The 57,671-nt window shown below is 36.6% G+C and carries 55 protein-coding genes (1 of these 55 running past the window's edge); 23 read left to right on the top strand and 32 right to left on the bottom strand.

The window, feature by feature from the left end:
• The 6 genes from ASE74_RS19980 to ASE74_RS19955 form a co-directional block, all read right to left on the bottom strand.
• Positions 1-370, bottom strand: the start of a protein-coding gene (locus ASE74_RS19980) for a metallophosphoesterase (protein WP_055912978.1). It extends 881 nt beyond the left edge of the window; only the first 370 of its 1,251 coding nucleotides appear in the window; its start codon is at positions 368-370; its stop codon lies off the left edge, out of view.
• Positions 371-615: 245 nt separating this feature from the next.
• Complete coding sequence (locus ASE74_RS19975) at positions 616-1,362, bottom strand: AAA family ATPase (RefSeq protein WP_055912975.1); 747 nt, start codon at positions 1,360-1,362, stop codon at positions 616-618.
• A 9-nt stretch (positions 1,363-1,371) separates the two neighbouring features.
• Positions 1,372-2,859: a sigma 54-interacting transcriptional regulator gene (locus ASE74_RS19970; protein WP_055912972.1), complete on the bottom strand. Its 1,488-nt coding sequence runs from the start codon at positions 2,857-2,859 to the stop codon at positions 1,372-1,374.
• A gap of 21 nt (positions 2,860-2,880) precedes the next feature.
• Positions 2,881-3,174: a DUF3861 domain-containing protein gene (locus ASE74_RS19965; protein ID WP_055912968.1), complete on the bottom strand. Its 294-nt coding sequence runs from the start codon at positions 3,172-3,174 to the stop codon at positions 2,881-2,883.
• A 53-nt stretch (positions 3,175-3,227) separates the two neighbouring features.
• Positions 3,228-4,325, bottom strand: coding sequence for a VWA domain-containing protein (locus tag ASE74_RS19960; RefSeq protein WP_055912965.1), 1,098 nt, complete (start codon positions 4,323-4,325; stop codon positions 3,228-3,230).
• Between the two features lie 338 nt (positions 4,326-4,663).
• Positions 4,664-5,545: a carbohydrate kinase gene (locus tag ASE74_RS19955; protein ID WP_055912962.1), complete on the bottom strand. Its 882-nt coding sequence runs from the start codon at positions 5,543-5,545 to the stop codon at positions 4,664-4,666.
• A gap of 93 nt (positions 5,546-5,638) precedes the next feature.
• On the opposite strand from ASE74_RS19955, the gene ASE74_RS19950 reads away from it, so the two are divergent.
• Positions 5,639-6,064 carry a DUF4440 domain-containing protein gene (locus tag ASE74_RS19950; RefSeq protein ID WP_055912960.1) on the top strand — a complete coding sequence of 142 codons (426 nt, stop codon included), beginning with the start codon at positions 5,639-5,641 and terminating at the stop codon, positions 6,062-6,064.
• Here the strand turns inward: ASE74_RS19950 and ASE74_RS19945 are convergent, their stop codons facing one another.
• The 8 genes from ASE74_RS19945 to hemW all read right to left on the bottom strand — a co-directional run bounded on the left by ASE74_RS19945 (position 6,065) and on the right by hemW (position 13,500).
• Positions 6,065-7,432, bottom strand: coding sequence for a S41 family peptidase (locus ASE74_RS19945; protein WP_055912957.1), 1,368 nt, complete (start codon positions 7,430-7,432; stop codon positions 6,065-6,067).
• Between the two features lie 52 nt (positions 7,433-7,484).
• Positions 7,485-8,099, bottom strand: coding sequence for a sugar O-acetyltransferase (locus ASE74_RS19940; RefSeq protein WP_235526176.1), 615 nt, complete (start codon positions 8,097-8,099; stop codon positions 7,485-7,487).
• A 99-nt stretch (positions 8,100-8,198) separates the two neighbouring features.
• Entirely contained in the window at positions 8,199-9,077 is an 879-nt protein-coding gene (locus ASE74_RS19935) for a cupin-like domain-containing protein (RefSeq protein ID WP_055912954.1), read from the bottom strand.
• A 127-nt stretch (positions 9,078-9,204) separates the two neighbouring features.
• Complete coding sequence (locus tag ASE74_RS19930) at positions 9,205-9,990, bottom strand: DUF3050 domain-containing protein (protein WP_055912951.1); 786 nt, start codon at positions 9,988-9,990, stop codon at positions 9,205-9,207.
• A gap of 110 nt (positions 9,991-10,100) precedes the next feature.
• Positions 10,101-10,334 carry a hypothetical protein gene (locus ASE74_RS19925; protein WP_055912948.1) on the bottom strand — a complete coding sequence of 78 codons (234 nt, stop codon included), beginning with the start codon at positions 10,332-10,334 and terminating at the stop codon, positions 10,101-10,103.
• 363 nt (positions 10,335-10,697) lie between these two features.
• Positions 10,698-11,249, bottom strand: a complete 552-nt coding sequence (locus ASE74_RS19920) for a fasciclin domain-containing protein (RefSeq protein ID WP_055913348.1) — start codon at positions 11,247-11,249, stop codon at positions 10,698-10,700.
• 268 nt (positions 11,250-11,517) lie between these two features.
• Positions 11,518-12,300, bottom strand: a complete 783-nt coding sequence (locus ASE74_RS19915) for an SDR family oxidoreductase (RefSeq protein ID WP_055912945.1) — start codon at positions 12,298-12,300, stop codon at positions 11,518-11,520.
• Between the two features lie 66 nt (positions 12,301-12,366).
• Entirely contained in the window at positions 12,367-13,500 is a 1,134-nt protein-coding gene (gene hemW / locus ASE74_RS19910) for a radical SAM family heme chaperone HemW (protein ID WP_055912942.1), read from the bottom strand.
• 141 nt (positions 13,501-13,641) lie between these two features.
• On the opposite strand from hemW, the gene ASE74_RS19905 reads away from it, so the two are divergent.
• From ASE74_RS19905 to gldN, 6 genes are all read left to right on the top strand, one after another.
• Complete coding sequence (locus ASE74_RS19905; protein WP_055912939.1) at positions 13,642-14,619, top strand: DUF4271 domain-containing protein; 978 nt, start codon at positions 13,642-13,644, stop codon at positions 14,617-14,619.
• Between the two features lie 14 nt (positions 14,620-14,633).
• On the top strand, positions 14,634-15,404 hold the full coding sequence (locus ASE74_RS19900; RefSeq protein WP_055913344.1) for a uroporphyrinogen-III synthase: 771 nt from the start codon (positions 14,634-14,636) through the stop codon (positions 15,402-15,404).
• 224 nt (positions 15,405-15,628) lie between these two features.
• A complete protein-coding gene (locus ASE74_RS19895) occupies positions 15,629-16,954 on the top strand; it encodes an SUMF1/EgtB/PvdO family nonheme iron enzyme (protein WP_055913341.1) in 1,326 nt (441 codons plus the stop codon).
• 40 nt (positions 16,955-16,994) lie between these two features.
• Positions 16,995-17,801 carry a gliding motility protein GldL gene (gene gldL, locus ASE74_RS19890; protein WP_055912936.1) on the top strand — a complete coding sequence of 269 codons (807 nt, stop codon included), beginning with the start codon at positions 16,995-16,997 and terminating at the stop codon, positions 17,799-17,801.
• A gap of 40 nt (positions 17,802-17,841) precedes the next feature.
• The gene (gldM, locus tag ASE74_RS19885) at positions 17,842-19,374 is read left to right on the top strand and encodes a gliding motility protein GldM (protein WP_055912933.1); all 1,533 of its coding nucleotides are present in this window, start codon (positions 17,842-17,844) and stop codon (positions 19,372-19,374) included.
• Positions 19,375-19,381: 7 nt separating this feature from the next.
• Positions 19,382-20,293: a gliding motility protein GldN gene (gene gldN, locus ASE74_RS19880; protein WP_055912930.1), complete on the top strand. Its 912-nt coding sequence runs from the start codon at positions 19,382-19,384 to the stop codon at positions 20,291-20,293.
• A gap of 109 nt (positions 20,294-20,402) precedes the next feature.
• Here gldN and uvrC read toward each other — a convergent pair whose 3' ends face one another.
• The 5 genes from uvrC to ASE74_RS19855 all read right to left on the bottom strand — a co-directional run bounded on the left by uvrC (position 20,403) and on the right by ASE74_RS19855 (position 28,004).
• Positions 20,403-22,205, bottom strand: a complete 1,803-nt coding sequence (uvrC, locus tag ASE74_RS19875; protein WP_055912927.1) for an excinuclease ABC subunit UvrC — start codon at positions 22,203-22,205, stop codon at positions 20,403-20,405.
• A 31-nt stretch (positions 22,206-22,236) separates the two neighbouring features.
• Positions 22,237-22,605 (bottom strand): type II toxin-antitoxin system VapC family toxin, encoded by a 369-nt coding sequence (locus ASE74_RS19870; protein WP_055912924.1) that lies wholly within the window; start codon positions 22,603-22,605, stop codon positions 22,237-22,239.
• Between the two features lie 3 nt (positions 22,606-22,608).
• On the bottom strand, positions 22,609-22,836 hold the full coding sequence (locus ASE74_RS19865; protein ID WP_055912922.1) for a hypothetical protein: 228 nt from the start codon (positions 22,834-22,836) through the stop codon (positions 22,609-22,611).
• 77 nt (positions 22,837-22,913) lie between these two features.
• The gene (locus ASE74_RS19860; RefSeq protein WP_055912919.1) at positions 22,914-25,133 is read right to left on the bottom strand and encodes a transglycosylase domain-containing protein; all 2,220 of its coding nucleotides are present in this window, start codon (positions 25,131-25,133) and stop codon (positions 22,914-22,916) included.
• Positions 25,134-25,238: 105 nt separating this feature from the next.
• Positions 25,239-28,004: a hypothetical protein gene (locus tag ASE74_RS19855; RefSeq protein ID WP_055912916.1), complete on the bottom strand. Its 2,766-nt coding sequence runs from the start codon at positions 28,002-28,004 to the stop codon at positions 25,239-25,241.
• A 110-nt stretch (positions 28,005-28,114) separates the two neighbouring features.
• On the opposite strand from ASE74_RS19855, the gene ASE74_RS19850 reads away from it, so the two are divergent.
• The 8 genes from ASE74_RS19850 to atpG all read left to right on the top strand — a co-directional run bounded on the left by ASE74_RS19850 (position 28,115) and on the right by atpG (position 34,273).
• Positions 28,115-28,339 carry an AtpZ/AtpI family protein gene (locus ASE74_RS19850; RefSeq protein WP_055912913.1) on the top strand — a complete coding sequence of 75 codons (225 nt, stop codon included), beginning with the start codon at positions 28,115-28,117 and terminating at the stop codon, positions 28,337-28,339.
• A gap of 228 nt (positions 28,340-28,567) precedes the next feature.
• Complete coding sequence (locus tag ASE74_RS19845; protein WP_235526175.1) at positions 28,568-28,957, top strand: hypothetical protein; 390 nt, start codon at positions 28,568-28,570, stop codon at positions 28,955-28,957.
• 14 nt (positions 28,958-28,971) lie between these two features.
• Positions 28,972-30,102: a F0F1 ATP synthase subunit A gene (atpB, locus tag ASE74_RS19840; protein ID WP_055912910.1), complete on the top strand. Its 1,131-nt coding sequence runs from the start codon at positions 28,972-28,974 to the stop codon at positions 30,100-30,102.
• 41 nt (positions 30,103-30,143) lie between these two features.
• Entirely contained in the window at positions 30,144-30,359 is a 216-nt protein-coding gene (gene atpE, locus ASE74_RS19835) for an ATP synthase F0 subunit C (protein WP_055912908.1), read from the top strand.
• Between the two features lie 89 nt (positions 30,360-30,448).
• On the top strand, positions 30,449-30,943 hold the full coding sequence (locus ASE74_RS19830) for a F0F1 ATP synthase subunit B (protein WP_055912905.1): 495 nt from the start codon (positions 30,449-30,451) through the stop codon (positions 30,941-30,943).
• 92 nt (positions 30,944-31,035) lie between these two features.
• Positions 31,036-31,575, top strand: coding sequence for an ATP synthase F1 subunit delta (gene atpH, locus ASE74_RS19825; protein WP_055912902.1), 540 nt, complete (start codon positions 31,036-31,038; stop codon positions 31,573-31,575).
• A gap of 139 nt (positions 31,576-31,714) precedes the next feature.
• A complete protein-coding gene (gene atpA, locus ASE74_RS19820) occupies positions 31,715-33,289 on the top strand; it encodes a F0F1 ATP synthase subunit alpha (RefSeq protein ID WP_055912900.1) in 1,575 nt (524 codons plus the stop codon).
• Positions 33,290-33,376: 87 nt separating this feature from the next.
• Complete coding sequence (gene atpG / locus ASE74_RS19815) at positions 33,377-34,273, top strand: ATP synthase F1 subunit gamma (protein ID WP_055912898.1); 897 nt, start codon at positions 33,377-33,379, stop codon at positions 34,271-34,273.
• Between the two features lie 257 nt (positions 34,274-34,530).
• Here the strand turns inward: atpG and ASE74_RS19810 are convergent, their stop codons facing one another.
• Both ASE74_RS19810 and ASE74_RS19805 read right to left on the bottom strand, forming a co-directional pair.
• On the bottom strand, positions 34,531-35,175 hold the full coding sequence (locus tag ASE74_RS19810; protein ID WP_055912892.1) for a PKD domain-containing protein: 645 nt from the start codon (positions 35,173-35,175) through the stop codon (positions 34,531-34,533).
• A gap of 193 nt (positions 35,176-35,368) precedes the next feature.
• Positions 35,369-36,079 (bottom strand): hypothetical protein, encoded by a 711-nt coding sequence (locus ASE74_RS19805; RefSeq protein WP_055912889.1) that lies wholly within the window; start codon positions 36,077-36,079, stop codon positions 35,369-35,371.
• A gap of 225 nt (positions 36,080-36,304) precedes the next feature.
• On the opposite strand from ASE74_RS19805, the gene ASE74_RS19800 reads away from it, so the two are divergent.
• The 3 genes from ASE74_RS19800 (at position 36,305) to ASE74_RS19790 (ending at position 38,772) form a co-directional block, all read left to right on the top strand.
• Positions 36,305-37,069: a 5'-nucleotidase, lipoprotein e(P4) family gene (locus ASE74_RS19800; RefSeq protein ID WP_055912886.1), complete on the top strand. Its 765-nt coding sequence runs from the start codon at positions 36,305-36,307 to the stop codon at positions 37,067-37,069.
• A 57-nt stretch (positions 37,070-37,126) separates the two neighbouring features.
• Entirely contained in the window at positions 37,127-37,345 is a 219-nt protein-coding gene (locus ASE74_RS19795) for a hypothetical protein (RefSeq protein ID WP_055912883.1), read from the top strand.
• A gap of 533 nt (positions 37,346-37,878) precedes the next feature.
• Entirely contained in the window at positions 37,879-38,772 is an 894-nt protein-coding gene (locus ASE74_RS19790) for a DUF4349 domain-containing protein (RefSeq protein WP_055912880.1), read from the top strand.
• Between the two features lie 293 nt (positions 38,773-39,065).
• Here ASE74_RS19790 and ruvC read toward each other — a convergent pair whose 3' ends face one another.
• Positions 39,066-39,653, bottom strand: coding sequence for a crossover junction endodeoxyribonuclease RuvC (gene ruvC / locus ASE74_RS19785; RefSeq protein ID WP_055913336.1), 588 nt, complete (start codon positions 39,651-39,653; stop codon positions 39,066-39,068).
• A gap of 41 nt (positions 39,654-39,694) precedes the next feature.
• On the opposite strand from ruvC, the gene ASE74_RS19780 reads away from it, so the two are divergent.
• The 3 genes from ASE74_RS19780 to ASE74_RS19770 are packed head-to-tail and all read left to right on the top strand — an operon-like array spanning position 39,695 to position 42,928.
• Positions 39,695-40,672, top strand: coding sequence for a lysylphosphatidylglycerol synthase domain-containing protein (locus ASE74_RS19780; RefSeq protein WP_055912876.1), 978 nt, complete (start codon positions 39,695-39,697; stop codon positions 40,670-40,672).
• The gene (locus ASE74_RS19775) at positions 40,650-41,786 is read left to right on the top strand and encodes a glycosyltransferase (protein ID WP_082458869.1); all 1,137 of its coding nucleotides are present in this window, start codon (positions 40,650-40,652) and stop codon (positions 41,784-41,786) included. The genes ASE74_RS19780 and ASE74_RS19775 overlap by 23 nt, the downstream gene beginning before the upstream one ends.
• On the top strand, positions 41,786-42,928 hold the full coding sequence (locus tag ASE74_RS19770; protein WP_055912874.1) for an ABC transporter permease: 1,143 nt from the start codon (positions 41,786-41,788) through the stop codon (positions 42,926-42,928). Before ASE74_RS19775 ends, ASE74_RS19770 begins: the two co-directional genes overlap by 1 nt.
• Before the next feature lie 59 nt (positions 42,929-42,987).
• Here the strand turns inward: ASE74_RS19770 and ASE74_RS19765 are convergent, their stop codons facing one another.
• The 8 genes from ASE74_RS19765 to pgi all read right to left on the bottom strand — a co-directional run bounded on the left by ASE74_RS19765 (position 42,988) and on the right by pgi (position 50,985).
• Positions 42,988-43,440, bottom strand: coding sequence for a ubiquinol-cytochrome c reductase iron-sulfur subunit (locus ASE74_RS19765; RefSeq protein ID WP_055912872.1), 453 nt, complete (start codon positions 43,438-43,440; stop codon positions 42,988-42,990).
• Positions 43,441-43,475: 35 nt separating this feature from the next.
• Positions 43,476-44,423: a DUF5777 family beta-barrel protein gene (locus ASE74_RS19760; protein WP_055912869.1), complete on the bottom strand. Its 948-nt coding sequence runs from the start codon at positions 44,421-44,423 to the stop codon at positions 43,476-43,478.
• Between the two features lie 6 nt (positions 44,424-44,429).
• Positions 44,430-44,972, bottom strand: coding sequence for a YceI family protein (locus ASE74_RS19755; protein WP_055912865.1), 543 nt, complete (start codon positions 44,970-44,972; stop codon positions 44,430-44,432).
• Positions 44,973-45,022: 50 nt separating this feature from the next.
• Positions 45,023-45,391, bottom strand: a complete 369-nt coding sequence (locus ASE74_RS19750) for a hypothetical protein (RefSeq protein WP_055912863.1) — start codon at positions 45,389-45,391, stop codon at positions 45,023-45,025.
• 17 nt (positions 45,392-45,408) lie between these two features.
• Complete coding sequence (locus ASE74_RS25375) at positions 45,409-45,531, bottom strand: hypothetical protein (RefSeq protein WP_255352060.1); 123 nt, start codon at positions 45,529-45,531, stop codon at positions 45,409-45,411.
• Positions 45,532-45,736: 205 nt separating this feature from the next.
• A complete protein-coding gene (locus ASE74_RS19745; protein ID WP_055912861.1) occupies positions 45,737-47,815 on the bottom strand; it encodes a pitrilysin family protein in 2,079 nt (692 codons plus the stop codon).
• A 32-nt stretch (positions 47,816-47,847) separates the two neighbouring features.
• Positions 47,848-49,161 carry a pitrilysin family protein gene (locus tag ASE74_RS19740; RefSeq protein ID WP_055912858.1) on the bottom strand — a complete coding sequence of 438 codons (1,314 nt, stop codon included), beginning with the start codon at positions 49,159-49,161 and terminating at the stop codon, positions 47,848-47,850.
• A gap of 174 nt (positions 49,162-49,335) precedes the next feature.
• Positions 49,336-50,985, bottom strand: a complete 1,650-nt coding sequence (gene pgi, locus ASE74_RS19735; protein WP_055912856.1) for a glucose-6-phosphate isomerase — start codon at positions 50,983-50,985, stop codon at positions 49,336-49,338.
• Positions 50,986-51,143: 158 nt separating this feature from the next.
• Here pgi and ASE74_RS19730 point away from each other — a divergent pair, with 158 nt between their 5' ends.
• Both ASE74_RS19730 and ASE74_RS19725 read left to right on the top strand, forming a co-directional pair.
• Positions 51,144-51,650: a hypothetical protein gene (locus ASE74_RS19730; RefSeq protein WP_055913324.1), complete on the top strand. Its 507-nt coding sequence runs from the start codon at positions 51,144-51,146 to the stop codon at positions 51,648-51,650.
• A gap of 145 nt (positions 51,651-51,795) precedes the next feature.
• Positions 51,796-53,100, top strand: coding sequence for an amidohydrolase (locus ASE74_RS19725; protein ID WP_055912854.1), 1,305 nt, complete (start codon positions 51,796-51,798; stop codon positions 53,098-53,100).
• Positions 53,101-53,117: 17 nt separating this feature from the next.
• Here ASE74_RS19725 and ASE74_RS19720 read toward each other — a convergent pair whose 3' ends face one another.
• Both ASE74_RS19720 and ASE74_RS19715 read right to left on the bottom strand, forming a co-directional pair.
• Positions 53,118-55,943, bottom strand: coding sequence for a TonB-dependent receptor (locus ASE74_RS19720; protein ID WP_055912851.1), 2,826 nt, complete (start codon positions 55,941-55,943; stop codon positions 53,118-53,120).
• A 10-nt stretch (positions 55,944-55,953) separates the two neighbouring features.
• Positions 55,954-57,210: a 6-bladed beta-propeller gene (locus ASE74_RS19715; RefSeq protein WP_055912848.1), complete on the bottom strand. Its 1,257-nt coding sequence runs from the start codon at positions 57,208-57,210 to the stop codon at positions 55,954-55,956.
• Positions 57,211-57,671: the final 461 nt, after the last annotated feature.

Raw genomic sequence — 57,671 nt, 5'->3', positions numbered from 1 at the left:
AACGGGATATAGGTTCTTCTACAGTATCTGTACTATTTGGAACTTCTGCTTTTTTACTTTTTCTAAAAATTTTAATAAATAACCGGCGTAAATCATCTAGTACCAGAAATGGCAGCATGGCAAGTTTACAAGCTACCGTTAAAAAGAAAGCCACTAAAATTATGGCCCTTAAAGTGAGGAAAAGGTTCAGGTAAATTCCACAGAAAACACCAAAAATTAAAAGCAGACTATAACTCCAGTATAAAATAGAAAATACCTTGCGGGTATTGGGTTTCCATTTTTTAAAAACGGCAACAATGGCTTTAAAGCAATAAATATCAAATGCAATTATGAAAATGCAGGCAGCAATAATAAAAGGTAATCTTCCCATATGGTCGGGTTATTCGATTTAAATATTAAATAAGGTAGGTTTATGCGTCTAAATTAAGAAACTGTTTAAATTATATTCAATAATAATTTTGCAGCTGTTAATAAATAGCTGTTTTGCCAATAATTTTGTGACAACTTTTTATATGATTTAAAATTTGCTCACAAGTTTGTGACCAAATTTTATGTGACAGAATTTTTTGTCACAATAAATTCTGTCACAAATAAATATTTGATTCATTTTTCAGTTTAATGATCAGAATTGAATAAATTATCTAAAATCCGTTTAGGGTGATCTAAAAATGATTTATAAACCCTGTAAACTTCCGATTCCTCATATTTTACTTTCTCAATCTGGTTTGCCGTCATTTCATATATGGTAGCATTCGGGTAGGACAATAAAATTGGAGAATGCGTAGCAATAACAAATTGAGCATTTTTATTTACCAGGCTATTCATTTTAGAAAGCATCGCAATTTGCTTCGTAGCAGAGAGTGCAGATTCGGGCTCATCAAGTATGTAAACGCCACTTCCCCCAAAACGGTTCATAAATAGCGACCAAAATGATTGCCCATGCGATTGCTCGTGCAAGGATATGCCACCATAAGAATCTATAATTTTTGGTCCGCCCGGTTCCTCATCCAGTTTATCTATTTCACTGGCCACATTATAAAAACTTTCTCCGCGCAGAAAATAACCATCTTTTGGCTTCCTAAAACTTTTGGTTATGGTTAGATAATGATGCAGAACAGAATGCGTTTCTGAGGTTTTGAAGTTGAAATTCTTACCTCCGCCCTCTGCATTAAACCCAAGATGAACGGCAATGGCTTCAATCAAGGTAGATTTTCCCATTCCATTTTCACCTGTAAAAAATGTAACATTGGGATGGAAAGAGAGTTCTTTAAAAGATTTTAAACATGGAATGTTAAACGGATATCCATCAGGAAGGCGTTCTTGAGTAAGCCTTATCGATAAAAGATATCCGTTAAACTCCATCAAATATGGTTATCTAAAATCGTCTTCATCCTCTTCCTCATCAAATTCGGCATTAAATAAACTGCCAAACATATCAGAAAAACCGAAGCCTCCATTTAAAAAGTTTTTGCTCAGTTGCGAATATTCGGCCAAACCGTGCAATACAAATTCCATTAAAAGTAAAGTTTGATTTTCACTCAGTTTAGGGTGGAATTTTTTAACAATATCGTACAAGCCTGGTACGAGCATTAACGCTTTTTTATACTGCGCATTAGTTAAACCATCGGTAACATCTACATTATTGCCATCTGTAAACCATTCGGTTACTTCAGTATACGGGTTGGCTGTTTTGGTTTTTTTTGCTTTTTCAGGATCGGGAAAATATTTTGCAAACAGCGTTTTTACCGCTTTACCAATTAAAGTTGTTGCCACATGTGCCGGGCCTTCAAGCTCTCCTTCGTAAACCAGCTCAATTTTACCTGTAATTGCAGGAATAATTCCAGCTAAATCAGATAAGCGGACGAAGGTGTTTTTTTCGCCAGCAATCAGCATTCTTCTTTCGGCAGTGCTGATTAGATTTTCATACGCAGATATAGTTAACCTGGCCGAAACACCAGATTTTTGATCGATATATTCACTTTTACGCGCTTCGAAAGCAATCTGCTCAATTAAATCTTTTACCAAACCATCAGCTTCAATGTTTGCTTTTTGATCGGCCGTAAGTTTTGCTTCCTGAAAAGTAATTTTACGCGAAATTTCGACAGTTTTAGGATAGTGGGTTAAAATCTGACTTTCAATCCTATCTTTTAATGGCGTAACAATGCTACCACGATTGGTATAATCTTCAGGATTTGCCGTAAATACAAATTGAATATCTAAAGGCAAACGCAATTTAAAACCACGGATCTGGATATCTTTTTCCTGTAACATGTTAAACAATGCCACCTGGATCCGCGCCTGCAAGTCTGGAAGTTCATTAATTACAAATATACTGCGGTGGGCACGTGGTATTAAGCCAAAATGAATTACACGCTCATCGTTGTAAGTTAATTTAAGCGTAGCTGCCTTTATCGGGTCAACATCGCCAATTAAATCTGCAACGGTAACATCAGGAGTGGCTAGTTTTTCAGTATACCTTTCGCTGCGGTGTAACCATGCAATTTCGGTATCATCACCTTTTATAGCAATTTCATTTTTGGCGTACCACGAAATCGGGTTCAACGGATCGTCGAAAATTTCACTTCCGGCCACATAAGGCACATACTCATCAAGCAGGTTTACCATTAAACGGGCAATCCGCGTTTTTGCCTGCCCGCGTAAACCCAAAAGCAGAATATTATGGCGCGATAAAATAGCAGTTTGCAATTCAGGAATTACTGTTTCATCATAGCCGATAATTCCTTCAAATTCAGTTTTTTTATCACGGAGCACTTTAATAAGGTTTTCTCTAAGTTCTTCCTTAACGCTTCTTGATGTATAATTTGTTGCCTTTAACTGGCCTAATGTTGTGTTTTGCATATATATAATCTGTACGATTCGTTATTTACTTTTCAGTTTTTTCATAAACTCACCAATTGCAGGTTGTAGTTCTTTGAAAAGTTCTTGCCCTCTATTTTTTAAAATTACTTCAGTAAACATTTTTAAACCAATGGCAAACTCAATACTCTGATTTTCATCCTCAAAAATATTTTTGTTTTTAATGGTATTGATAATGTTGAATATATTATCGTGGTTATCAAACTCAAGCATTAAAGGGGCATTTTTTGCATCCTCCTCTTTTGCTAAAGATATTTCTTCCAATGTTAACTTATATGTATTTGTACGTTTTGCCATGTTAATTAATACCTCATATAAACCTACGCCATACTCCGAATGCCGGCTCCCAACTATTTCACCGTTTTACGTCTGTTTTTAATATAATCTTCAAAAATATATTCGCCCAAACCATTTAATGAGCTGTAGAAAGCCCTTCCGCCATTTATTTCGGTAAATTGCCTTACAAACTGTTGCAGGTAAGGGTCTTTGGCAATCATAAATGTAGTAATCGGAATTTTTAACCGTTTACATTGTGCCGCCATATTCAAGGTTTTGTTAATTACCTTCCTATCAAGCCCCATACTATTTTTATAATATTTGCCATTTTCTTTCAAACAGGTTGGTTTACCGTCTGTTATCATGAAAATCTGTTTGTTATGCGTTTTACGGCGGCGCAATAAATCGGCAGCCAATTCCAGCCCAGCATAAGTATTGGTGTGGTAAGGGCCAACCTGTAAATAAGGCAAGTCTTTAACGCTGATCGGCCAGGCATCATTTCCAAATACCACAATATCCAGTGTATCCTTAGGATATTTCGTTTTAATCAGCTCAGCTAAAGCCATTGCTACTTTTTTTGCAGGTGTAATCCGATCTTCACCGTACAAAATCATCGAGTGCGAAATATCAATCATCAGCACAGTAGAGGTTAAGGTTTTAAAATCTTTTTCCTCCACTTCCAAATCTCGGTCGGTTAATGTAAAATCACCAATGCCATGGTTAATTTGTGCATTTTGAATCGAAGCAGTCATATCAATCTGGTCTAAACTATCACCAAAACTATACTCCCGCCTGTCGGCATTTTTTTCTTCACCAATGCCCGATTGGTTGCTGTTGTGGTTCCCGCGACCAGATTTTTTCAGTTTCCCGAAAATTTCATCCAATGCCGATTTACGGATCGTCTGTTCCGTTTTAGCGGTAATTTTAAATTCTCCCGATTGATTGTCTTCCGTAAGGTAGCCCTTATCTTTCAGGTCGTCAATAAAATTACCGATTCCGTAATCATTATTGGTTAATTTATATTGTTTGTCGAGTTCGTTCAGCCAGCTTAAAGCCTCTGCTGCATCTCCAGCTGTATAATTTAGCAATTCGCTAAATAATTTAAGCAACTCATCAAACCCACCCTTTGGCGTATCGCCAGGCTTATAATCAGAAAAACGAAAACCTCTCATGTGCTTGTATTAACGATTTATCGAAGATAAAAGTTTCGATTTGCATTAATTTAAGCGCGGTGTCATATTTGGTGCCAAGCAGAAAGGTAAAAGCTGAAAGACCAAAGCATGGTTAAATTGAAACTATAAACTGTCAACTAAAAGCTGTCAAACTGATCCGGGCGTTTCCCAAGCTGCGCAAGGGTCGGGCTTTTCAGGGCTGCGCTTCGCTCCGGTACCGATTAAGGATCGGTACCGAACCCTTCCAATCCCTAACGCAAACCCCACCGTTTTAACTCCTACCTATTAGGTTAAACTTTCCGTGTTAATCCGTGCATCCGTGGCAAAAAGGCAAAAGCTTACCCAAGCGCCATATGGTAGATCTTTTTGTTATAATCAGGGTTGGCACCAGCTTGTGAGGCTACAAAAGCGCCAACTTTGCAGGCATTATCTAAAGTGGTTTCCATTGGGTAGCCTTGCAAATAACAGGCTATAAACGTGGCTAAAAAAGCATCACCGGCACCAACCGTATCGGCCACCTGTACTTTATAGCCCTTGTGTTTAAACAATTTGCCATCTTTTAATACACAAGCACCTTTATCACCAAGTGTAAGGCAAATGGTTTCGATATTAAATTGAGTAGAAAGTTGTTTTAAAAGCTGTTCGTCGGTATTGCCAGTTAAACCGAATGATTCTTTAACCCATAAAATTTCATCCTCGTTTATTTTTAATATATCAGCTTTTGCTAAAAGTTCTGCTATTAAATCTTTAGTATAAAAGGGCGCCCGAAGGTTAATATCGAATATTTTAATTTTTGCATCATCTAAAAGTGCAAGAATGGTTTTTCTTGATTTTTCTTCCCTACAGGTTAAGCTGCAATATACCAAAGCATCCGCCGCTTTAACTGCTGCAATATTTTCATCTGTTAATTTAATATCATCCCAGGCCACCGGCTGTTTAATGGTATAGGTAGCCTGATGGTTTTCATCCAGCTGTACCACAACCGTACTGGTTGGCAGTTCTGCATTTACCTGGATTAAATCGGTTGCAAAATGGTTGTTGGCTAAAAAATTAAATAGTTCTCTACCATTTTCGTCGTTTCCAATAGCACTGATAAAACTACTTTCTATACTTTGTTTGTGTAAGTTGAGTGCTACGTTCATGCTTGAGCCGCCAGCTTTTTTTCCCTCCGGGAAAACATCCCAAAGTATTTCGCCAATTGTAATTACTTTATTTTGCATAGAAGATTTATAGATACGTAAATAAAGAATTTTTACGCATGGAACAAAATAATTTGTTTCATATCTTTATTTTTTACCATATTTTAAACCATCATGAAAAAACTACTCGTAATTGCCCTGCTTTTAATGTCATTCAGCGTGTTTGCCCAAAATGCAAAAGAAAAACAAGCAATTCTCAACCTGCTCGAAAAACAACGTACAGATTGGAATAAAGGTGATGTGGAAGCTTTTATGCAAGGATACGAAAAATCGGATAGTTTACTTTTTGTGGGTAAAAGCGGACCAACATATGGTTGGCAAAAAACTTTGGATAATTATAAAAAAGGTTATCCGGATAAATCTGCCATGGGCTTTTTAGTGTTCGGGATAAAAAAAGTAGATTTTTTAAAACCCGACCTGGCCTTTGTGTTGGGGAGTTGGAATGTTAAAAGAGAAAAAGACGAGTTAAAAGGATATTTTACACTCTTGATCAAAAAAATTAAAGGAGAATGGAAAGTAATTGTTGATCATAGTAGTTAGTTATTCCGCTTCCTTTAATATATATAAAAGTACAGGATCGGTACCTTTAATTTTATCTATGTAGCTCGTGTAGATAGACTTGTCTGGATTGACAGGATGTTTTGTTTTCTCGTTGCAATCTGCCCCCATATCAAAACTTGTGGATACACTCATGCTAATTTTGCTCTTGGGAAGCAGAAAGCGATAGCCTTCACCAAAGTCGTTTGTATTTTCTCCAGTAGGTTCGCCAATTAGTGTTGCGAGATTAAATCTCTTTATACCGTCTGCCAGCATATTTGCGCTCGAAAATGTCATCGGTCCAGTAATAACGTAAACTTTACCTTTGAAAAATGCTTCTTCACTAATATATTTTGGATCATATGGCGCACATGTTTCGGTTTGCCAAATGCTATCGTCATCCTGTTTTAGGTAAATATTACTGCTATCTCCATGTTTAATTAATTCGTTTTTATACAACCGACTTATTTTCCAGTATTTTCCGCTTGTTAGCGTATATTTTTTTGAGTTGAAATAGCCTAAAAGTAAATCTGCATTAATAGAGTTGCCCCCGGTGTTTTTTCTGATGTCGATTGCAATGGTTTTGAGGTGCTTTTCCTTTATAATGGTAAAACATGAATCAAAAAACTTTAAGTATGGATGGTAATCTCCTTCAAGAGTATTTAATTCTAAATAACCAATCTTATTCTTTAATATTCTGAATGAATATGGATTATTCACCAAATTTGGAAATACATCAGCAATTATATTTCTTAAAATTGTTCCTTCTGAAAGGGTTTTAATCTGTTTTTTGTTTTTGTAGATATATACTATTTTAAATGGTGCTTTAATATCAGAAAGATATAAGTTATAGCCCATCATTTTGATCGCGATTTCGTTGCTGTAGGATTGGAGCCCGCCACTTCTTAATGCACATTCCTGATAAAATTTTTGTACTGATGTTCCATTAATTGAAAGAATTTCCGCTCCAGCCGGAATAATATCAGACTTTGATTTTCCATCTGCATAAACTTTGTTTTTTTTGTCGGCAATAAATGTTATTGGCAAAAAAATAGGCTTACGGAAATCTGATTTAAAAATAGATTGTATAATCGTTGGTGCAGTGTGAGCATCACCGATAACAGCTGTCATTTCTGTAAGTTTCAAAGTAAAAAGTTTGGTATCAATAGAATCTGGAATGGAACTTTTTAATTGATTTACTTTCTTCAGGTATTTAGAGGTTGAAGAAAATAAGAATGGATTATAGTGTACTGCTCTTATCGTTTTATCAAGAAAATTGATATCTTCAATAGCATCTGCTTTGGAAATACTTTGTGCGAATACAGGCAATGAAACAAAAATTGTACAGAAAAATGTTATAGCTGTTTTCATCATATAAGTTTTCTTTCAAGACGATATAAAGAAAGTTAAAGTTGCATAAAGATTATTCTTCCAACTTAAAATCTTTATAATAGTAATCTTTGTCTGCATCTGTCAACTGGCGGATCACTCTGCATGGGTTGCCGGCAGCGAAAACATTATCCGGAATATCCCTGGTAACAATACTGCCAGATCCGATAACCACATTTGATCCGATTGTAACACCAGGATTAATCACAACATTCCCACCAATCCAAACGCTGTTGCCAATGGTTACTTCCTGCGCCCACTCATATTCCTGATCTCTTAAATGTGCGTGGATAGGGTGCCCGGCCGTGTATATAGCAACATTTGGCGCAATAAAAACACTATTCCCAATACTAACCTTCGCGCAATCTAAAATAACAAGGTTAAAATTGGCGTAAAAATTGTCGCCGATTTCAATGTTATAACCATAGTCGCATCTAAAGGGTGGCTCAACATAAAACATGCGTTCTGTTTTTCCGAAAAGTCGTTTTAATAACTCCTTGCGTTGTTTAATAAACTTTGGAGCAAGATTGTTAAATTCATAAACAATTTCGCGTGCTTTTAACCGCTCTTTTGATAATTCTGCTCCACCAGCCTGGTAAGCTTTACCGGCCAACATTTTTTCTTTCTCGGTGAGTATTTCGGGATCCATTTATAGATGTCTGATTTTATTTTGTGTTAAAATAGAATATGTAAAAAAAAACGGGGCTACCGTAACCCGATGCCCCGCTATATTTTGCTTATAATAACATTAAGGTCTGCCTTTAGCCAAAGCCTTTTCTGCAATTTTTACTGCTTTTTTCTCTCTCCAGTTCGCATACTTTTCTTTAAAAGTCATTTTAATTAAACTGTCAATCGCGCCATGGGTAAATAAACTCCAAACGCTGGCTACTTTACGTGTGATCGATTGATCCCAAGCCCTTAAACTTAGCGAGAATGAACCATCAAGATATTTCATCCAATGCCACATGCCTGTAGGCATAAATAAGGTATCGCCATGTTCTAAGAAAACTTCATATCCCTCAACACCATTTAACGCAGGAAATTTTTCGAAATCAGGATTGGCCACATCATAATCTTCCAAAGCATAAGTAGCATTTGGCAAGCAATATAACCTGTCTTTCCATTTGTTATCAAAAAGTACAATGTGTTTTCTGCCACCAAAGTGGGTATGGAAAATATGCGGTAAATCAATATCGTAATGTAAAAAAGTTACCGAGTTAGAACCACCAAAAAACATTGCTGGCATACTTTCGATAAAACCACCCATTAAATTTTTAGGGATTTTTACGTCATTTATTAAACTTGGTACTTTTTTAAACAGGTTAAAAAAGAAGATTCTCAATTCCGTTGGTTCACGTTTAATCAGATCGAGGTAATCGCCAAATTTCATGTGTGCGGTAGCCGCATTAATTGGTTTTGATGGATCTGCTTTAGAGTTGTCATAAAGTGGAACTTCCAGATCACCGCCAATTTGTTTTAAATATTCGGTTGTCCATTTTTCTCTGGCAGGCCAATCTTTAGTTAGGCCCCTGATTACTAACGGACGTTTAGTTTTCAGATAATTTTTCTTAAAATCTTCGGGAGTGATGCTCTCAACGATATCAACAGGTTTTAAAATGAAACTCATGCGCTTAAAATCGGTTATTTGTGCCGAACAACAAATGTGTAAATTTTATTTTACAAAATCGATGTTCAGAGGTAAATGTGACTAAAATCACGTAATCTAAATTAGCAAATACTTAACAATTTAATAATTACGCTACAACTTTATTTTTAACAATTTCGGCATAGGCAGCATCCCAAAGATCGATCCTTTTTTGAAGGGCCTTTTTGGTGGTTTCTTCTGCTTCAACCCAAAAAGATTCATCATTTTCGCACAGTTTCTCCGTCATCGATAATGCGAGGTGGCTATGGTGGTCGCCATCTACTTCGATATGACGTTCTAAATAATATTTAAAAATTGATACTTTATCAGCCTGTGTACTGTTTAAATCGTTTACCATGCTAAAAAACATGTTTGGAATCAGGTCTTCACGGCCAAATGTAAAGCTAGCTGCTTGTAAATGTGTTTTTCCGCTATTAATGGTTTCAAAAGTGGCATTAACGAAATCCTGAGCACTTGCAGGCACCTCTGCTGTTTTGAAAGCTTCCTCGAAACTTTTTCCATTTTTTAAACCTTCCAAAAAGTTATTGATCGGTTTCGTATTGGCACCACATTGATTCATTGCATCTAAATAAAGCTCAAAGTGACTTTTAATCGCACCATTTGCGTCAACATCCGATTCTTCGCCTGCTACAATTTCATTAATTAATTGCCTCGTTACCGGATCACCTACCGGAAACCACGGAAGGGTGGTACAAGTGAGGTTGATCTGCAAGGCTTTAAGCAGCGACATAAAATCCCAAACAGCAAATATGTGATGTTCCATAAAAATCCTGAGATCTTCCAGTTCACTAATGGCCGAATAAACTTTATGGTTAATGATTTCTTGCCTTAGCGGCTCTATTCTCTCTTGAATTTTTATAATGTTAGGATGCATATATTGAATGATTGAGTTATTGAATTTAAATTGCGAATGCGAGAATGATTAAACTAGCATCATAAAATATGCCCATCCAATCGTTCCTTCATTTCATCATTCAATAATTATTATTTTGGTAAATTTTTTTCTAATGCTTTATTTGCTTTTTTAACCGCAAGTTGTTCTTTCCAGTGCATGTACTTTTCGCGGTAGTTGGCTTTCATAAAGTCGTCAAATTTACGCTGTAAAGTTAAGTTATACAAGCTTTTTGCTTTCACGGCCCAGCTTTTGTCCCAGGCTCTTAAACTAATTGAGAATGATCCGTCCAGATATTTCATCCAGTGCCAGTATCCGGTTGGCATAAATAAGGTATCTCTATGTTAAATTGAATTTCATGTTAAATAACTATTAATGAAGCAAAATTAAATAGTTAAAAAACAACAGGCTTTACGAAAGCTAAAACTTGAAAAATGGCTGACAATAAATTAAAAACAACCCAGACTACCATTTACACATAAAAAAACGTTTTTACGGTTAAGCAAAAACGTTAATTTAAAAAATCACACGGGTCGAGTAATATCAATTAATAAGGATATATTTTGCTGTTATGCCCATATTTACGATAAATAAATAACTATGGATTTAATGTAGTTTGTTTTTTTAAAACAAAAACGTTCCAGCTATTGCCAGAACGTTTTTTGTTGATCAAAAGGATATATTAAATATTATTTAGGCATTAATACGGTATCAACTACGTGAATTACACCATTTTTCTGATAAACATCTGCAATAGTTACAGTGCTCATTCCACCTTTTTCATCTTTTAACATTAATTTTTTGCCTTCCATCCAAGCCCAAAGTTTACCACCTTCTACGGTTGTTAATTCTGCTTTACCACCACCAGCTTTAATTGCTTTTGCAATGGCTTTGCTATCCATTTTACCTGCAACAACATGGTAAGTTAAAATTTTTGTAAGGGTAGCTTTGTTTTCTGGTTTAACCAAATTATCAACAGTTCCTGCAGGAAGTTTATCGAATGCAGCGTTTGTTGGTGCGAAAACGGTGAAAGGACCTTTACTTTTTAAAGTTTCTACTAAACCTGCTGCTTTAACTGCTGCAACTAATGTAGTGTGGTCTTTTGAGTTTACTGCATTGTCTACAATATCTTTAGCAGGATACATTGCTGCTCCACCCACCATTGGGTTTTTTTGAGCGTAAACTTGGGTTGTGAATGCCATTGTAATTACGGCAAATACTGATAAGATTAAATTTTTCATTATTTCTAATTTTAAGTTTCTGTTATTTGATTCCATTTACGACGGCTTACAGATGCTTGGTTTTTAGAAATGAAAATTATTCTTTAATCATTTGATTATTAGTGTTTTATTTTTTTTGTTTTATGATTTTTAAAATGTGCTGCTGTAGTTCTCAGCGAAACCAAGTTTATTTAACAGCCGGTTGTTTTTAACTTATCATGAAAATTTGACCGATTTGCAAGCGTTAAAGAATCGCTGAACAGTCTCATTGCCAACCGGCATCTATAAGCTAATTCACTTTAGCAGTTCTTACTTTTTTTGAAAAAATTTTTGGAAAAAAACGCTTCAATAAAACCGCTTTGGTTTCTTTCCCGCCGATATAAGCCTCTTCTTTTTTGCTTTTAACAGCGTCTACAATTTCTTTTGCACATTGAGCGGGCGTCATGGCGTTTTCGTGAGCATCACCCATTTTGTTTAGCGGGTTGCCATCTCCGGTAAGTGCATTATAAGTTACGTTGGTTTTAATAAAACCTGGGCATATGATGGTTATATCAATGTTTTTATCATAAACTTCCGAACGGAGCGAATCAAAATAACCATGTAAAGCATGTTTCGAAGCAGCGTAGGTAGAACGGAATTTGGTGCCGAATTTTCCTACCAAGCTACTAATAACCACAATTTGGCCACTGCCATTGGCAATCATTGATGGAAGAACTGATTTACTGAGTACAACCGTTCCCCAAAAATTGGTGTCCATAATCTGTTGTTTCGTTTGAAGATTGGTTTCGAGTGATAAACTTCTCTGACTAACGCCACCGCTATTGATCAATAGATCTATTTTGCCAAAAATGCGTATCGCGTCAGCAGCTTTACTTTCGAGGGTAGTCGTTTCGCTCAAATCGAAGGGTAGCACATGTACATTAAAAGAATTTTGGCAATTGCCCTTCACCCTAAAAAGTTCGTCGCGGTTTCTGCCTGAAATAATAAGTTTATCACCAGCCTTAAAATATTCATATACCAATGCTTCGCCAATTCCTGAAGATGCACCTGTAATCCATACAATTTTTGACATAATATTTTATATTGAATTAAAGAATGATGAACTATGGGTTTTCTGAAATATAACTAATCCATTTCCTTAATCATTCTCAATAATAAACAATTCTGAAGCAATATGATCGGCAAATAATTTTCCATTCTTGCTTAAACGGATATTATCCCCATCAATGATCAGCCAATCCTTATCCTCGAAATTTTTAAGGTTATATGTAGTTTCTTCCAAAAAATCTTTCCCGAAATCTGCATTTATCTTTTTAAGATCGGTTCCCCACATCGTTCTCAGGGAGGTCATTACATACTCGTTAAATCTGTCGTGAATACTAAGCGTTTCAACAATTTCCGGGAGTTTATTATGGGCCAAACTTTCTATAAATGAAGCATTATTTGCTGGATTCATGTATCTGTTCTGTCCATCAAAACCATGTGCCGAAGGCCCGATGCCAATATAGTTTATACCTTTCCAATAATTGGTATTGTGTACTGCATAATGGTTCGGCTTGGCGAAATTGGAAATTTCATAATGGTCAAAACCTGCCTCAACCAGTTTTTCCATTAAAATTACAAACTGTGCCGCACTTTGGTTATCGCTTACAGGTATTTGTTTCTTGTTTTTAATGGCATGAGCTAAGGCGGTTCGCGGCTCAACGGTTAAAGCATAAGCTGAAATGTGTGGAACTTCCAGCTCGATTGCTTTTGCAATGTTGTTCAGCCATTTCTGATCGGTGAGTAAGGGGTACCCGTAAATTAAATCGAGTGTTAAGTTTTCAAAGCCGGCATCCTGACTTCTTCTAATGCAATCTTCAGCCTCCCGGGCGTGGTGTGCCCTGTTCATCCAGATTAAATCTTCATCATAAAAAGATTGAATACCAACACTAAAGCGGTTAACGGGAAGCTGTTTAAGCGCTTTTAATTTCTGCGCAGTTAAATCATCGGGATTGGTTTCGATGGTAATTTCGGCAGCAGAATCAACTGAAAAAGTATGGTTAATGGCATCAAAAATCTTTTGTAAAGCATTTTGAGATAAAATAGAAGGCGTTCCCCCACCAAAATAAATGCTTCCAACCTGACCAGAAATCCGGTCTTTTTTCATTTTAATTTCTTTACAGATCGCACCCACCATTTCATCAGCATATTTTAAGGAAGTGCTAAAGTGAAAATCGCAGTAGTGACAAGCCTTTTTGCAGAAAGGAATATGGATATAGATACCAGCCATTGGCGCAAAGATAATGAAGTTAGTTTTTCTTTAATGTCATAATAACCTACTTCTGCCAGAGTTGTAAAATTATCCATTTATTTTCTTTAGGTAAACAATGATTATTCAACTACTTTTGCAACTTTAAGCTTGATTGACTACATGCCGAAATTTCTTTTCATTTTGTTCGCGTTTTTATGGTCTGCAGAATTTGTAGCAGCCCAGCAAATTCCTGTACAAACGGATAGTGCAATAGTAAATCAGTATCGGTACAGGCGGTACAGGCCGGATTCTGCAAAACTCGCCAGGCAAAAATTTTCTACGGATTCTCTCATTCATCACACTTGGGTATTGCCTGATAGTTTAATTAATAAAAACGCCCTGATAGATACCATTGAAAAGGAATATCTTTTTAAAAAACTCGATTTATGGGCATGGCATAAGAAATACCACCATTTAAAGAAAAAAGCAAACCCCTATCAACTGGGTACAAAAATTCCGAAAGGAAATGTTGGTTTATTGGGATTTATTTTTGGCATGTTAATCATTTTTGCCATTTTAAAAAATGCATTTTCGAAGCAACTTTCAGCAATTGTACAATCGTTTTTTAGCAACAGGATTTTAAACAATATTAACAAAGAAGACAATCTTTTTAGCTCGTGGCCATTTTTGTTGCTTTTTGTACAGTTTGGGTTTGTTTTCGGGATGTTTTTTTTCCTTGTGGCACAATGGAATGATATGTACCAGGCAAAGGATGGATTTAAGTTTTTTTTCAGCATCTCCATTACAATTATTGTTTTTTATGCGCTGAAACTTATCCTTTTGCGTTTTTTAGGTTACCTCTTCAATGTTCAGAAACCGGTGGGTGAATATATTTCCATATTGTACCTCAGTTACTTCAATGCTTCGCTATTATTTATCCCTTTGGTAGTCGCTTTTGCCCTGTCGCCGCTTAAATATGGGGCCGTGTATATCGTGTTGGCGTTCTTGTTGTTAGGCATAATTTTTGCTTTCCAACTACTGAGAGCGGGTATAACTATACTTTCTAATAATAAGTTTTCTAAAATGCATTTATTTTTGTATTTTTGCGCCCTCGAAATATGTCCTATCCTAATACTAATAAAAACGATAGGGCTGTAGCAGGAAAAAGGAAAATGCAAGAAAAGAACGACTCTAGAATCCGCAAAGTAAAAAGTATTTTGGTTACTTTACCAAAACCTGAAACAGAAAAATCTCCTTACTACGATTTGGCCAAAAAACACAACTTAAAAGTTGATTTCAGGTCTTTTATTCACGTTGAAGGTGTGCCAGCAAGAGACTTTAGGAAAGATAAAATCAATTTAGCCGATTTTACTGCGGTTATTTTCACCAGTCGCAATGCAGCAGATCATTTTTTTAGAATCTGCGAAGAAATGCGTTATGACGTACCTGCAGAGCTAAAATATTTCTGTCTTTCCGAAACCATCGCATTATACCTGCAAAAATACATTCAATACAGAAAGCGTAAAATCTTTTTCGGAAAACAAACTGCAGCAGATTTAGCTGAAGTGTTAAAAAAACATGCGAACGAGAAATTTTTATATCCTTGTTCGGATATGGCTACGGAAGATACCATGAAATTTCTTGAAAAGAGCGGATATAATTTTACTCCTGCTGTTTTATTTAAAACAGTTGTGAGCGATTTATCTGATCTTGCTGAAGTTTTTTATGATGTTATTGCTTTTTTCAGCCCGTCAAGTATCCAGTCTTTGTTTAAAAATTTCCCTGATTTTAAACAAAACAACACGCGTATTGCAGCTTTTGGAACGAATACAAGTAAGGCTTGTACGGATATGGATCTTATTGTAGATATCGCCGCACCAACCCCAGGTGTGCCATCAATGACGATGGCTATTGAGAATTACATCAAAATATCTAATAAATAATACATTCTATAAATTATTTTTAGTCATTATAATAAATGCGTAACTTCGCTGTAAATAAGAGAGTTACGCATATTATTAACAAAATTAGAGGTGGTTAAAATTTAGTTAACAAAATTTTAATTGCCTTTTAGTGATGATTTCATGTAAAATATTTGCTTTTGTTGATAATTGTAGTGATTTTTGATAAAATTGCTCCTAATCGTGCTTTGCACACCGTAAAAAATATGAAGAAAATCTACTTTCTAGCTATTGTAGGTATAACTGTGATGCTAGCAAGCTGTGGCCATGGCGGTCAGGGTGAGCTGGTGGGTGCTTATAACCGAAAATTTAAAAACGATAGAATCCCACTAGGAATGGTTTATATACCGCCTGGGCATACTCCACTGGGAGGTTCTGATGAAGATATTACCTTTTCTCAGAACGGGCCAAGTAGAATGACTACTATCAGTGCATTTTTCATGGATCAGACTGAGATCTCAAACGCTGAATATCGCCAGTTTACCAATTGGGTACGCGATTCGATTGCTATTGTAATGATGGGCAATCCTCAGCAGTTTATGATTACCCCACGAGGTAATGCTGCCGCTGCAGTTGGTGGAGAAAAATACATCGATTGGAAAAGAGTTGGACCAAATGGCTCAAATATTTGGCGCAACAGGGGTAGAGGTACTGCTGCTGCTCAGGCTAGTCAGCTTGATGGGATGTATTACTCAGGTTTAGATGCTCTTCCAGGCAAAAAAGAACTGGATGTTCGCAAGTTTGAATATTCTTACGCCGAACTCAATATGGAAAAGGCAGCAATTGGCCATAAGAATCCAAATGCTAAGCGTCAGGATTATATCGACCGTTATAATGTTGCTATTTATCCGGATACAATGGTTTGGAAAACGGATTATTCTTATTCACAAAACGATCCAATGGTTCGTGGTTATTACAATCACCCTTCTTATGATGATTATCCTGTAGTTGGCGTAAGCTGGGAGCAGGCAAAAGCATTCTCTCACTGGAGAACAAGATTGTATGATGGTGTTGCCACAGCCAGAAAACTTCCGGTTGGATCAAGATCAGATTACAGATTGCCTGCTGAAACAGAATTTGAATATGCTTCAAGAGGTGGCAATACCAAAACTAAATACCCATGGGGTGGCCCTTACATTAGAAATACCAAAGGCTGTTTGCAGGCCAATTTTAAACCAGGCCGTGGTGATTATTCGAGCGATGGTGGTATTTATACTGTAGGTGTAAGATCTTATTTCCCTAACGATTACGGTTTGTACAATATGGCTGGTAATGTTTCTGAATGGACATTAACCGCATATAATAAAGGTGCCAGCCCATTGTTACATGATCTGAATCCTAACTTTACTTATGACGCGGGCGCTAATGATAGCAAATATAAAAAGCGTAAGGTAGTTAAAGGTGGATCTTGGAAAGATACTGGCTATTTCTTACAAAATGCAGTAGCTACTTACGAATATCAAGATACACAAAGATCATATATTGGTTTCAGATGTGTTTCATCTTACCCTGGTACCGACTTAAGAAATTAAACCAAAATAAACTAAAACTAAAGAAAAACATCAAAATTTTATGGCAGCAAAGAAACAACCAGGCTGGTTACACGTAGCGATTTCATGGGGAGCAAGTATTGTAATTATCGGAGCGTTATTTAAAATTCTACACATTGGTGGAATTGTGGGTAACTACATGATTGGGCTTGGTCTAGGAGTGGAAGCATTTTTATTCTTTTTAACCGGATTTTTTCCACCAGAACCAGAACCAGCATGGGAAAGGGTTTACCCAGAATTAAATGCAGATTTTAAAGGTGAGTTACCAACAGCATCAGCAAGACCGGTTGCAGCAGTAGGATCTTCGAACACAGCAGCTTTAGACAAAATGTTATCTGACGCTAAAATCGGACCAGAGCTGATTGAAAGCCTGGGTACAGGTTTGCGTACTTTTGGTGATAAAGTGGCAACAATTTCTAACGTTGCTGATGCTTCTACGGCTACTAACGAATTTACTGGAAAAGTTAAAACGGCATCAGCTGGTTTCGACAATTTAAGTGCATCTTTTGAAAAGGCAACAGCTAATTTAAAAGCAATGGGCGAGAGCAACGTAGATTCTCAGGCATACCATGACCAGGTTAACAATTTGGCTAAAAATTTATCTGCTTTAAATGCTGTATATGAATTAGAATTACAGGATTCGAGTGCGCATTTAAAATCGATGAATAAATTTTATTCAAACCTATCTTTAACCATGCAGAACTTTAACGAATCGATGGAAGATTCGAAACAGTTTAAAGAAGAGGTGAACAAATTGGCTAAAAACCTATCATCGCTTAATGCAATTTATGGCAATATGCTATCGGCTATGAACAGCCCACGTGTATAATTTGTTTAGTTTTTAATTTAAAGGAAAAGCTACATCAAACATGGCAGGCGGAAAAGAAACAACGAGGCAGCGGATGATCAATATCATGTATTTGGTATTGTTGGCGATGTTGGCCTTAAACGTATCAGATACCATTTTAGATGCATTCAAAAATATCAACGATAGTTTGGATACCTCTAAAAACAATGTAAATACAAGTATTAATCAATTATTTTCTGCCTTCGAAAACTCAAAGTTAAAAGAAGAGCCAGCACGCGCCCAGCCTATTTACGATAGGGCTAAACAAGCGCAAAAGGCAGCTGATGATTTAAATAACTATATTGAAAGCATTAAAAAAGAGTTTACTCAGGCTGGTGACGGAATCGATCCGGAAACTGAAGACTTAGTAAACAGATCAAATCAGGATATTGCTCAAAATATCATGATCAATCAAAAGAAGGCAGATGAGTTAAAGAAAAGAATTAATGCAACCCGCGAAAAGCTAATCTCTTTATTGGATAAGGAAGATAGAGCAAGTGTTGCATTCTCTCTTGAAGCCAAAGATCCTGCAAGAAAAAGAAAAGGCAACTGGCAAGAAACTTACTTCGGTGAGGGTACGCCATTAACTGCTGCAATGACTATTTTAACTAAACTGCAAACAGATACTAAGAATGCTGAAGCAGAAGTTGTTAAAAAATTGTTCGGAAATATGGATAAGGCACAGGTTAATCTTGATCAGTTTGCAGCAGTTGCAGTAGCACCTACTTCTTATGTGATTCAAGGGCAGCCTTATACCGCGGAAGTATTTTTAACAGCCAGCGATTCCAGATCAACACCTGATATTACAGTTAATGGGAATAAATTGTCTATTAAAGACGGTAAAGGAACATACACTGGCGGTACAGGTAGCGTTGGACAGTTTACCTGGGTGGGTACTGTACGCGTTCGTCAAACTGATGGGCAGGTAAAGGAATACAAAACCCAGCCTCAAACTTATCAGGTAGCGAAACCTTCAGCATCTGTTTCTTCAACGAAACTGAATGTAATTTATGCAGGTATTCCGAATCCATTTACAGTATCGGCGGCAGGTTTCCCACTAGAAAGCGTTCGTGCTTCCATTTCAGGAGGTTCAATGTCTGGTGCTAACGGAAACTATAACGTTAACGTTCCGGGCAGCCTGGTTGGTCAGGAAGTATCCATTAATGTATCCGCAAATAACGCTGGTAAAACGGTTAGCTTGGGCTCACAAAAATTCAGGGTTAAAGGAATTCCAACTCCTGTAGCTAAGGTTGGTGGCCGCGCTGGAGGGGATGTAGCTTCGGTACAATTAAAAAGCGAAACTGAAATTGAGGCAGATCTGGATGATTTCCCTTTTGATGTTAAATTTAAAATACAACGTTATAAGTTAACAATTATCAAACCTCGTTCTGATGCTGTTACCATTCCTGGTAGTGGTGGCAGTTTTGCAGGTGCGGTTAAGGGAGCCATAAACTCGATTACGCCTGGTACAAGGGTGTTTTTTGAAGATATCGTTTCTATTGGGCCAGATGGCCGCCAGAAAATTTTGCCTTCATTAGCGTTTAGCGTAAAATAAAAAGAAGATGAAAAGGATTGTAAGTATTGCTATTTTAGTTTTGTTAACCACATTTGCTTTTGCACAGAGAAAGCCTACCAGGTTAGCACCAAAAAAAGCTGCGCCGGTAGCTGCTGCACCCGCAGTAGATACTGTGAAAGCTCCTGTTAAAACGGCTAAAAAGAAGCTTAAGGTACCACCGAAAGATGGCTTTTATGCCCGTAAGGATATTGACAGTACTGAAATGGTTCCTTTGGCAGATGTTAGGGAAGAGGATGTTTTTTATGCAAAACGGATCTGGAGGGAAATTGATTTACGTGATACTGTTAATTCGGCCTTAAAATCACCGAAATCTAGATTGATTGATGTGTTAATTTCAGCCATTAAAAAGGACGAACTCACCGCATATTCACCAATTGATAGTGCGTTAAACGAGGATGATGCTTTTCTTAATCCAATGTCTGCAGATTCTGCAGCAAAGTCGGCTTTAGGAACAGCAGAGGTTTCGAACAATAAAACCGGAACGGTAACTACAGTAGTAAATGACTTCAATCCAGAATTGTTCTTAAAATTCAGAATTAAAGAAGATTGGATTTTTGATACCAAACGTTCTATTTTCGAGCCTCGTATTGTAGGTATCGCACCATTAAAATACAATGAGGTTTCTAAACAATGGCAGCCTGTATTTTGGGTGTATTATCCGGAAGCAAGAGAAATTTTAACTAAAAAGCGTTTAATTAATACTAATAATGACGCTTCATCATTAAGTTTTGATGATTTCTTTATCCGCCGTTTATTTAGCAGCTATATTGTTAAAGAATCAAATCCTGGCGACAATAAAATCAGAGATATTATCACTAACCCGAGAGAAAGATTGTACGAATCAGAAAGGATCAAAAAATCTGTTCTTGATTACGAACAAGGTCTGTGGGAATACTAATCTAATTAAAAAGGCTTCGATTAAATCGGAGCCTTTTTTTATATCCCGTTTTAACCGTATTGGAAAATCTTTCTAAAATATGATGAGCGGATGAAGTTTATTAAAGAAATTATTCCTGATTGAAATAAGCTTTAAGGGTGAGCATCTGCTTTTTATTCAATACCTCAGCCAATTCTTTCTCTGTAGCTTCTTTAATCTTTTTAACAGATTTGAACTGCGTTAACAGCTTATCAGCTGTGGTTTTACCGATGCCTTCAATCTGTTCGAGTTCGGTTTTAAGTGTTCCCTGGTCGCGTTTCTTACGGTGAAATGTAATTCCGAAGCGGTGGGCTTCATCACGCAGCTGCTGGATTATCTTTAAGGTTTCTGATTTTTTATCCAAATAAAGTGGATAAGAATCGCCTGGATAAAATAATTCTTCCAAACGTTTTGCAATGCCTATTACTGTTACTTTGTTTTCTATGCCCAATAATTTTAAACTCTTCATTGCTGACGAAAGCTGTCCTTTACCGCCATCAATAATGATGAGTTGAGGTAATGTCTGGTTTTCGTCTAACATTCTCCTATAACGGCGGAAAACGGCTTCTTCCATGGTCGCAAAATCATTCGGACCTTCAACTGTTTTCACGTTAAAATGGCGATAATCTTTTTTTGATGGTTTGGCATCCTTAAAAACTACTATTGCAGAAACCGGGTATTTTCCCTGGAAATTGGAGTTATCAAAACATTCAATGTGTTTTGGAAGCTGTGTTAAACGCAAATCTTTTTGCATGGTTGCTAAAATCCGATCCGTGCGTAGGTCTGGATTCAGTTTTTCATACTGATTTAACTTCTCTTTTTTAAAGAACAAAACATTCTTTTGCGAAAGTTCTAAAAGCTTTTTCTTTTCCCCCAGTTTAGGAACCGTAAATTTTAAACTTTCATCTTCTAAAGAAGGTTCAAAAGGAACAATAATTTCTTTTGAGGTACTACTGAACTTCGTTCTGAATTCGAGCATCGCCAGGGTTAAAATCTCATCGTCGCTTTCATCGAGTTGTTTTTTAACTTCTATGGTTTGCGTTTGGATGATTGTACCATTCATCACCTTTAGGTAGTTTACAAAAGCGTAGCGTTCATCAGAAGCAATGCTCACCACATCAACATTGGTAATGGCACTGTTTACAACAGTCGATTTACTTTGATATTTTTCCAAAACCTGTAATCGGCGGGCATATTGATGCGCCATTTCAAAGTTCAAGTCTTCCGAAGCGGATTTAATAATGCCTTTTACATCGCGGATTACATTACCAATTTTGCCATTTAAGATTTCTTTAATCTCAGCAATATTTTTGTCGTAGTCGGTTTCCGTCTGATAATTTTGGCAAGGCCCTTTACAGTTGCCGATCTGGTATTCTAAACAAACTTTAAATTTTCCTTCGTCTATATTTTTCTCCGTTAGGGGCAAACTGCAGGTACGCAGTGGATAAGTTTCTTTAATAAGATCTAAAATGGTATGCATCATGCCTATTGAGCCGTAGGGGCCAAAATAGGTAGAACCATCTTTAATTACCTTCCTTGTCCAGTAAATTCGTGGAAAATTCTCATTTTTAACAATAATCCATGGATAGGTTTTATCGTCTTTTAAGTTGATGTTGAACTTGGGCTGATGCTTTTTAATCAAGCTGTTTTCCAGCAGCCAAGCATCTATTTCGGTATCAACTATAGTAAAGGTAATTTTTCTGATTCTGGATACCAGTACCCTTGTTTTGCCATTAAACTGATTCCGGTCGGTATTGAAATAAGACCCAACGCGGTTGCGCAAATCTTTCGCCTTGCCAATGTACATCAGCTTTCCATCCGCATCCCAATACTGGTATACGCCGGGTTTATGCGGAATTGCGGTTAATGCTGTTTTATGGTCGAAACTGCTCATGAAAAATTAAAGGAGCAAAAATATGGTATTTTTAATAAAGAATAATATTAGGCATGAAATCGAAATCTTTTTTATTGTAAGTAAACAACATAATACTATTTACAATTGCTGTCGCTCCGATAATGGCATCAGGAATTTGAAGATTATGACTCAGTTTAAAGCTTTCTATAAGTTCTATTGATTTTTGAGATACCTGATTGTCAAAATGAAAAATATCGTAATATTTAATTTTTTTCTTCATTTGTGCCAGTTCGCTTTTATTTCCCATTCCTTGCAGGAGTTCTATGGTTGTAATAGACGATAGAACAATGTTTTCGAAACCAATTTCTTCTAATGATTCTATGGTAGCAATGTTTCCATTAAAGGCATGTATAAGAATATTGATATCGCATAAAATCATAAACTATGTTTTACGATTCCATGCTTTAGTACGTATATCCTCTATGTTTTTTGGCGTTTCTTTCCAGATTCCAAAAAGCTCTTTTGGATTAATAGACTTATTGCCCTTGCGTAGATTAGGCTTTGCTTCTTGAGAAGAAATAATTTTTATATTTTCTAATTTCATAGTTTGGAAAAAAGAAAGGAGTTTTTCCATCTCATCAAAATCTGATATTTCTAACGTAACTCTCATATATTTCAATTTTCTACTACAAATTTAATATTTATCTCCTATAATTTGGCCTAAAATTTTAGGCTATATTACAGTATTTAGAAACCTAACTTCTCATCCAGTTCGCTAGTACCTTCTTCTTGCTGTTGGTATTGATTACAATCGAAGGTAATGGAAACACCAGATTTGGGTGCTTCAAAATCTGCATGACTGATTTTTAAGGAAGGATTTGCATAAACTTTTTTTATAAAACCTGCAAAAATTGGTAGTGCCGTATTCGCTCCCTCTCCTTGGCTGGTGCTAATGAAGTGAAAGGCCCTGTCTTCGCAACCTGTCCAAATACCGGTAACCAATTGAGGAGTAATGGCCATAAACCATCCATCAGAGTTATTTTGTGTAGTACCTGTTTTAGCCCCGATTGGTGCATTAACCTTGTATTTATAATTTAATCTCGATCCGGTTCCATTGGTTACCACACCTTTAAGCATTCTCGTCATTACATAAGCTACTTCTTCGCTCATAATAGGTTTTGGTATTTCCTTCTGAGAAAACAGAACTACGCCGTTTTTATCCTCTATTCTTAACAGATAAATCGGTTTGGTATAAGTTCCTTTATTTGCAAATGCACCATACGCACCCACCATATTAAAAATAGAAGAATCGAAAGTACCTAAACAGATGGAAGGAAATGCGGGTACATTTGGTATCCCCATTTTGGTGGCCAAAGTAGATACAGCAACAGGTCCAACCTGTTTCATTAAATATGCTGTAACAAAGTTTTGTGAATAAGCGAGTGCTTTTTGTAATGTAATATTGCCTGGCAACGGTTTCCCAGAGTTTCTTGGTGTCCACGGATCTCCATAGCCTTCTATCGTTACCGGAACATTTGGAACAGTATAACAAGGTGAATAACCATTTTCGATCGCTACGGCATAAGTAAAAGGTTTTGCTGTCGAACCTACTTGCCTGGTTCCCATTTTCACCTGATCGTATTTAAAATGTTCGTAATTGATGCCGCCCACCCATGCCTTTACATGACCATTTGTAGGGTCCATCGTCATCATGGCATTACGCAATAGCATTTTATAGTACCTAACTGAGTCGATAGGTTTCATTACGGTATCAATATTCCCTTTCCAGGTAAAAATGGTCATTTCAGTTTTGGTATTGAAATCATCTTTAATTTCATCCTCAGATTTACCTTCCAATTTTAACGATTTATAACGATCTGAGCGTTTAATGCCCTGTTCTATCTGCAAGGCTTTATCTTTAAATGGATTTCTTCCTTTCCAACTGGCTATAAATTGTGCCTGTAATACCTTCATGTATTCTTTTTGGGCTTCTTCGGCATATACCTGCATGTCATAATTTAATGTGGTATAAATTTTCAAACCGTCGCGGTCTAAATCGTAAGGAGTGCCATCAGGTTTGGTAATCGATTGCTCCTGAAAAATAGTTTTGATATCATTCTTCAGTACGGAGCGGAAGTAAGGGGCAATGCCATCATTAACGGTTGCGGCATTAAAATGTAGATTTAAAGGTTTTTCCTTTTGTTCGTCAAATTCTTGTTGGGTGAGCAGTTCCGATTTAACCATTAAGGCCATTACCGTATTTCTACGGTCTCTTGAACGTTCGGGGTGGCGGGTTGGCGAATACATGGTGATTCCCTTTTGCATGCCCACAAGGGTTGCAGCCTGTGTTAAATTTAATTTATCGGGAGTGGTATTAAAGTAAACACGCGCTGCAGATTTAATGCCATAAGCCTGGTTTCCAAAATCAACCGTGTTTAAATACATGGTGATGATCTCTTCTTTAGTATAATTACGCTCTAATTTAACGGCAACAATCCACTCTTTGAATTTGGTTAATACCAATGAGAAGAAATTAAGGTTTGATTCGCGAGGGAAAAGATTTTTAGCCAACTGCTGGGTAATGGTACTTGCACCTTGTTTTTTGCCGATTAAATTGTATCCGATAATCGAAAAAGTCCGTTTAAAATCAATGCCCGAATGTTCTTTAAAACGGGTATCCTCTGTCGCAATTAATCCGTTAATAACATTTTCAGAAATATCCTTATAGGTAACATTGGACCTGTTTTGGACAAAATATGTACCTAATGGACGGCCATCTTCGGCAATAATTTCGGAAGCCTGATTGCTTTTTGGGTGTTCGATATCCCTGAAAGAAGGTAATGCGCCAAAAAGGCCCAAACCGATCATAGAAATAAAAATAGCAAATAGCGCAATTCCGCCAATTAGTATTTTCCAGATGATTAAACTATATCTTTTTGTTTCTTGTGCAGAAAGAGACTTATTCATTTTGTTGTGTTATTTTCCATTAATCTCCAGAATAGGAGATTTTGGATGCAAATTTATTAATTTTTTATAGAATAGCTTTTTAGGCAAATGTTCAGTATCCTATAATTACTTGTAAGCGTCCTTTAAAAACTCCAGATACTCGTTAATCCGGGAGCGGTCTGTTAGCTTTAAAAAGTTTTCTTTACTGATGATAAATCCTTTATATAAATTGGCCGGAACCTTCATAATGTTCTTTAATTGTCCTGTAATGCTCGATTCGTAAAGTTTAGCATCCTCCAAATCAATAAAACTGGTTATGTAAATCAGCTGATCGTTATCCAACTCTACCAATTTATGTTCCAAATCATTATCAGGGTAATTACCACGGTTAAATTGTCCTATTCCAAAACGCGATGAACTTAAGGTTAAAGTGGCATCGGCTACATCAATTACATAATAATATTCTTCTGATTTTGCCTCGCTGAAAATGCTTGCCGGCTTATTTGTATCAGTTGGTTTAACCTCAACAGGTTTAGCGACTGTAACTGGTTCGGCAGTTTTCACTATGGCATTATCCGTTACCAATGGTTTTACCGGAACGGCAATCGGTGTGGCCTGACTAACAAAACGTGGTGCGTTTGCATCAAAATCAACAAGCGCAAGTGGCCTTTGTTTAAATTCATCGAGGTTTGCCTCAATGTATTTTAAATGATCGCGAACTAAAGGTGTAATAATCTTATCGTTGGGATAAAGCGTGGTAATCAGGTTAAATTCTGTAAGTAAGGCATCTACTTTGGATGTACGCCCAACGGCAATAGCCTTTAAATAAGCGTATTGAGGAGCTAAATCATTGTTAGGGAATGCAGCAATATTATCATCGGCCTGTTTTACCACGTTTGGATAATCTTTTTTGGCATAGGCATCAAAAGCTACGTTGTAATTATTAATGGCAATATTCTCCATTTCGGTTTGTTTGGCCGAATAGGATGGATCAAGGATGTTTTTTGCAAAATTAGATTCGGGGAATTTTGTAAGCACCAATTGTTTATACTGATCTGATTTTACTTCATCAATACCTTTATAGTTTAAATGCAAACTATAGTAAATGGCAACAAAATGATTATTTTCAGGATACCTTTTTATCAGTTCCAGGTAGATTTTATTTGCTTCCGGTTTATCATTTAGTTCCTGTTGGTAAAAACTGGCGATTTCAAAATATGCATCTATAATTTTTTGATCAGATGTGGCCAGTAGGGCAGGGGTTGTTGGAAGACCATCCAAAAACTGTTTTTCTATGGAGGTTTGATCTGCAGCAGCCTGATTTAGCTCACCATTTGCCGGCGTTATTCCAGTGGCTACATTACCACCAGCTAAAACCTGGTTGGTTTCCTGTGCCGAAGATCTGTTGCTCTGCCGCCAGTTGTCTTCCAGTTGCCTGTTGCCCCAACGCTTTTTAAAATCACCAAAACCGTTACTTATTGCAGCATTATTATTAAAGTAAAAAGTATTTCCGGTAGTATTGTTTGACGCATTTAGCGTTTGATTGGGGAAATTGGGATCATTTAGATATTGGTTGCTGATTACTCCACCAGTATTGCTTACTTCAACTTTTGGGGTTAAATATGCCTTAACCTTAGCCTCTCTTTCGTTTGCCGGTAGTTTAGCAATGGCCTGGGCTGTATCTTCCTTTGCAATGATAGTGTACCTGTCGGTTAAATATTTAAGATTATCGGCTTTTTTAACAATATTTTCATAATCAGGGAAGTTTTTGGGCAAAATCATTACTGTACTGTCGTAATAAAGCTTCGCTTTGATATAATTGTTAAATTCCTTAAAGTTTAAATCAGCGATTCTTAAATAAGATAATGCTTTTTGGTTTTGATTCCTCGTACTTTTTAAAACTGATTTATGGTAATTTTCTTCGGCCTTTACAAAATTGCCTTCAGCAGAAAATAATTCTCCCACCTGGTAATAAATCTGATCCGTATAGTCGATGTTTTTATCATCTTTTAACAAAGCAAGCAATTGCTCTTCCTTATTTAATTTTACGCCGCTTAACAATGCCTTAAGTTTAATCCTGTTCAGATTGGCATGGAAATACATTTCGAAAGGGGTATTGCTTTTCTCAACCTTGGTAAAATTTGCATAAGCATCCTGAAGGTTTTTCTCTTTTTCCTGCAATTGTGCAAGAATAAAACGCCAGCGAATCCTTAATTGCTTATCTGCCGGAAGTGCTATTGCAGATTCAAGAAAAAGAATCGCCTCTTTATTTCTTTTTTGATAAATGCGCATCTGAGCAGCAGTTGCCAATGGCTCAGCCAGGTCTTTTTTCAATTCATCTGAGGCACGCAGCATGGTATCAAGAATTTTATCAGCCAGAACCATGTTGTTTAACTGCATTTGGCTGCGCGCTTTCCAGTTCATGGCCATGATGAAAGTTTTTAAATCGCTGCTGTATGTTTTTGCTGTATAGTCGAAATATTCTGATGCGATAAAATAATTCCCTTTTAGGTAGTTTGCCTTACCCAAAAGCATGTAGGCATCATCAATATAGTTGCTAAAACTTTTATCGTTTATTATGGTTTGCCCTTTGGTAATTACTTCATCCAGTTGTTTATTGGCTACTCCTGGTGTTAGTACAAGGTTAATCTGCGGCTCAGGATCAAGATAAACAGGTAATGTTTTTTCATAATTATCTGCATAACTTTGTAATAAACTTTCGTTATACTCAGTAAGCAATACATTGGAATTATAGATATAATTATACCTTGCCGTTAAGTTTTGAAACCTGCGGTCTACAGCAGTATCTTTATTTGCGACGCAACCATAAATCAGGAGGACACTTAAAAAGATGAAGAAGAAATTTAAGTTTTTGCTAGCGTAATTTTTCAAGTATGATCAATCTCTTAGGTGGATATACAATAAACAATTTATATAGAAAAATATTTTATTTGGCACCAAATTTTAATTATTCAAAGTTAATTTAATTATTGCATTAAAAAATGGAAAATCCTAAAGAAGAAGATACAAAGAAAAAGGTGAGTGCAGCGGCAAAATATTCTGCTATTGGCTTCCAAATGTTCGCCACAATTGGCCTGCTTACTTTTATTGGTTATAAAATTGATGAACACAGAAACAGTAAAACCAATTTAATTACAGCCGCATTTGCTTTAGCAGGCGTGGGGATTGCCTTGTATCAGGCCATTAGGCAGGTTACTAAAGATTAGTTTTTAGTTCTCAATCTTCAGTTTGTAGTTGGCAATCTTCAGTTTGCGATCAGCAACCTGCCTAAATTTTGAAGTTGGAACTTGTGTTTCGGTTAATGAATTCACATGGTTAACCACTAAGCTCATTCATACAATTAACCACTCAAAACAATATTTTCTTTCATACTAGTTACTTGATCCTAAAAACCTTATCTTTGCAAAAGTTTTTATCTGCTAAGAATTTATACATTGACTCTAGCCAAATTTACAAGTATCTATTTCATTTTTGTAGGCCTATTAATAGGCATTGTTGCTGTTTTACCTTTATTATTTCCCGATCAACCACTTTTAGTTAACAATTTTTGGGTGATGTTTGGCTTTTTAGCCGGGATTACTTACATCGCATACTTGTTGGTTGATGTTGGTGTAAAACGCGACCCTGAAGTAGGTGTAATGGCTATTATGGGATCAATTGCAGTGAAGATGATTTTTTGTATGGCTTTTGTATTGATTTACAGTATAAAAGCAAAGGGAATTGGGCTTGTATTTCTGCTTAATTTTTTTTCTTTATATTTATTGTTTACGGCCTTTGAAATTTACTGTTTGTTACGTAACTTGCGCCACCAAAATTTAAAGTAAAAAACTGCCAATAAATGGATTGTAACCGAGTTTTTGTGTCTAAAGTTAAAAGGCTAACTATTGTTTTTACGCTTTTAATCGCGTTTTTATCTATCAAAATTGATACTTTCGCTCAGGTTGATAGCGCTGTTGTTCCTGTTGATAGTGTTGTAGCTGAATCTGCGCAAGCAGCTGCAGGCGAACATGGTGCTGCTGGTCATGAAGAAAAGAAATTCGAGCCTACAGAGGTAATCATGGAACACATTGCCGATTCTCATATTTGGCACTTTTGGGGCGATACTTCGATGCCTCTTCCTGTAATTTTGTATACTCCGAGTGGTTTAGAAGTTTTTTCTTCAGCTAACTTTCATCATGGAGAGCATGATTATAACGGTAAATATAACAACTATCGTTTAGAAGAGGATCACATCAAAGTAGTTGGAGCTGATGGTAAAATTGATGAGGAAGCAAGTAAATCTGTTTTAGATTTCTCTATTACAAAAAACGTTGCTGCAATGTTTGTAGCTATTTTCCTGATTCTGATTGTATTTATATCTGTAGCTGGAGCTTATAAAAAACGTATTGGTAAAGCACCTAAAGGTTTGCAATCTTTCATTGAGCCAGTTATTGTTTTCGTAAGGGATGATATTGCTAAGCCAAATATTGGTCATAAATACGCTAAGTTTATGCCTTACTTGTTAACGATATTTTTCTTTATTTTATTTAACAACTTGTTGGGCTTAGTTCCAATTTTTCCTGGAGGTGCTAACGTTACCGGTAACATTGCACTTACATTTGTGATGGCTTTAGGTACTTTGCTTATTGTAAACTTAAATGGAAATAAATATTACTGGAAGCACATTTTTTTACCAGATGTTCCATTTTGGTTGTGGCCATTAATGGTTGTAGTAGAGGTTGTTGGTATTATCTCTAAGCCTTTCGCTCTAATGGTTCGTTTGTTTGCAAACATTACTGCGGGTCACATTATTGTATTAAGTTTAATATCCTTAATCTTTATTTTCGAAACATTAGCGATTGCTCCGGTTTCAGTAGCATTCGTAATTTTTATGGATATATTAGAACTGCTTGTAGCATTTTTACAGGCCTTTATTTTTACATTATTAACTGCCTTATTTATTGGAATGGCAGTTGAAGAACATCATTAATAGAAAACTATTTTTTACAATTAAAATAAATTAAATTAGTTATGGTAGGTTCAATCGCGGCAATTGGTGCCGGTTTAGCAGTAATCGGTGCAGGTATCGGTATCGGTCAAGTAGGTGGTAAAGCAATGGAAGGTATTGCTCGTCAACCAGAAGCTGCATCAAAAATTCAGACTGCAATGATTATCGCAGCTGCCCTTATTGAGGGTGTTGCTTTATTCGGTGTGGTAGTTGCATTATTAGGTAACAGCCTTAAATAATTCAAACTGAAAAATTTAGGCAGGGTATTTAACGATTGGTTATTTACCCCGCCTTATTAATAAGATTAAGATTTAAAAAATTAGATAAGATGGATTTAGTAACCCCAAGCATAGGATTAGTTTTTTGGACTGGAATATCGTTTCTGTGTTTATTGATATTACTTAGAAAATTTGCCTGGAAACCTATTTTAGGTGCTATTCACGAACGTGAGCAAAGCATTGATGAGGCCCTTAACAAAGCTGAATTGGCTAAACAAGAAATGGCCCGTTTAACCAGCCAAAATCAAGATTTAATGCAACAGGCACGTGCTGAACGTGATGAGATTTTAAAGGAAGCTAAAACCTTAAAAGATGGTATCTTAAACGAAGCTAAAAAACAAGCTCAGGTAGAAGGTACTAAATTGATTGAGAAAGCTAAAATCGAAATTGAAAACCAAAAGAAAGCAGCTTTAGCAGAAGTTAAAGACCAGGTTTCTACTTTATCATTAGAAATTGCAGAACGAGTTTTACGTACTCAGTTAGATGATAAAACCAAGCAGGAAGCTTTAGTAGCAAACTTGTTAAAAGACGTTGAATTAAACTAGAATTTGAGATACTAGATTTGAGATATTAGATATGAGAGGGGTGGTAACGCCAAAGTCTCACATCTCACATCTCCGGTCTCACACCTAAGAATATGTCAGAAATTAAAGTTGCAAGCAGATACGCCAAATCATTAATAGACTTAGCCGTTGAAAACAACGCTTTAGAAGCTTCTTATAGTGATATGGTTTTGTTTGAGAAAGTGGTTGATGAAACCCCTGAACTAGAAGCGATATTAAAAAACCCGATTGTACCTTTAGATAAGAAAACTGGTATTTTAGACGGTATTTTTGCTGATAAAGTAAGTAAACTAACCATCTCGTTTTTTAAGATTGTAGTAAGCAAAGGCCGTTCGGCAATTTTATTTGCTACTGCTAAACAGTTCGTACAGCAATATAATTTAATTAAAGGTATTGTTACTGCTGATGTAACTACAGCAAGTGCGTTAAGCCCTGTAGCTAAAGAGCAGATTGTAGAAATTGTAAAAAGAGAATTAAATGCCAATAAGGTAATTATTAATGAAAAAATTAACGAAAAACTGATTGGTGGATTTATATTAAAAGTTGGTGATAAGCAATTTGATGCCAGTATTGCCAGCGGTTTAAGTAAATTAAAAAAGGAATTTGCGCAATAAGCGCCAGGCGGGAAGCGTATAGCGGAAAACGCCATGCGCTAAACGGCGAATAAAAACATTGCGATAAGCGGATGGCAAATAAAAGCCAAGCGCCATGCGCTAAGCACTAAACATTTACAAAAAGATATAAAGTAAAATTATGGTAGAGGTAAGACCAGACGAAGTATCGGCAATTATCAGACAGCAATTGGCGGGCTTCAAATCAGAAACCGAACTGGAAGAAGTTGGTACCGTGCTGCAAGTGGGCGACGGTATTGCCCGTGTTTACGGTTTAACTAAAGTTCAATCGGGAGAATTAGTTGAATTTGCAAACGGCCTACAAGGTATTGTATTAAACCTTGAAGAAGATAACGTTGGTGTGGTACTTTTGGGTGCTTCAGACGAGATCAAAGAAGGTGATACGATTAAACGTACCAAAAAAATTGCCTCTATTAAAGTTGGTGAAGGTATGCTTGGCCGCGTAGTGAACACTTTAGGTGAGCCTTTAGATGGTAAAGGTCCAATTTTAGGTGAAACTTACGAAATGCCTTTAGAGCGTAAAGCACCAGGTGTAATTTATCGTCAGCCGGTAAATGAGCCATTACAAACAGGTATTAAAGCAATTGATGCAATGATTCCAATCGGTCGTGGCCAACGTGAGTTGGTTATTGGTGATCGTCAGATTGGTAAAACTGCTGTTTGTATCGATACCATTATCAATCAAAAAGAATTTTATGAAGCAGGCCAGCCTGTGTTCTGTATTTATGTAGCTATCGGTCAGAAAAACTCTACTGTAGCCAACATTGTACGTACACTGGAAGAAAATGGTGCTTTACCATATACAGTTGTTGTTGCCGCTTCGGCTGCAGATCCTGCTCCAATGCAGTTTTATGCTCCGTTTGCAGGTGCTGCAATTGGTGAGTTTTTCCGCGATACAGGTAGACCAGCATTAATTGTTTATGATGATTTATCTAAACAAGCTGTAGCTTACCGTGAGGTATCTTTATTACTTCGTCGTCCACCGGGCCGTGAGGCTTATCCAGGTGACGTATTCTACTTGCACAGTCGTTTGTTAGAAAGAGCTGCAAAAATCAATGCTAACGATGATATCGCAAAAGCAATGAACGATTTACCAGAATCGATTAAACATATCGTTAAAGGTGGTGGTTCATTAACAGCTTTACCGATTATCGAAACTCAGGCAGGTGACGTTTCAGCATATATTCCAACCAACGTAATTTCGATTACTGATGGTCAGATTTTCTTAGAGTCGAACTTGTTCAACTCTGGTATCCGTCCGGCAATCAACGTAGGTATCTCGGTATCACGTGTAGGTGGTAATGCTCAGATCAAATCGATGAAAAAAGTAGCAGGTACTTTAAAGTTGGATCAGGCTCAATACCGCGAGTTAGAGGCTTTCTCTAAATTCGGATCAGACTTAGATGCTGCAACTAAATCGGTATTAGATAAAGGTGCACGTAACGTAGAAATGTTGAAACAAGCACAATTCTCTCCGTTTACTGTTGAGAAACAAGTTGCTATTGTTTATGCTGGTACCAAAAACTTAATGCGTAGTGTTCCGGTTAACAAAGTGAAAGAATTTGAAACTGAATTCTTAACTCAATTGGAATTACGTCACCCAGAAACTTTGGCAGCATTAAAAGCTGGTAAATTTGATGATAGCATTACTGGTGTTTTAGATACCGTAGCAAAAGAGATTTCAAGTAAATATTAATAAGATTTGAGACATGAGATTTGAGATTTGAGATTAGGCCGGAAACGTCTTACATCTTACATCTCACATCTCACATCTAAATAAAGAATGGCTAATTTAAAAGAAGTAAGAAACCGGATTGCATCTGTACAATCAACGCAGCAGATTACGAAAGCTATGAAAATGGTTTCGGCAGCTAAGTTGAAACGTGCTACCAATGCAATTATCGCTTTACGTCCTTATGCAACTAAACTGAAAGAGATTTTAGGTAATCTATCTGCAAGTTTAGAAGGGTCTTCATCACCTTTTATCCAAGAGCGTGAGCCCAATAAGGTTTTAATTGTTACTGTATCATCAAACCGTGGTTTGGCTGGTGCCTTTAACATGAACGTAATTAAAGCGGCCAACAATTTAATTGCTGAGAAATATAGCGAACAGTTGAAAAACGGTAATGTGAGCATTATTTCAATCGGTAAGAAAACTCAAGATTTTTACGAAAAACGCAAATACAACGTTATTGGAAACAATAATGAAGTGTACTCAGCTTTAACTTTCGAAAACGTAACCAAAATTACAGACGCGATTATGGCTGGTTTTATTAAAGGCGACTTTGATAAAGTTGAAGTAGTTTATAACCGTTTTAGAAACGCCGCTGTACAATTTATTACTACTGAACAGTTATTGCCTTTGCCAAAAGCGGAAGAAGCACCAGCTAATTTAAAAGCAGATAAAAAAGCAGCTAACGTTGATTATATTTTGGAGCCATCTCAAGAAGAAATTGTTGAGCAATTGATTCCTAAATCAATCAAAATCCAATTGTATAAAGCTGTTTTAGATTCTCACGCTTCTGAACATGGCGCACGTATGACATCAATGGATAAAGCAACTGAAAATGCAGGAGAATTGTTGAAAGCTTTAAAACTTTCATACAACCAGGCACGCCAGGCCGCAATTACAACTGAGTTAACTGAGATTGTAAGTGGTGCAGCAGCATTGAACGGATAACATTTAGTGTGGAGTTGGGCGTTTTTAGTCCTGAGTCCAAAAAAATATAAAGCCCATTTCTTTATTGAAATGGGCTTTTTTTTAGTACTTGTAAAGTCTGATCTAAAAACTATTATGCTTTGGATTGTAGGAAGGATGCGAAAATACTTGTTCCCTCGATTTAAGGTGACGAGGTGAAAATATCCTCCCTCTAAGTTGTACAAAAGCTTATACTTAAATATAAACTTTTCAAGAAGTTAAACGTTATATATGTAATGTTATAAATTTTCAAGTGTAGAACTAATCCCCAGTTCGCCATGTGCACCAAGTTGAATTTTAGTGTTGTTATCAACGGAGAGGATGTTATGCATAGAATCTTTTTGCCAAAACATATCATCAAAACGAAAAGCTTTTCCTTTCGCAATGCCACTAATATTTGTAAGCTGCAATAAATTACCTGTAACCTGTAATTTAACATAAATAGTATCAGAGAGCCCATTTGGCTTTAATACTGATCTTACTGTATTAACAGGTAGATTTACATAAGAGTTTAAATCCAGGTCGAAAGTACTGTTGTTTTTGATTTGGTAACTTATATCTCCGGGCATTACCCTTACTTTAATCTTACTAGACTTATTGTAAACGGTCAAAGTCACTTCAAAAATACCAGAAGTCTTATATTGATGTGCAGTTTTATTGCCTTTGGTTTCAATAGTTCCATCACCGTAGTCCCAAATATAATTGCTCCCTGCAGTTGCATCTTTTGCATTAAGTTCTATTGATTGTGTTAAATACAATGATTTTTTATTGATGTTAAAATCGGTTGTGCTAATTGTTCTGATAATTTCTGAGTTAGATTGTTTCTTGCAGGCAACAAAGAAAAGTAGGGCAATAGCTATCCCTATCAAGTGTTTAGATTTCATAGTAAAAGGATTATTTGTGTGTATTTAATATTAGTTATTTTTAAGCCACAAGCGTATATAGCAATTGTACTTCCCAGGCTTAACAATGGGAAAAGCAAGTCCTTTATATAGAAAAACGGATACAATGCTGCTTGATATTTAGTTTAAAAGGAATGCAAGTGTTAATAATAAATTGCAGCAGGCATTTAAGTTATTATAAGATTAAATCATAATTATGTATAACCAATCTCAAATACCCATTTTCCAGCTTTTTGCTCGCATTCATTTCGTTGTAAAGCATTGCGTTAAACTTTGCTTCCAAAACGTAAGTTCCGGATTTTAACTTTCTGAAACTGATTACTTCAAATTTTGACTCCTTCTGAGCATCTGGGCTTAAAGTAGGAGGATTTCTAAAAGAATCTGACCCAAAGGTTTTGTAAGTGTCTTTATCAGAAATGCTTATGGCTATTCCATTCTGTTTGTTGTCTCGCCCAAAATCCAAAGCATAATTACGGCTACCAACCTTAAACAGATCGTATACGTCGTTCGGAACCAATATAAGTATCTGCCTCATTACATTTTTGCTGTATGTTTTTATGAATGTGACATTAACGATCCTGTCATCGTTATAAATTGCGAACCTTTTTGAGTATAAAACAGAGTCTTTATTCCCAGAAATATAATAGGCATTTTTAACAATAGAATCAACCTTCGAGTTTGGCTGATAATTCCCTGCTCCAGAAATACTTGAATATTTGGCTGTGCTGTAGGTTTTTCCATCAATACTGTACGATACGCTGTCGTGCGCATATTCTAAAGGATCTTCTTTTTGGATAACCGGTGGTTCAATAACCGGATTGTTTTTTTTGCATGCTGCAAAGAAAAATAGGGCAATAGCTATCCCTATCAGGTGTTTAAATTTCATAATCAAAGGTTTTATTTGTGTGTGGTCAAAAGTAAAGAAAAAACAATAACTAAAAACTTAATTGAGAAATTTATTCCGGTTATTATTATTGAGATGTATTTTGTTTTTTACTCGAATGTATTTATTCTTACAGCAGAATTCAAAATGTAAACATGATCGTTTATAAAGTTTTTTATCAAGTCGGTTCTTATTGTCTTTTAATATCTTTGCATATAATATTTATGCATGAAAAAATACATCTTTATCATCTTATCTGCTTTCCCCTTTTTTACGAAAGCCCAAAATCCGGCAAGAGATTATACAAATGCCGTGTTATGGCAACAAACCTCGGGCGAGTATCGAGCCTTGTGCTTTCAGGCGTATAATTTTGCCAGGCTATCATTAAAAGAGGCATTATGGGCTGATACCAGCAAAAAAAACAACTGTATAATTGTTGATATTGATGAAACTGTGTTGGATAATTCTGCTTTTCAGGGCCACGAAATTAAAAAAGGACTCAGTTATGTGCCCGCAGACTGGACAGAATGGACCAGTTTGGCCAAAGCCGATACCGTTCCCGGAGCATTGTCTTTTTTGAAGTTTGCGGCATCCAAAAATATTGAGACTTTTTATGTGAGTAACCGTGATGAAAAAGATTACACAGCAACATTAAAAAACCTTCAACATTTTGGATTTCCCTATGCTGATGATGCACATTTGATTGTTGCGAAAGGAACATCAAACAAAGAACCACGCCGACAAAAAATAGCAGAAACACATGATATTCTTCTGTTATGTGGCGATAATTTAAGCGATTTTAGTAATATTTTTTACCATGAACAGAAAAATACCTTCAAGCAGGTAAATGCAAACCAACAACTGTTTGGAACAAAATATATTGTATTGCCAAACCCAATGTACGGAGATTGGGAAAAGCCTTTGTATCAGGGTGAAAAGCTGAGTGATAAGGATAAAGCAAAACAAAGATTAGAACGATTAAAAAGTTACTAAGTTTTATAATTATTCAGCAATAAGTATTACTTTTGCAGCATCATAAAAATAAACATTATGGAGAACAACGAATTAAAGCACAATACAGAAAGTATGAAAACGGCTAACCAGCCAGGAATTTATAAAATGATGATTTTTGGTGTACTGGTTTGCATGGTGGGTACTTATGCACGTTTCGCTTACGATTCGTGGCAATTATCATTGGCATCTTGGATTATTTTGTTCATCGGTGCAATTATTGCCATTAAAGGTGTATTCAAAATATTAGACGCATAAGCAATCTGCTTTCAAAATATAAAGGCCGGTCATGTTTACTCATGATCGGCTTTTTTGTTTTATAAATCACCAGTTAGATAAAATGTTATTGCTTATTTCAAAAGGCGAATCCACAAGCAGTTAATTTACAGCAGCTTCGCCACTTGCTTTAGCCTGATGAAGAATCAGTGCCTATCGCAGTTGTTGGTTTAGGATAGAAAGATATGTCCAAGTAATCTAAGCCTGATAGCAGTGAACATCGAAATTAGTGAAGTAAATAAGATGGCAAGGCATCTAAGCGATACACACAGAAACATAAGATCCAAAGAGTTTAAGACACGAAGCAAACTTCGTATGTTAAATAAAAGGTTGGATAATAAGCAAAATTCTCTCAAAACTCCAATTTCAGGGCTCCAAACTTAAGATTGGGTTACCTAAATACAATTATGGTATTAAGGGGAAACACAGCGTTAAAAGCTAACCAAAATGCTGAACTTCTAATGGCCATTTGAAGCAAATATTTAAAATGATTACTTATTTAGAACCACTGAATCATGAAAAGGAATATTATTGCTATAGCCATAGTTTTAACAATTTTTGGCTGCCAAAATGAAAATAAAAAATACGCCAGTGCCGATGCTGTTAGCACTGAAGAATTAGAAAATGCTCCCCTTGATAGTACCGCCGCAGAAAAAATTATTAAAACTGCAGATATGCGTTTTAGGGTAAAAGACGTTCAAAACACTAAAGAACAGCTGAGTAAAACCATAAAAGCACAAGGAGGAACGGTTGCTGAATTCTCTATCGAAAGTTCAATTCAAGAAACCGATAAGGTTAAACAATCAACAGATTCGTTAAAAGAAATTACTTCCTATCGTACCCAAGGTTATCTGGTGGCAAAAGTTCCATCAGAGAAACTTGACGAATTTACCAACACCATTGCTAAAATGGCGGTTTTTGTAGATCATCAGTCGATGAAGATGGATGACCAGAGCATTGCTTATTTAGCAAATAAATTGAAGGCCCAGAATAGGGTAGATGCAATAGAGAAGATCAATAAAGTAGCCTTAAAGAAAAGTGCCAATGTAGAGTCATCGCTTTATATTAAAGATGATTATGTAGATAAGAAAATTGAAAATCTGCAGATCGATAGCCGGGTTAAGTTGAGTACCATAACACTAAATTTTTATCAGGATAATACGGTTAAAACGATGGTGGTTGCCAATGATAACTTATATGATTATCGTCCTGCATTTTTTAACCGGCTTTGGCTTGGCATTGTAAACGGCTGGACGATTTTTAAAGAAATTATTATTGCTATTTCGAATCTCTGGATGTTGGTATTGGTTGGTACTGCCGTTTTCTTTACAATAAAATATTTTATTAAAAGGAATAAACTGGCCGTGGATGAAGCTACGAAAAGTATGATCGATCAAGCAAGGATATAAAAGTTATTATTACAGTTCCATGCTCCGTGTCTGCACGGACCACTTTAAACTAATATTTATCCAATAGACCCTGAAATAAATTCAGGGAGACGAATGGTTTATGATTGATAATACACATTCCATGGTCCGTGTCCGCACGGACCACTTTAAACTAATATCTATCCAATACCCTGAAATAAATTCAGGGAGACGAATGATTTATAATTGATAATACACATTCCATGGTCCGTGTCCGCACGGACCATACTAACATTGTCAGTCAGAGCGTAGTCGAAGACTTATTTTCTATTTGATTACTTCTTCGCTTTAACCGCTAACACTTTAACCTTAGTTTTATTATCGCTTACAAAGGATTCCCAACCCGAATAAGTTTTAGATTTACCTCCGGTGCTAATTTTTTGAAAAGAATGGCAAACGGCTACGGCCAAACCATCTGTAGCATCTAAAAACTCTGGGGTTTCTTTAAAATTCAGCAGTCTTTGCAACATCGCTGCCACTTGCTCTTTGGTGGCATTTCCACTGCCGGTAATCGATTGTTTAATTTTACGTGGAGAATATTCTGTTACCGAAATATTCCTTGAAAGTGCTGCTGCTATAGCTATACCTTGCGCGCGACCTAATTTTAACAATACCTGGATGTTTTTTCCATAAAACGGTGCCTCAATGGCTAAAACATCAGGTTTATACTGATCAATTAACACCACCGTTTTTTCAAATATCCGCTGAAGTTTAAGAAAAGGATCATCTAAATGGGTCATTTTTACAACCCCTAAACTGATCAGTTCCGTTTTATTTCCCTTCTCCAAAATTACACCATAACCCATCACCGCAGTGCCCGGATCGATGCCCATAATTACCCGTTCCTTTTTTTCGTTCAACATTACAGCAATATTAAGCATATTTGCAAACTAAAAAGATAATCTTGACAGGCAAGCACAAAAAAATATCATCACTTTTCATTAAAGCTGCGATTGTAATATTTGCTTTTTGGTTCATTTACCATAAGCTTGTTGCAAACAAGAACCTGCACAATTTTAGCAGCCTGTTAAAAGATATACCTCATGTTGAGATCATTACTGTAATAGGTATTGTAGTTATATTAATGTTCGTAAACTGGTTTTTAGAAGCTGGGAAATGGAAATACCTCATGAGCCATATCGAACCTATTAGTTTCTACAGGGCGATAGAATCAGTTTTTTGTGGATTAACCCTGGCCATTTTTACGCCGAACAGGCTAGGTGAATACGGAGGAAGAGTATTCTTTCTATCGCCAAAAAGAAGAATAGTTGGTATAGTGGCCATGAGTGTTGGCAGTATTGGGCAATTGGTATTAACCAATGTTTTTGGTGCCATTGCAGCCTGTTTTTTTGTTTATAGGTTCATTCCGATAGATCGTGTTCTTTTTATTGCTGTTGTATTTTTAGCCGTTTTTTTCTGCCTGTTTTTTCTGATCTTCTATTTTAATATACGCTGGTTAAATGGAATTTTACTTTCTTTTAAGTTCACCAGAAAATATAAAAAATTTTACAGCATTTTAGCGCGTTACCGAAAAAGGGAACTGTTTAAAATCATTACATACTGTTTTGTACGTTATTTGGTGTTCAGCTCGCAATATTTCATTTTATTTGTGTGGTTGGTGCCCGGCCTGCATTATGCAGATATTATTATGATGACGTGTTTACTCTTTTTGGTACAGTCGGCATTGCCATCTTTAGATCTGTTTGACGTTGGAATACGCAGTGTTACCGCTGTGGAATTATTTAAACACGTAACCGATCAACATGTAGCCGTTATTGCATGCACTGCAAGTATTTGGCTCATAAATATTATAATTCCTGCTATCTTAGGCACTTATTTCGTTTTTAAACTCAATTTTTTTGGAAATCTTAAATCTAATTAGTCTTTTATCCGCTGCTTTGACCTTAATTTATGGTTTTTTAGTCCTCAATTTTATTAGAGGATGGCATAACCTGATATATTTTACGCCAAAAAAATCAGATCCACAAACCAGGGTATCAATCATTGTTGCAGCAAGAGACGAAGAAGCTAATATTAACAAAACCATTGATGATCTTATCGCGCAGCAATACCCTAAAGCCTTAACAGAGATTATTATTATTGATGACCATTCAACTGATCGTACGGCTGAAATTGTATTAAGTTATGCTGATCAGCACGTAAAACTGATTAAACTAAATGAGGATAGAGCGTTAAATTCTTATAAAAAGAAGGCGATACAAACCGCTATAGGAACCTGTACTGGCGACTTAATTATTACCACGGATGCAGATTGCAGAATGGGGGCAGAATGGCTTGCAACGATTGTAAACTTGTACGAAGAAAAAAAATATAAAATGATTTCTTCTCCGGTGGCTTATTTCCAGGAAAAAAGTTTTTTTGAACGTTTACAATCTTTGGAGTTTCTCTACCTTATTGGTTTAGGTGCTTCTACCATTGGTAACAAGCAACCCTCTACCTGTAACGGTGCAAATTTAGCTTACGAAAAAACTACCTTTTACGAAGTTGGCGGTTTCCAGGGGATTGATGATCTTGCTTCGGGAGATGATGAATTGCTGTTGCATAAAATCGCCGCTAAATATCCAGATCAGATCGGTTTCCTGAAAAACCGGGAGGCCATTGTATATACTCACGCAAAAGAAACATTAGGCTCGTTTATACAGCAACGTAAACGGTGGGCTTCGAAAAGTACCCGATATAAGAATAAAGCAATTATAGTGTTGGGGGTATTAATCTGGATCTTTAACCTATCTATCCTGGCAAATTTTATTACCGGGTTATTCATTCCGGGTTTTTTATCCATCACATTTTATCAATTATTGGTTAAAATGATTTTAGAAACATTATTTTTATGGGATGTAACAGGCTTTGCTAAAAGGCGCAGTTTACTCATATTAATTCCCGTTTTAAATATACTGCACGTATTGTATATGGTGTACATTGGCATTGCAGGAAACAGTGGAAAATACAATTGGAAAGGCAGAATGGTTAGGTAATGGATAATAGCCCATCAAAAAAAGTATGGTTAAAGTTTAAGCGGAATAAATTTGCCTTAGGTGGATTGATTTTCATCTTACTTTTATTGGTGATGGGTATTTTAGGCTACCTGATTATGCCTGATGATTCTCCAAATGCAAATGTTCAAACACTGCAGCTCAATAAGAAGAAACCAGGCAGTTCGTTTACCTTCTTGATTATTGGCAGAAACCCTAAAATAGAAAAGGTTGGTTTTTTTGAGAGAATGCTCAACGGACAAACACCAACTTTTAAAAGTATTCCGATTACGGCATATAAAATAGAAAATCAAGCTGTTTATGTGCAAGAATACATTGGAGAAGATGAAAAAGCAAAAGAAACCAGGTACGAATTAAAAGATTTATGCCCTTCTTGTGCCATACCTTCAAAAATTGCCACTCAAAAAACGCTTTTTGAAGCAAGTAACATATACAAACACACTTACATTTTAGGTACAGATATTTATGGTCGTGATTTACTGAGCCGGTTAATACTGGGTATCCGCGTATCATTATCAGTAGGTTTGATGGCTGTACTCATTTCGCTTTTTATCGGGGTGAGTTTAGGTGCAATAGCCGGTTATTTTGGCGGGCGAATAGATGCAGCAATCAGCTGGTTCATGAATGTGGTTTGGTCGTTACCCTCATTACTGCTGGTAATAGCCATTTCATTTGCTTTAGGTAAGGGGTTTTGGCAGATATTTATTGCGGTTGGTTTATCTACATGGGTTGATGTGGCCAGGTTGGTACGCGGACAGGTTATGGCATTAAAAGAAGTCGAATTTGTAGAAGCAGCAAGAGCATTAGGCTTTAGTACAAGCCGTACCATTATTAAACATATACTGCCGAACATTGCAGGCCCTATTTTGGTGGTAGCCTCTTCTAATTTCGCCTCTGCCATATTATTGGAAACCGGACTTAGCTTTTTAGGTTTCGGTGCTCAGCCACCAATGCCCAGTTGGGGGAGCATGATAAAAGAACATTATGGCTACATAATTATGGATGCTGCTTACCTCGCTATTTTACCCGGCTTAGCCATTATGCTTACCGTTTACGCTTTCAATGTGCTTGCTATTGGCCTGCGTGATGCCTTTGATGTAAAAGGACAAAATGTAACGGTTTAGGCATGCATAAAAAAAGCAGTACCAATTAGGATACTGCTCAAACCTTAAAAAACAAAATCTTAAGCTGTTGCTGTTAATATATTACCTGCAATTGTAATTGGGTAAATTTTAAGGGCACTTGTGGTACCACCATCGCTCGGTTGCGCCAAAATACTACCTGATGTGGTATACCTCGAACTATGCAAACCACATTGAATGTAGTTACTGGCCTGTATAAAACTCAATGCACCACCCTGATGTGGGCACGCAGCCTGTGTAGCCACAAAAGATGAGGCAGTGTTGCCGGCAGCGGTTCTGATAAAAAGAATGCTGTTTACAACCATTGATGCACCAATGGTTAATAATTGCGTGCTCAGATCTACCTTTGCTGAAGTACCTGAAGGAATGCCACCACCATTTGGTTTATCAGGTTCGGGTGAATCACTTTTTTTGCCACAAGCCGAAAAGCAGGCCCCGGTGCATACCATTGCTACGCCCAGGCCTAAAGATTTGATAAATTCATTGCGTTCCATAATTGTTTTGTTAGTTATAGTTTGTTTGGTTTAATCTACTTTGCTTTCTTTTTATCGAAAGAGAACCTTCTGGCAATGCTGAAACCCCAACGGTATTGCCCTTTTAACCATGAAGTATTGGTATCGGTAATAAATTGAGATTCTTGAATAGCGGTAGCGTTGGTGAAGTTTAGGTGAAAAATATGCCCGCCTGTTTCAAATTCCAATCCGGCACCAAGTGTGTTGTAATATTGATTGCCTGATGTGTTTTCTAGGTAAGCCTTTTTACCTTTATTTCTGAATGGAAACGTATAATCTGCCACAAAAGCCATGCGTTTTGTGATTTTAATACGACCACCAACTGAAAGGGCAAATAAGTCATTTTCATCACCAAAAACAGTAAAGTTCCGATGTACGTAGGATGGCATGATCAGCATCGAAAAGTTTGAATTGAACTTGCGTGCAATTACACCTTGTAAAACATATACCAGGCGATCTTGAAAGTTACGATAAGCGTTTGCTGCCGTAGGATCGGTTGATGCTTTTACCGCAGCAATTGTACTGCTCCCGAATAAAGTTACGGCCACAGGTATTTTATCGTCGGTAGTTTGTTCTAAGAGGCGGTATTTTAAATTTCCTTCATATAGTTGAGTAACTATTCCGGCTCCTTTTGCCCTTGCTAAACCTACAGAAAGTTTATCACTGATGCCATATTCAAAGCCGATTCGTATATCGGTTGATTGATCCAATCCAAAAAAGTTTTTTATTCCGCCACCATTCCCGGCAATGTCTCCAAACCTGTGGTCTACCCTAAAATCCATTTCATTTTTATAAATGGTTTCATTGGTTTGTATATTAATGAGCTTCGTTGCTTTAAAAGTGGCTTTTACATTGCTCTTTTCTTTTGGTATCTCCAAGGCGTTTTCAAGGGAATCCTGTGCGAAAACAAATGATGGAAAGCCGAAAATAAATAGATATAAAAGAGATTTTAGATGATGTTTCATGAAATTTTATTTTTTAGGTTGATAAGTAGCAGTCATTTTTACCTGGATGGTTTCTGCAATCTGTTTAAATACAATCGTTGGGATTTTAATATCATGATCTGCCAGTTTTACATTAAATGCAGAACTTGCCTTCGCTTCATTATTACCAATAACCAATGATCCTTTTGCTGTATATTCTTTAGTTACGCCATGTATTTGTAAGTTTCCTTTTACGGTAATAGGGTAGGTACCTGGTTTCGAAAAGTCGATCTGTTCTACAATTTTTCCCTTAAAATCTGAAGTGGGATATTTATCGCTTTCGATATAATTTTCGTTGAAATGTTCCTGCATCAGCTTTTTCTTAAACTGGTAAGAGGTATTATTAATCTTGAAAATAATTTCGTTGGTTTTGGTGTTAATTGCAGAAGCTCCTGTTTTGCTTTGCGCATCAATATCTTCTACAGGTGTTGTAGAGAAGAATGAAGAAGTAACGTTTTTACTTACCCATATTTGTGCCTTTAAGCCCGTGCATAAAAACAAGGCTAATAAAGTGATAATTAATTTTTGCATTTGTAGAGTATTTACTGTGAACGAATATTTTGTTTGCTGCTGATGATCTACTATTCGGGCATGTTTTTATCAAACCAGGCCTGCAGTAAGTCTCTTTCATTGGTCGTTAATGTGCTGCCTTTGGGCATGGTTTTAGTAACCAATATACTGTTGGCTACACGGGCATCGCTTTTTACTGAGGCTAAGCCGTTAAATAACCAGATGCTTTTAAGAGACCCATTAGGACCATGGCATCTGCCGCATTTGGTTTCCAGCAAGGCACCAACGAAATTGGTATAGGTAACGTTTGCAGTTGTAACCACTGTTGGGCCATTAGGAACTGTAGTTTCGGGTTTTATCTCCTCTGCTTGTTTTTTTGAGCAGGCAAAAAGTAAGGCGGTAAACGCGACTAATAAAACTAGGGAACTTTGTTTTTTCATAAGGTATTTGTTAAAAATTAGCGTGGTGCAATTGAAATTTTAAGCAAATCGTCAGAATGGCTTGCTGATTTTACCGATATATATAATATGATCAGAAATGATGCGAATAAAATCGCAATAACCTGTTTTTTTGCTGTCATATGCCAATAGCTTAAAATTTGTGTTTTGTTTAGTTAAAAATTCTTACTTTTTTAATTTGAGTAAGTGTTATAAATCGATTTTCTTTTGAAATCTTAATCGTTACGTAGCTTTTTACCTATTGGTTGCCTGAAATAAAAAAAAAGACAAAAAAAAGCCGTGTCGATTTTATATCGGCACGGCTTACTCACTAAATTGTTTTAATCTCTAGTTAAAATCTTCTGCTTTCAAAGGTGGATTAACCTTAATCTCTTTTATTGCAATTGCAAATTCCTGAGCACCTTGTGGAGTTGATATTGATTGCGTTAAAGTAAACGGAAACAATACATCGCCAACTTTTTTATAATTGCTGTATTCGGTAGTTTGACTGATTTCTACACCACCTTTAGTTGTAACGCTTTCATCCTTTAAAAGTAAACCTGATTTGGTATCGTAATATTCGGTTTTCTTTTTTCCTGATGGAGAAGTTACTGTTAATTTAAATGCATCGGCGGTTCCAACTTTTGCGCTCCCTGCTGATTCTATTTTAGTTCCATCTGTCGCATAGTACAATTGTGCGCCATAGCCTTTATCATCTTTCTTTTCGTTAAGGTCATCACCGGTTAATTCGGCTTTTTGACCCATCTGCATAGAATAACCCGTTTTTCCGTTATAAACCTGTTTCATTGCTGTTTGGCCAGCCATCGAAATTTCCATGCTGCTTAAGTTTGGTGCCATGTTTTTAATTGTAACGGCTAACTTCTGGCCTTGCATTTCCATTTCACCGGTTTGCTGTAAAGAAGTAAGTTTTTTAATGGCCTCTTCTCCGCCAATTGCTTTAATGTAATTCTTAATCACGTCAGCAGGTGCTGCTATTGGTCCGGTAGTTGCTTCGGTAGCTTTAACAGGACTTGCATAATTATCGTAGATTTGAGTTTTAAAGCCTGCTTTAGTTAAGCCTGCGGTAAATGCATCACTTTTACCCACAATAACAATCCTGGTATTGTCATGATTGTAATACTTTTTGGTAACCCTTAAAATATCATCAGTAGTTACCGCATTTACTTTTTGCAAATAAGTACGGTAAAAATCTTTTGGTAAACCGTTAATCAGGATATTACTTGCGAACCCTGCTGTACGTGCCGGATTTTCTAACCCTAATGCAAACGAACCGTTGAAAAGATTTTTTGCATTCTGCAATTCATCGGCAGAAACTTTTGTGGTGCGGATGGTATTAATTTCTCTTAAAAATTCTACCACGGCACTATCAACTTTCTCGTTTCTAACCGCAGCATTTGCCAAAAATTTAGATTGAAAACGTCCGGAACCAGTGCTTGAGTATGCGCCATAAGTAAAGCCATGTTTCTCGCGCAGGTTGTTGAATAATCTCGATTCAGAGCCTCCACCTAAAATCTGGTTTGCCAATAACACCGGGAAATAATCAGGGTTGCTCATCGGTAGGTCGATTAAGTTTACTACTGTGATTTCTGATTGTACTGCATTACTTACATTAATGATATCAACTTCAGTTTTCGCTGGGTTAGCCACCTTTGCAAGTACCGGTAAGGTTAAAGCGGTTCCTCTCCAATCGCCAAATGCTTTTTCGGCAAGGGCTTTTGCAGCTTCAGGTTTAATATCACCCACAAAAGTTAAGTAACCTCTTGATGGCGTAATGTATTTCTTGTAGGCAGTTTTTACATCATCCAAAGTAATGCCATTTAGCGAAGATTCGGTTTCGAATTCTCCATTGGGATGGTTTTTTCCATATGCCAATGCATTAACCACCCTTTCGGATATTGCTTTGGCACTTTTTTCGCTCGCTTTTAAACCAGTTATTGCCTGAGATTTTAATTTCTCGAAAGATTCTGCGGGAAATGCTGGTTTACGGATGCTCTCTGCCAAAAGTGCAAAAGCCTGGGGAAAATAACGCGTTAAAGCTGAAGCTGAACCGCCATAAGCCCCCGCACCAACATTAGCACCCAGCTGATCTACTGCCTCATCGAATTGGGCTTTTGTTTTTGTAGTGGTACCTTCGTTTAGCATACTGCCCATCAGCCCAATCACACCTGCTTTTGATCCTTCGGTAATCGGACCTGCATCAATACTGTAACTTGCAGAAATTTTTGGCAGTTTATGATTTTCGACAACCAAAACTGTAATGCCGTTTGATAATTTATATATAACAGGATCGGCTACGGTTATAACTGGTGCTGGACCTGGTTTTGGTTTTTGGCTTCGATCTATAGTTTGTGCTGAAATACCTTGAGCCAATAAGGAAACTGCAGCTATAATGAATAATTTTTTCATGTTGTTAATAGTTAAAATGAAAAGCGCTCTGCTTATTTCTTAGGTAAGTAATACAATACAACTCTCTGGTTTTTGTTGAGGTATTTTTTAGCAACATCTCTAATCTCCTCACGGGTGATGGATCTGATTACCTCTAATTCCTTGTTAATATCATTTGTATCCTTATCGTGAAATGTGTAACCATCAGCCAGGTTTTCTGCGATACCGAGCATTTTGCTATTTGCACTTACATAATTGTTTTCGAACTTATTTTGCAACTTTTTGTAATCGCTTTCGCTGATTAAGTCAGTTTGAAGACGCAAAACTTCCTCATCAATATCTTTTAACAAATCGTTAAGGGGGGTGTTTTTATTTGGTAAGGCAAGGGTAATGTAAGCTCCATAATCTTCCAGCGAATAATTAAAAGCAGCAACCTGTAGAGCCGTTTTCTTTTGATCAACCATTTTAGTGCTTAATCTCGAACTTCCTCCTTCTGATAAAATTGAGCTTATCATTCCTAACACTTTACTTTCTCTGGTTTTCATTCCAGGTACGCGGTAAGCTGCAAAAATTGCAGGAATTTGAATATTGGCGTCGTAAGCAGTATCGATAATTTCTTTGGTAATTTCTGGTAATTTGAAGTCTTTACGCACAATAGGGGCACCCTTAGGTACTTCATCAAAATAAGATTTTACCAAACCTTTGGTCTTCTCTATATCTAAATCGCCTGCAATGGTTAAAACAGCATTGTTCGGTACATAATATTTTTTAAAGAATGCTATAAATTCATCAAGTTTAGCCGCATCCAAATGCTCCATTGAACCAATTGGCTGCCAGCGGTATGGATGCCCATCAAACAAATGGCCAAAAATTTTCTCAGTAAATTTTCCGTAAGGTGCATTATCAATACGTAAACGTTTTTCTTCTTTAACAACTTCGTTTTGGGTTTTTACTCCACCCTCATTAATTACCGGATGTAACATCCTTTCACTTTCTAACCATAAGCCGAGTGCCAATTGGTTTGAAGGGAAAAGCTCATAATAAAAAGTGCGGTCTTGCGAGGTATTGGCGTTGTTTTGTCCGCCATTACTGCTTACCAGTTTCATGAAATCTCCTTTTTTAATATTTTTAGAGCCTTCAAATAATAAATGTTCAAAAAAGTGGGCAAATCCTGTGCGTTGGGTTTCTTCATCTTTTGAGCCAACGTGGTACATTACCGAAATGGCAACAACGGGAGCAGTTTTGTCTTGGTGTAGAATGACGTGGAGGCCATTGTCCAGGTCAAATTCCGTGAACTGTACTTTTTGGGCAGAAGCACTTAAATACAGACCGGAAAAAGCCAATGCAAAAAGAATTCTTTTTTTCATAAGGTTTTAATAGGTTTTGTTTTAATGATACGAAATGATCAAAGGCTGAGGCGAGCGATTATTTCTTGAAATAGTTAATTTGATTTTTTCACATGAAGTGAAATAACAATAAGGAAGGCCTAAATTATGGAATAAAACAAAAAAAGCGAGTATTAACTCGCTTTTTTTTAAGATTTATGATCTCCAGGCCTTATATTGGTTAATTAAACCATTTGTGGAGCTATCGTGACTCGAAATTTGTTCGCTACCTGCTAATTCAGGAAGAATCTTTTTGGCCAATTGCTTGCCTAGCTCAACTCCCCACTGGTCGAAGCTGAAAATATTCCAGATTACGCCTTGTACAAAGATTTTATGCTCATACATGGCAACTAAGCTACCCAACGTATATGGAGTTACTTTTTTAAGTAAAATTGAATTTGTCGGGCGGTTTCCTTCAAATACTTTAAAAGGAGCAATTTTTGCAATTTCAGCATCCGATTTGCCTTCTTTTTTCAACTCTCCCGTTACTTCTTCTTCAGTTTTTCCATTCATTAAAGCTTCTGTTTGTGCAAAAAAATTGGAAAGTAAAATTGGATGATGATCGCCAAGAGGATTTAAACTTTGCGCCGGTGCAATAAAATCTGCAGGAATAATTCTTGTTCCCTGGTGAATTAACTGGTAAAAAGCATGCTGGCCATTTGTACCAGGTTCTCCCCAGATGATAGGGCCTGTTTCGTAATCAACTTCATTGCCGTTTCTATCCACATGTTTACCATTACTTTCCATATCGCCTTGCTGAAAATATGCTGCAAACCGGTGCATGTATTGATCGTAAGGTAAAATTACCTGCGTTTCTGCATTATAGAAATTAATGTACCAAACACCTAATAAACCTAAAATTACAGGGAGGTTGCTTTCAAATTCAGCTGTTTTAAAGTGGTTATCGGTTGCGTGTGCACCAGCCAATAATTGTTTAAAATTGTCAAAACCGATACTTAATGAGATAGATAAACCAATAGCACTCCATAACGAATAACGGCCACCAACCCAATCCCAAAACTCAAACATATTTTCGGTATCGATCCCAAAAGCAGAAACATCTTTGGCATTTGTAGATAGCGCAGCAAAGTGTTTGGCAATATCGCCTTCTTTCCCACCTTTATCTAAAAACCATGAACGTGCAGAGTGTGCGTTTGTCATGGTTTCTTGTGTGGTAAATGTTTTAGAAGCCACCAAAAAGAGGGTAGTTTCAGCATTTAAACCGGCCAATGTTTCGGCGATGTGTGTGCCATCAATATTGGAAACGAAATGAATATTTAAGTGATTTTTATAATGTTTAAGGGCTTCGGTAACCATAACCGGACCTAAATCTGAGCCACCGATACCAATATTTACCACATCAGTAATGGCTTTGCCTGTGTAGCCCTTCCAATCACCACTGATAATGCTGTTGCTAAATTTTTCCATTTTAGCCAATACTGCGTTAACTTCAGGCATTACATCCTTGCCATCAACCAAAATTGGCGTATTGCTTAGGTTACGTAAAGCGATGTGGAGTACCGAACGATCTTCTGTTTCGTTAATTTTATCGCCATTGTACATCGATTTTATGGCTTCATCCAATTTACACTCCCGTGCCAACTGAATCAGCAAAGCCAATGTTTCGTCGCTAATGTGGTTTTTACTGTAATCCAATAAAATATCCTCAAAAAAAACTGAAAACTTATTAAAGCGATCTGCATCTTCAGCAAATAGATCTTTAATGCTTTTTTGATTAATATCTATAAAATGATCGGCTAAATACTTGTAAGCCTCAGTTTCTGTAAAATTTACTTTAGGTAACATAATCTTTGTTTTTTTGTAAAAGTAATAAAGCAAAAATTTAAAACGGTCTTTTTAATGTTCAAAATCATTAAGAATTTTTAATGTCGAATAAACGCCTTAACTTTAATAGAAAGGTGCTGTTAATAACCATTATTGTTTTAACCATTAACTTAATTACCATGATAGAAAATTTAAATGAAATGGTGCGCGAAAACGTACAGGAAAGTGTTGTAAACAATGCTGCTATTCCGAATGAGCATAATGAAGCAGTAATTCAAGCAGCTTCGGGTTCTATTTTCGATACGCTTAAAAACCAGGTATCCTCAGGTAATATTGGTGCTCTAACCGATATTTTTAATGGAAATAAAGCAGAGGGTACTCAGGTTGCCGCACAGGCTTCGGGTAGTTTTATGGATAAACTTAGTGGATTGGGTATTAATGTCGATACGGCAAAATCTTTGGCTGCAAGTATTATCCCGGGGTTGATTGCCAAGTTTACACAAAAAACGAATGATCCGAACGATAGTTCTTTCAATATTAAAGATGTATTGGGTAGTTTAGGGGGTAATGATGGCAAATTTGATGTGAGTGATGTAATTGGTATGTTTAATGGGGGCAAGCAAGCACAGCAGCCAAATGAAACTGGTGAAGGTGGCATTATAAATAAGTTGAAAGGGATGTTTTAATGCTGCCTTTAAGGAGATTTTGAACTTTAATGGCATAATGGTTGTTAAACTTGACAAATCAGAAAATCACTATTGCATTGTATCAAACAATTCCATCTCTCCTTAAAATTGTTTAGATTAGAGCACCTAAACTAAACAACTATTTATGAAGAAAATATACCTGCTCAGCATTTCCTTATTAACATTAAATTCTTTTGCACAAAAATCAGATTTGAGGCCATTGGTCTCGAAAAAAGCTGATGCCATTGAACAAAAAGTAATTACCTGGCGCCGCGATTTTCATGAACACCCTGAATTGGGCAATACAGAGGTAAGAACTGCGGGCATAATTGCAAAACATCTCGAATCTTTAGGGATTAAAGTTTCAACTGGAGTGGCAAAAACTGGTGTGGTGGGTATTTTAAAGGGAGGAAAACCTGGCCCGGTGGTGGCTTTACGTGCCGATATGGATGGCTTGCCGGTAACTGAAAGGGTGGATGTGCCGTTTGCTTCGAAAGTAAAAACGCAATATAACGGACAGGAGGTTGGAGTTATGCACGCCTGTGGACATGATAGCCACGTGGCCATTTTAATGGGGGTGGCAGAAGTGCTGGCTTCCATGCAAAAAGATATACAAGGTACGGTGAAATTTATTTTCCAGCCTGCCGAAGAGGGTGTGCCAGCAGGAGATGAAGGTGGAGCAGCTTTAATGATTAAGGAGGGGGTGTTAGAAAACCCTAAAGTAGATGTGATATTTGGTTTGCATATCAATTCTCAAACCGAGGTTGGCGAAGTTACTTACCGCCCGGGTGGCACAATGGCCGCTGTTAACGACATGAAGATTACGGTTACCGGCCGACAGGCACATGGCGCTTACCCATGGAGCAGTATCGATCCGGTTGTGGTTTCGGCTCAGATTATTAATAACCTGCAAACCATTGTGAGCAGAAATTTAAACGTGACCGAGAATCCCGGTGTAGTTACTATTGGGGCTATCAATGGCGGTGTACGATCGAACATCATTCCCGAAAAAGTAGAAATGCTGGGTACGGTTCGTAACTTTAGCAAAGAAGATGAGGCTATGTTTATCGAGAGGATTAAAACCATAGTAACCAAAACTGCCGAAGCTGGTGGTGCTACCGCCGAAGTAAAAATTCCTTACAGCAACCATTATCCGGTTACTTTTAATCATATTGCCCTTACCGAAAAAATGCTGCCTAGTATGCAAGCAACAGCAGGCAAAGATCATGTAAAATTAAAACCACCAGTTACCGGCGCTGAAGATTTTTCTTTCTTTCAGGAAAAAGTCCCTGGCTTGTTTGTGTTTCTTGGTGGAATGCCAAAAGGTAAAGATCCATTAAAAGCGCCATCTCACCATACTCCTGATTTTTACCTTGATGAAAGCGGCTTTGTGTTGGGTGTTAAATTGCTTTCTAACCTCACTTTAGATTATATGACAATGAAGAAATAAGATGATGTTTAATCATCTTATTTCTTCACAGTTTTTTTGCCAAATTGTCTTGGGTAATAGGAAAACGTTGTCATAAAGTATTGCTGTAACACATTTTGTGTGCCTACTGTAAAACTGTTAACGCCACCATAGTTAATAATATTAGTGTTTTGATGGAGCAGATCCATGGCCGAGAATTTAAACTCTGCGTTGTTTCCCTTTAAAAAGCGGTATGTTGCGCTTGCATTCCATATGGCGAAATTAATATTTGCAGCACTGTTCGATTTGCTGGAATTAAAGCTGATGTTGCTGCTTAAGGTAAATTTTTTGGTAATGTTATAAATTGAGCTTAATGAACTGGTTAAATTTATTCCACTGTATTTTGTATTAAAAGCTTCCTGTTCCGATCTATAAGTATCAAATCCCTGGCCTACCTCTGTGGCAAATTTATCTTTATAAGTATAGTTTAAACTTAGTTTTGCATTGGTATTTAAAGTATTCGAAAAACTAAATACATCATTGAGGTAACTGGCACTCTTTGCAATATTCAATCCACCGTTTATGCTTAGTTGCAGTTCTGAGGTTTTTAATTTAAATGTTTTCCTTAAATAACCACTGGAGTTAAAGTATTTATTGCCATTGGCATTGGTTAAATAAATGGTTCGCTTGTTTTGGTTATCAATAAAAATACTATCTACTATTCCATCATTTATAATACCTGCAGATACATTAAAGTTATAATTTAAGGTGTTTTTGCTTTTTTGATCAGAATGATTCACATTTAAGTTAATAGATCTGTCTTTTGATTCCCTAAGCTTAATATTGCCTATTTGTAAGTTATACACATTAGTACTATCAATTAAAGGAGCCAGTTGCTGTAAAGAGGGTATAATAATATTGGTTTGATAAGTCAAGGTAATCGACCTGTAAAATTCGCCATATTGGTAATTGCTTGAAGTGATATTGATTTCAGGCACAAAGCTGTTGTACGCGCGGTTGATGTTTTGCTGTGCCTTATCAGATTGATTATCCTGAATAATAAAGCGGTGTTTTGCCGAAACCTGAATCTGTAGATTTTTATCATACCGGTTCGATAAACTTTTTCTGAAAGATTTGCTTAAAGTGATGCCTGGCGTTTCATCAACCAAATTTGTTTTGGTATGATTACTTAAATAACTATTGGTTGCATAAATCCCTCCTTTTAAATCTTCCACCTGGTTGTGGTCGGTATTGTGCTTAAGCGCTAAATTGTTGGATAGTGATAAATCGAAGTCAGCAAGATTTTTATAACCGAATAAAAGCGATTTTAAATTGGGAATTTCCAATGACAGGTTTTGATTGATGGATTTTCGCTGAGTGTCATACCTTCTATCGAAATCCGTATTGGACGCGGGGTCTACAAACGATCTAAAAGAGGTTAAATTAGACCTTTGGTTATCATTATCATTTACCGACAATTGATAATTCGCATTTAGGCCATTAAAACGATGCTCTTTTCTGGTAATATAATTGGGAGATAAACCATAACTTATGGCAAGATTAAACCCTTTGTTGTTAAAGTCATTTTGTGCCTTACTATTATTTGTACTGGTAAGCACATTCTGACCATTGTAAGCACTTCTTTGTGTATCATTGTTTGACGTACCATTATTTACAGACATTGACGGCCTAATGTTAAACCTGTGGTTTTCGTTCGCATATTCGAAATTCGAATCAAAGTTTTGATTTGTTGATGCAGAATTGCCTGTAGAGGTGTTTGTATCGAATATTTTTTCAGTAGCATTGATTGAGGTGGTGGTTTGCGCATCAGATAAACTTTCGTTGTTTCTGTTTTGTATAAAATAATTGGCGTTTATGGTGCTTTTTTTATTATACTCAGGTTTTTCTACAAAGTTGTAGGTAAAAGTTACGCCACCTATATTGGGTTGGTTAATACCCGATTGCCTAAAATCAGGCTGATATTCTACATTCGTATTTAAACCTTTAAATGTACTATTGGCGGTTAAAGTTCTAACGTTGTTGGCTGTTTTGTTAATGTTGTTGCTCGCGCCGATAATCCCAAGCTGCATCTTGGGCGAAAACATGTTTACACTCGCATCAACCTCGTATTTTTTGGTGGTACCATAACCAGCACCAATTTTGCCAAAAAAACCAATATCCTTGCCCTTCTTAAGTTTTAAATTTACCGTCAGCGTGCTATCGAGTGGGTTTTTCTCATTTCTTTCACGATATACCTGAACTTTGTCTAAAGCATTTTTAGCTATGTTCTGTGTAGCAATTTTAAAATCGCCACCAAAAAACTGTTTTCCGTTTACGAGCAAACTTTTTACCTCGCGGCCATTCACGGTAATCTGTCCATCGCCCCACAAGGTTACATTGGGTATTTTACGCAAAAGATCTTCCACAACAGCATTTGTATCCAATTTAAAAGCAGCAGCATTAAATTCGAGGGTATCGCCATTCATGGTAATAGGTGCTACCCTAATTTCCACATCCTGTAAATTGTTGTCTTTTATGGAGATAATCAATGTTTTTAAATCAAGGGCATTTTTCTCATCAACAATGGTGAAATTTTTCCGTAATAATTGGTAACCTACATGACTGATTTCTACATACATTTTAGCATTAAGCGGTAAATTTTTGAAGCTAAATTCACCATAATTATTGCTTAACTGATAGCTGATTAAGGTGCTATCGCCTTTAAACAACGATACTGTTGCCGATTTTAAATTGTAGTTGTGTGTGGTATCTCTAATTACTCCTTTTACAGCTCCAATCTGGGTTGGATTTGCCTGTTGGGCTTTTGTACTGTAAAAGCTGAATAAACATAAAGATACAATGAGGAGGCGTTTAAGATGGTACATTTAGGGATGGTTAGTCTAATTTAGGTTTAAGTTTGATAAGCACAGGATTACTCTTTTTATTCTGGGTTTTAAAATATGCTTCTAAAGCGGGTGGATATTTGTTTGTTTTACCTTCACTTTGTTCTTTAAATGCAAACATGGCCAAAGAAGAATAATTTGTATAGAAATACCCATTTTCATATAACTGGAAGCCTTTATTCATAAAATCATAAAAACTGCCGCTCGCATCTGTTACTGGCAAAAAAGAAGAAAGGGCATCGGGTTCCAAATCTTGTATAGATGTTAGTTCGCTGGTTTTCAGGTTATAAATCAATGCCTTTTTCATTGTCCTATCCCAGCCGAAGTTGTGCATTTTGAAATACAGGTTGTTGCCAACCAGAAAAGTGTTACTTAAACCATAAAAAACCTTTGGATTATTTTTGAAAAATTCTCCGCGTTTTTTTACATAAACCGGATTGCTGTTAAAGTCTCTCGGTAAGGAATTAGCTGCGGGAAATATAATGTGGTAGGCAAGCGAAAGTTTTGAAGGCCTTGCTTTATAGATGTCGTACGAATAATAGTTTAAATAAAGTATCTCATCTGGTGCGGTTTGAGAATAGCGCGAACCAGAGCTCCAAAATTCATCATTATCATATCTTTTAGAACTGTAAGGGAAATAGCCTACAGAATCTTTGTTCTTATTAATGAAACCCAATTCATAAAAAGTACTGTCTTTGCCTTGTTTTTGTAAATAATCAGGCCGAACAATGGTTCCATTACTTGCAAACTTTAAATCGCGGCTGGAATGGCGGTTTACATAATCCTTTTCCATTATTTTTTTGACCAGTTTCCCCTTTAAATCAAAATAAAAAATGCGAACGCCTGCATATACGACGATGTAGCTGGTGTTGTTTTCTTGCTCAGGAATGAAACCATAAAACTCTGACTTGTTTTTTTCATTTTTATCCTGTTCTATATTGCTTGCATTGATTTTTGCTCTGTATTTCCCGTCTTTTCCAAAAATTAGTATGGCCTTAGTATCATAATCATATATCACGTAGTTATCTTCCATAATTTTCAACTGGCTGATACTACCAAAAAGACTTTCTTTGGTGGTTTCAAGCGGAATAAATTCTACTTCACTAAAAATCTGCGAAACAGCTGCGCCATGGGCAGTTTGTGGATCGATACGTAGGGTGAGCATTTCAGTGCTATCTATCTTTCCTTGCTGAGCCCATGCTGCAGTACAGAAAAATAAATACGCTAAAAAGAGCATGCGCGTTTTCATTTGTATTGGTTAGAGGTTAATAATAATTAAATATATCTGTTCAGTTTTAGCTACGCCACCTGATGAAGCGCAAGTTAATTTCCGGCCGATTTGATAAATATTGTTGGAAATTAATCAATTAAACAGTTAGTTGATTATTCATTTTATGATTTTAACAAGTTTTAACAGCTAAGTTACAGAGTAGGTTAATTTATAGCTGAAAAGGATTAAAATACAGGTAATTTAGTTCAGGCAAATTATCGTTGATTCTTAATCTTAACCCCCTGGATCATTTTAACCATTAAGAAGTTAAGTTTGTTAAGGTTTTGATTATGGTTTCTTAAAGTCCTTAATCCCGAAAGGGTAAATGGCCTTTATTATTTCGTGCGCCGGGCATGGCAATCGACTATAGGGTTCAAGTCCCGAACACGCTTAGCAGTAGGAAGTGTTAGCTCGAGACAAGGGTGTCGTGGGTGACTGCG

Origin of the sequence: Pedobacter sp. Leaf216 (assembly GCF_001421515.1) — a bacterium.
Lineage (GTDB): Bacteria > Bacteroidota > Bacteroidia > Sphingobacteriales > Sphingobacteriaceae > Pedobacter.
Note: the sequence above shows the minus strand (reverse complement) of the source record. Positions and strands in the feature narration are given on the sequence as shown.

What these genes read in the sequence shown, in the direction of transcription:
- ASE74_RS19755 (WP_055912865.1), bottom strand. Translation starts at nt 44,972, where the DNA reads ATGCAAAAATTAATTATCACTTTATTAGCCTTGTTTTTATGCACGGGC.
- ASE74_RS19955 (WP_055912962.1), bottom strand. Translation starts at nt 5,545, where the DNA reads ATGCAAAATAAAGTAATTACAATTGGCGAAATACTTTGGGATGTTTTC.
- ASE74_RS19950 (WP_055912960.1), top strand. Translation starts at nt 5,639, where the DNA reads ATGAAAAAACTACTCGTAATTGCCCTGCTTTTAATGTCATTCAGCGTG.
- pgi (WP_055912856.1), bottom strand. Translation starts at nt 50,985, where the DNA reads ATGTTACCTAAAGTAAATTTTACAGAAACTGAGGCTTACAAGTATTTA.
- ASE74_RS19805 (WP_055912889.1), bottom strand. Translation starts at nt 36,079, where the DNA reads ATGAAATTTAAACACCTGATAGGGATAGCTATTGCCCTATTTTTCTTT.
- ruvC (WP_055913336.1), bottom strand. Translation starts at nt 39,653, where the DNA reads ATGTTGAACGAAAAAAAGGAACGGGTAATTATGGGCATCGATCCGGGC.
- ASE74_RS19725 (WP_055912854.1), top strand. Translation starts at nt 51,796, where the DNA reads ATGAAGAAAATATACCTGCTCAGCATTTCCTTATTAACATTAAATTCT.
- gldL (WP_055912936.1), top strand. Translation starts at nt 16,995, where the DNA reads ATGGCAGCAAAGAAACAACCAGGCTGGTTACACGTAGCGATTTCATGG.
- atpA (WP_055912900.1), top strand. Translation starts at nt 31,715, where the DNA reads ATGGTAGAGGTAAGACCAGACGAAGTATCGGCAATTATCAGACAGCAA.
- ASE74_RS19925 (WP_055912948.1), bottom strand. Translation starts at nt 10,334, where the DNA reads ATGCCAACCGGATACTGGCACTGGATGAAATATCTGGACGGATCATTC.
- ASE74_RS19935 (WP_055912954.1), bottom strand. Translation starts at nt 9,077, where the DNA reads ATGAGTTTCATTTTAAAACCTGTTGATATCGTTGAGAGCATCACTCCC.
- ASE74_RS19865 (WP_055912922.1), bottom strand. Translation starts at nt 22,836, where the DNA reads ATGAGAGTTACGTTAGAAATATCAGATTTTGATGAGATGGAAAAACTC.
- ASE74_RS19915 (WP_055912945.1), bottom strand. Translation starts at nt 12,300, where the DNA reads ATGTCAAAAATTGTATGGATTACAGGTGCATCTTCAGGAATTGGCGAA.
- ASE74_RS19740 (WP_055912858.1), bottom strand. Translation starts at nt 49,161, where the DNA reads ATGAAAAAAAGAATTCTTTTTGCATTGGCTTTTTCCGGTCTGTATTTA.
- ASE74_RS19945 (WP_055912957.1), bottom strand. Translation starts at nt 7,432, where the DNA reads ATGAAAACAGCTATAACATTTTTCTGTACAATTTTTGTTTCATTGCCT.
- ASE74_RS19965 (WP_055912968.1), bottom strand. Translation starts at nt 3,174, where the DNA reads ATGGCAAAACGTACAAATACATATAAGTTAACATTGGAAGAAATATCT.
- ASE74_RS19830 (WP_055912905.1), top strand. Translation starts at nt 30,449, where the DNA reads ATGGATTTAGTAACCCCAAGCATAGGATTAGTTTTTTGGACTGGAATA.
- ASE74_RS19790 (WP_055912880.1), top strand. Translation starts at nt 37,879, where the DNA reads ATGAAAAGGAATATTATTGCTATAGCCATAGTTTTAACAATTTTTGGC.
- ASE74_RS19770 (WP_055912874.1), top strand. Translation starts at nt 41,786, where the DNA reads ATGGATAATAGCCCATCAAAAAAAGTATGGTTAAAGTTTAAGCGGAAT.
- ASE74_RS19745 (WP_055912861.1), bottom strand. Translation starts at nt 47,815, where the DNA reads ATGAAAAAATTATTCATTATAGCTGCAGTTTCCTTATTGGCTCAAGGT.
- ASE74_RS25375 (WP_255352060.1), bottom strand. Translation starts at nt 45,531, where the DNA reads ATGACAGCAAAAAAACAGGTTATTGCGATTTTATTCGCATCATTTCTG.
- ASE74_RS19895 (WP_055913341.1), top strand. Translation starts at nt 15,629, where the DNA reads ATGAAGAAAATCTACTTTCTAGCTATTGTAGGTATAACTGTGATGCTA.
- ASE74_RS19760 (WP_055912869.1), bottom strand. Translation starts at nt 44,423, where the DNA reads ATGAAACATCATCTAAAATCTCTTTTATATCTATTTATTTTCGGCTTT.
- ASE74_RS19860 (WP_055912919.1), bottom strand. Translation starts at nt 25,133, where the DNA reads ATGAATAAGTCTCTTTCTGCACAAGAAACAAAAAGATATAGTTTAATC.
- gldN (WP_055912930.1), top strand. Translation starts at nt 19,382, where the DNA reads ATGAAAAGGATTGTAAGTATTGCTATTTTAGTTTTGTTAACCACATTT.
- ASE74_RS19870 (WP_055912924.1), bottom strand. Translation starts at nt 22,605, where the DNA reads ATGATTTTATGCGATATCAATATTCTTATACATGCCTTTAATGGAAAC.
- uvrC (WP_055912927.1), bottom strand. Translation starts at nt 22,205, where the DNA reads ATGAGCAGTTTCGACCATAAAACAGCATTAACCGCAATTCCGCATAAA.
- atpH (WP_055912902.1), top strand. Translation starts at nt 31,036, where the DNA reads ATGTCAGAAATTAAAGTTGCAAGCAGATACGCCAAATCATTAATAGAC.
- ASE74_RS19940 (WP_235526176.1), bottom strand. Translation starts at nt 8,099, where the DNA reads ATGGATCCCGAAATACTCACCGAGAAAGAAAAAATGTTGGCCGGTAAA.
- ASE74_RS19800 (WP_055912886.1), top strand. Translation starts at nt 36,305, where the DNA reads ATGAAAAAATACATCTTTATCATCTTATCTGCTTTCCCCTTTTTTACG.
- ASE74_RS19720 (WP_055912851.1), bottom strand. Translation starts at nt 55,943, where the DNA reads ATGTACCATCTTAAACGCCTCCTCATTGTATCTTTATGTTTATTCAGC.
- ASE74_RS19905 (WP_055912939.1), top strand. Translation starts at nt 13,642, where the DNA reads ATGCCGAAATTTCTTTTCATTTTGTTCGCGTTTTTATGGTCTGCAGAA.
- gldM (WP_055912933.1), top strand. Translation starts at nt 17,842, where the DNA reads ATGGCAGGCGGAAAAGAAACAACGAGGCAGCGGATGATCAATATCATG.
- ASE74_RS19960 (WP_055912965.1), bottom strand. Translation starts at nt 4,325, where the DNA reads ATGAGAGGTTTTCGTTTTTCTGATTATAAGCCTGGCGATACGCCAAAG.
- ASE74_RS19765 (WP_055912872.1), bottom strand. Translation starts at nt 43,440, where the DNA reads ATGGAACGCAATGAATTTATCAAATCTTTAGGCCTGGGCGTAGCAATG.
- ASE74_RS19750 (WP_055912863.1), bottom strand. Translation starts at nt 45,391, where the DNA reads ATGAAAAAACAAAGTTCCCTAGTTTTATTAGTCGCGTTTACCGCCTTA.
- ASE74_RS19920 (WP_055913348.1), bottom strand. Translation starts at nt 11,249, where the DNA reads ATGAAAAATTTAATCTTATCAGTATTTGCCGTAATTACAATGGCATTC.
- atpE (WP_055912908.1), top strand. Translation starts at nt 30,144, where the DNA reads ATGGTAGGTTCAATCGCGGCAATTGGTGCCGGTTTAGCAGTAATCGGT.
- hemW (WP_055912942.1), bottom strand. Translation starts at nt 13,500, where the DNA reads ATGGCTGGTATCTATATCCATATTCCTTTCTGCAAAAAGGCTTGTCAC.
- ASE74_RS19850 (WP_055912913.1), top strand. Translation starts at nt 28,115, where the DNA reads ATGGAAAATCCTAAAGAAGAAGATACAAAGAAAAAGGTGAGTGCAGCG.
- ASE74_RS19975 (WP_055912975.1), bottom strand. Translation starts at nt 1,362, where the DNA reads ATGGAGTTTAACGGATATCTTTTATCGATAAGGCTTACTCAAGAACGC.
- ASE74_RS19795 (WP_055912883.1), top strand. Translation starts at nt 37,127, where the DNA reads ATGGAGAACAACGAATTAAAGCACAATACAGAAAGTATGAAAACGGCT.
- ASE74_RS19810 (WP_055912892.1), bottom strand. Translation starts at nt 35,175, where the DNA reads ATGAAATCTAAACACTTGATAGGGATAGCTATTGCCCTACTTTTCTTT.
- ASE74_RS19730 (WP_055913324.1), top strand. Translation starts at nt 51,144, where the DNA reads ATGATAGAAAATTTAAATGAAATGGTGCGCGAAAACGTACAGGAAAGT.
- atpB (WP_055912910.1), top strand. Translation starts at nt 28,972, where the DNA reads ATGGATTGTAACCGAGTTTTTGTGTCTAAAGTTAAAAGGCTAACTATT.
- atpG (WP_055912898.1), top strand. Translation starts at nt 33,377, where the DNA reads ATGGCTAATTTAAAAGAAGTAAGAAACCGGATTGCATCTGTACAATCA.
- ASE74_RS19900 (WP_055913344.1), top strand. Translation starts at nt 14,634, where the DNA reads ATGCAAGAAAAGAACGACTCTAGAATCCGCAAAGTAAAAAGTATTTTG.
- ASE74_RS19930 (WP_055912951.1), bottom strand. Translation starts at nt 9,990, where the DNA reads ATGCATCCTAACATTATAAAAATTCAAGAGAGAATAGAGCCGCTAAGG.
- ASE74_RS19970 (WP_055912972.1), bottom strand. Translation starts at nt 2,859, where the DNA reads ATGCAAAACACAACATTAGGCCAGTTAAAGGCAACAAATTATACATCA.
- ASE74_RS19715 (WP_055912848.1), bottom strand. Translation starts at nt 57,210, where the DNA reads ATGAAAACGCGCATGCTCTTTTTAGCGTATTTATTTTTCTGTACTGCA.